The 57,671-nt window shown below is 71.3% G+C and carries 42 protein-coding genes (1 of these 42 running past the window's edge); 18 read left to right on the forward strand and 24 right to left on the reverse strand.

Going from position 1 to position 57,671, the window contains the following annotated elements; translation table 11 throughout:
* Positions 1-191: 191 nt before the first annotated feature.
* The gene (locus F8568_RS32115; protein ID WP_151597444.1) at positions 192-518 is read right to left on the reverse strand and encodes a DUF397 domain-containing protein; all 327 of its coding nucleotides are present in this window, start codon (positions 516-518) and stop codon (positions 192-194) included.
* Positions 509-1,318 carry a helix-turn-helix domain-containing protein gene (locus tag F8568_RS32120; protein WP_151597445.1) on the reverse strand — a complete coding sequence of 270 codons (810 nt, stop codon included), beginning with the start codon at positions 1,316-1,318 and terminating at the stop codon, positions 509-511. The genes F8568_RS32115 and F8568_RS32120 overlap by 10 nt, the downstream gene beginning before the upstream one ends.
* A gap of 143 nt (positions 1,319-1,461) precedes the next feature.
* Between F8568_RS32120 and F8568_RS32125 the strand changes: the two genes are divergently transcribed.
* Entirely contained in the window at positions 1,462-1,860 is a 399-nt protein-coding gene (locus tag F8568_RS32125) for an ATP-binding protein (RefSeq protein ID WP_151597446.1), read from the forward strand.
* Positions 1,861-1,932: 72 nt separating this feature from the next.
* Here the strand turns inward: F8568_RS32125 and F8568_RS32130 are convergent, their stop codons facing one another.
* The 6 genes from F8568_RS32130 to F8568_RS32155 all read right to left on the reverse strand — a co-directional run bounded on the left by F8568_RS32130 (position 1,933) and on the right by F8568_RS32155 (position 14,453).
* Positions 1,933-3,501, reverse strand: coding sequence for a serine/threonine-protein kinase (locus F8568_RS32130; RefSeq protein ID WP_151597447.1), 1,569 nt, complete (start codon positions 3,499-3,501; stop codon positions 1,933-1,935).
* A 112-nt stretch (positions 3,502-3,613) separates the two neighbouring features.
* Positions 3,614-6,766, reverse strand: a complete 3,153-nt coding sequence (locus F8568_RS32135) for a type I restriction endonuclease subunit R (protein WP_151597448.1) — start codon at positions 6,764-6,766, stop codon at positions 3,614-3,616.
* A gap of 5 nt (positions 6,767-6,771) precedes the next feature.
* Positions 6,772-8,868 carry an AIPR family protein gene (locus F8568_RS32140; RefSeq protein ID WP_328601118.1) on the reverse strand — a complete coding sequence of 699 codons (2,097 nt, stop codon included), beginning with the start codon at positions 8,866-8,868 and terminating at the stop codon, positions 6,772-6,774.
* 167 nt (positions 8,869-9,035) lie between these two features.
* Positions 9,036-10,325 (reverse strand): restriction endonuclease subunit S, encoded by a 1,290-nt coding sequence (locus F8568_RS32145; protein ID WP_151597450.1) that lies wholly within the window; start codon positions 10,323-10,325, stop codon positions 9,036-9,038.
* A complete protein-coding gene (locus tag F8568_RS32150; RefSeq protein WP_151597451.1) occupies positions 10,322-12,334 on the reverse strand; it encodes a type I restriction-modification system subunit M in 2,013 nt (670 codons plus the stop codon). The genes F8568_RS32145 and F8568_RS32150 overlap by 4 nt, the downstream gene beginning before the upstream one ends.
* 79 nt (positions 12,335-12,413) lie before the next feature.
* Positions 12,414-14,453, reverse strand: coding sequence for an N-6 DNA methylase (locus F8568_RS32155; RefSeq protein WP_202125608.1), 2,040 nt, complete (start codon positions 14,451-14,453; stop codon positions 12,414-12,416).
* A 129-nt stretch (positions 14,454-14,582) separates the two neighbouring features.
* Between F8568_RS32155 and F8568_RS32160 the strand changes: the two genes are divergently transcribed.
* From F8568_RS32160 to F8568_RS32180, 5 genes are all read left to right on the forward strand, one after another.
* Positions 14,583-15,515 carry an exonuclease domain-containing protein gene (locus tag F8568_RS32160; protein WP_151597452.1) on the forward strand — a complete coding sequence of 311 codons (933 nt, stop codon included), beginning with the start codon at positions 14,583-14,585 and terminating at the stop codon, positions 15,513-15,515.
* 119 nt (positions 15,516-15,634) lie between these two features.
* The gene (locus F8568_RS32165) at positions 15,635-16,111 is read left to right on the forward strand and encodes a DUF4352 domain-containing protein (RefSeq protein ID WP_151597453.1); all 477 of its coding nucleotides are present in this window, start codon (positions 15,635-15,637) and stop codon (positions 16,109-16,111) included.
* A gap of 352 nt (positions 16,112-16,463) precedes the next feature.
* Positions 16,464-17,414, forward strand: coding sequence for a hypothetical protein (locus tag F8568_RS32170; RefSeq protein WP_151597454.1), 951 nt, complete (start codon positions 16,464-16,466; stop codon positions 17,412-17,414).
* A gap of 184 nt (positions 17,415-17,598) precedes the next feature.
* On the forward strand, positions 17,599-18,861 hold the full coding sequence (locus tag F8568_RS32175; RefSeq protein WP_151597455.1) for a hypothetical protein: 1,263 nt from the start codon (positions 17,599-17,601) through the stop codon (positions 18,859-18,861).
* 164 nt (positions 18,862-19,025) lie between these two features.
* Positions 19,026-19,751, forward strand: coding sequence for a protein kinase family protein (locus F8568_RS32180; protein ID WP_328601121.1), 726 nt, complete (start codon positions 19,026-19,028; stop codon positions 19,749-19,751).
* A 13-nt stretch (positions 19,752-19,764) separates the two neighbouring features.
* On the opposite strand, the gene F8568_RS32185 is transcribed toward F8568_RS32180, so the two are convergent.
* Complete coding sequence (locus F8568_RS32185) at positions 19,765-20,697, reverse strand: AraC family transcriptional regulator (RefSeq protein WP_160573838.1); 933 nt, start codon at positions 20,695-20,697, stop codon at positions 19,765-19,767.
* Positions 20,698-20,770: 73 nt separating this feature from the next.
* On the opposite strand from F8568_RS32185, the gene F8568_RS32190 reads away from it, so the two are divergent.
* The 3 genes from F8568_RS32190 (at position 20,771) to F8568_RS32195 (ending at position 22,441) form a co-directional block, all read left to right on the forward strand.
* Positions 20,771-21,688, forward strand: coding sequence for an alpha/beta hydrolase (locus F8568_RS32190; RefSeq protein ID WP_151597458.1), 918 nt, complete (start codon positions 20,771-20,773; stop codon positions 21,686-21,688).
* A gap of 103 nt (positions 21,689-21,791) precedes the next feature.
* Positions 21,792-21,926: a hypothetical protein gene (locus F8568_RS49905; protein WP_268896437.1), complete on the forward strand. Its 135-nt coding sequence runs from the start codon at positions 21,792-21,794 to the stop codon at positions 21,924-21,926.
* A gap of 236 nt (positions 21,927-22,162) precedes the next feature.
* On the forward strand, positions 22,163-22,441 hold the full coding sequence (locus F8568_RS32195; RefSeq protein WP_151597459.1) for a hypothetical protein: 279 nt from the start codon (positions 22,163-22,165) through the stop codon (positions 22,439-22,441).
* A gap of 87 nt (positions 22,442-22,528) precedes the next feature.
* Here F8568_RS32195 and F8568_RS32200 read toward each other — a convergent pair whose 3' ends face one another.
* A complete protein-coding gene (locus F8568_RS32200) occupies positions 22,529-23,116 on the reverse strand; it encodes a hypothetical protein (protein ID WP_151597460.1) in 588 nt (195 codons plus the stop codon).
* A gap of 230 nt (positions 23,117-23,346) precedes the next feature.
* On the opposite strand from F8568_RS32200, the gene F8568_RS32205 reads away from it, so the two are divergent.
* Positions 23,347-23,982 (forward strand): class I SAM-dependent methyltransferase, encoded by a 636-nt coding sequence (locus F8568_RS32205; RefSeq protein ID WP_151597461.1) that lies wholly within the window; start codon positions 23,347-23,349, stop codon positions 23,980-23,982.
* A gap of 11 nt (positions 23,983-23,993) precedes the next feature.
* On the opposite strand, the gene F8568_RS50710 is transcribed toward F8568_RS32205, so the two are convergent.
* On the reverse strand, positions 23,994-24,623 hold the full coding sequence (locus F8568_RS50710) for a LuxR C-terminal-related transcriptional regulator (RefSeq protein WP_151597462.1): 630 nt from the start codon (positions 24,621-24,623) through the stop codon (positions 23,994-23,996).
* Positions 24,624-25,483: 860 nt separating this feature from the next.
* Here F8568_RS50710 and F8568_RS32215 point away from each other — a divergent pair.
* From F8568_RS32215 to F8568_RS32225, 3 genes are read left to right on the forward strand one after another with little or no spacing between them, the layout of a single operon-like run.
* A complete protein-coding gene (locus tag F8568_RS32215; RefSeq protein ID WP_202125609.1) occupies positions 25,484-27,049 on the forward strand; it encodes a bifunctional NAD(P)/FAD-dependent oxidoreductase/class I SAM-dependent methyltransferase in 1,566 nt (521 codons plus the stop codon).
* Entirely contained in the window at positions 27,046-28,305 is a 1,260-nt protein-coding gene (locus F8568_RS32220; RefSeq protein ID WP_151597464.1) for a flavin-containing monooxygenase, read from the forward strand. The genes F8568_RS32215 and F8568_RS32220 overlap by 4 nt, the downstream gene beginning before the upstream one ends.
* Complete coding sequence (locus F8568_RS32225; RefSeq protein WP_151597465.1) at positions 28,305-29,744, forward strand: MFS transporter; 1,440 nt, start codon at positions 28,305-28,307, stop codon at positions 29,742-29,744. The genes F8568_RS32220 and F8568_RS32225 overlap by 1 nt, the downstream gene beginning before the upstream one ends.
* A gap of 14 nt (positions 29,745-29,758) precedes the next feature.
* Here F8568_RS32225 and F8568_RS32230 read toward each other — a convergent pair whose 3' ends face one another.
* Positions 29,759-30,289, reverse strand: a complete 531-nt coding sequence (locus tag F8568_RS32230) for a site-specific integrase (RefSeq protein WP_151597466.1) — start codon at positions 30,287-30,289, stop codon at positions 29,759-29,761.
* 202 nt (positions 30,290-30,491) lie between these two features.
* Here F8568_RS32230 and F8568_RS32235 point away from each other — a divergent pair, with 202 nt between their 5' ends.
* Positions 30,492-31,367: an SMP-30/gluconolactonase/LRE family protein gene (locus F8568_RS32235; protein WP_151597467.1), complete on the forward strand. Its 876-nt coding sequence runs from the start codon at positions 30,492-30,494 to the stop codon at positions 31,365-31,367.
* 72 nt (positions 31,368-31,439) lie between these two features.
* On the opposite strand, the gene F8568_RS32240 is transcribed toward F8568_RS32235, so the two are convergent.
* A complete protein-coding gene (locus F8568_RS32240) occupies positions 31,440-32,639 on the reverse strand; it encodes a cytochrome P450 (RefSeq protein ID WP_160573839.1) in 1,200 nt (399 codons plus the stop codon).
* Positions 32,640-32,968: 329 nt separating this feature from the next.
* Here F8568_RS32240 and F8568_RS32245 point away from each other — a divergent pair, with 329 nt between their 5' ends.
* A complete protein-coding gene (locus F8568_RS32245; RefSeq protein WP_151597468.1) occupies positions 32,969-34,957 on the forward strand; it encodes a carbamoyltransferase family protein in 1,989 nt (662 codons plus the stop codon).
* A gap of 106 nt (positions 34,958-35,063) precedes the next feature.
* Here the strand turns inward: F8568_RS32245 and F8568_RS49910 are convergent, their stop codons facing one another.
* The 8 genes from F8568_RS49910 to F8568_RS32285 are packed head-to-tail and all read right to left on the reverse strand — an operon-like array spanning position 35,064 to position 50,733.
* The gene (locus F8568_RS49910) at positions 35,064-35,294 is read right to left on the reverse strand and encodes an acyl carrier protein (RefSeq protein WP_160573840.1); all 231 of its coding nucleotides are present in this window, start codon (positions 35,292-35,294) and stop codon (positions 35,064-35,066) included.
* Entirely contained in the window at positions 35,291-37,066 is a 1,776-nt protein-coding gene (locus F8568_RS32255; protein ID WP_151597470.1) for a fatty acyl-AMP ligase, read from the reverse strand. The genes F8568_RS49910 and F8568_RS32255 overlap by 4 nt, the downstream gene beginning before the upstream one ends.
* The gene (locus tag F8568_RS32260) at positions 37,063-38,268 is read right to left on the reverse strand and encodes an acyl-CoA dehydrogenase family protein (protein ID WP_151597471.1); all 1,206 of its coding nucleotides are present in this window, start codon (positions 38,266-38,268) and stop codon (positions 37,063-37,065) included. The genes F8568_RS32255 and F8568_RS32260 overlap by 4 nt, the downstream gene beginning before the upstream one ends.
* A gap of 10 nt (positions 38,269-38,278) precedes the next feature.
* Positions 38,279-39,418, reverse strand: a complete 1,140-nt coding sequence (locus F8568_RS32265; protein ID WP_151597472.1) for an acyl-CoA dehydrogenase family protein — start codon at positions 39,416-39,418, stop codon at positions 38,279-38,281.
* Positions 39,419-39,433: 15 nt separating this feature from the next.
* Positions 39,434-40,273 (reverse strand): thioesterase II family protein, encoded by an 840-nt coding sequence (locus F8568_RS32270; RefSeq protein ID WP_151597473.1) that lies wholly within the window; start codon positions 40,271-40,273, stop codon positions 39,434-39,436.
* Positions 40,274-40,281: 8 nt separating this feature from the next.
* Positions 40,282-44,958, reverse strand: a complete 4,677-nt coding sequence (locus F8568_RS32275) for a non-ribosomal peptide synthetase (RefSeq protein WP_151597474.1) — start codon at positions 44,956-44,958, stop codon at positions 40,282-40,284.
* Positions 44,959-44,978: 20 nt separating this feature from the next.
* A complete protein-coding gene (locus F8568_RS32280; RefSeq protein WP_151597475.1) occupies positions 44,979-50,402 on the reverse strand; it encodes a type I polyketide synthase in 5,424 nt (1,807 codons plus the stop codon).
* Between the two features lie 25 nt (positions 50,403-50,427).
* Positions 50,428-50,733, reverse strand: coding sequence for an acyl carrier protein (locus tag F8568_RS32285; RefSeq protein ID WP_151597476.1), 306 nt, complete (start codon positions 50,731-50,733; stop codon positions 50,428-50,430).
* Between the two features lie 217 nt (positions 50,734-50,950).
* Between F8568_RS32285 and F8568_RS32290 the strand changes: the two genes are divergently transcribed.
* Positions 50,951-52,021 (forward strand): beta-ketoacyl-ACP synthase 3, encoded by a 1,071-nt coding sequence (locus F8568_RS32290; protein ID WP_151597477.1) that lies wholly within the window; start codon positions 50,951-50,953, stop codon positions 52,019-52,021.
* On the opposite strand, the gene F8568_RS32295 is transcribed toward F8568_RS32290, so the two are convergent.
* From F8568_RS32295 to F8568_RS32305, 3 genes are all read right to left on the reverse strand, one after another.
* Positions 52,008-54,560: a class I SAM-dependent methyltransferase gene (locus F8568_RS32295; protein ID WP_151597478.1), complete on the reverse strand. Its 2,553-nt coding sequence runs from the start codon at positions 54,558-54,560 to the stop codon at positions 52,008-52,010. The two genes, F8568_RS32290 and F8568_RS32295, sit on opposite strands and share 14 nt — an antisense overlap.
* A gap of 92 nt (positions 54,561-54,652) precedes the next feature.
* A complete protein-coding gene (locus tag F8568_RS32300) occupies positions 54,653-55,933 on the reverse strand; it encodes an aminotransferase class V-fold PLP-dependent enzyme (RefSeq protein ID WP_151597479.1) in 1,281 nt (426 codons plus the stop codon).
* A gap of 184 nt (positions 55,934-56,117) precedes the next feature.
* Positions 56,118-56,693 carry a helix-turn-helix domain-containing protein gene (locus tag F8568_RS32305; protein ID WP_151597480.1) on the reverse strand — a complete coding sequence of 192 codons (576 nt, stop codon included), beginning with the start codon at positions 56,691-56,693 and terminating at the stop codon, positions 56,118-56,120.
* 166 nt (positions 56,694-56,859) lie between these two features.
* Here F8568_RS32305 and F8568_RS32310 point away from each other — a divergent pair, with 166 nt between their 5' ends.
* Together F8568_RS32310 and F8568_RS32315 are read left to right on the forward strand one after the other, a co-directional pair.
* Positions 56,860-57,552, forward strand: coding sequence for a Clp protease N-terminal domain-containing protein (locus F8568_RS32310; protein WP_151597481.1), 693 nt, complete (start codon positions 56,860-56,862; stop codon positions 57,550-57,552).
* 91 nt (positions 57,553-57,643) lie between these two features.
* Positions 57,644-57,671, forward strand: the 5' portion of a protein-coding gene (locus F8568_RS32315) for a pentapeptide repeat-containing protein (protein WP_328601119.1). Its footprint extends 665 nt past the window's final position; 28 of the gene's 693 nt are visible here — the first part of the coding sequence; its start codon is at positions 57,644-57,646; its stop codon lies off the right edge, out of view.

The raw sequence follows: 57,671 nt of genomic DNA on the forward strand, positions 1-57,671 counted from the left end.
CCCCCCCCCCCCCCCCCCCCCCTGTGGGGGGGGGGGGGGGGGCGGGGCCCCCCCCCCCCCCCCCCCCCCCCCCCCCCCAAACCCCAACGAACCTGCCGGACGCGATGGTGCGGGGCGGGCCGTCCCGGCAGGGGTGTGGACGGCCCGCCGTGGCTTGGTCTCGTGGGAAGCGGGGGACAGTTGAGGGACGGTCAGCGGGACGCGCGGGCGGCGTCCACGGCACTGCGCAGAGCCGCACGGGTCACCAGCAGGACGGGCCCGTCCGGGTCCTTGCTGTCCCGCACCGCAACAGCGTCCGCCACCGCCCCGGCCGCGTCCGCCAATTCGACGCACTCTCCGCCGTTCGGTCCGCTGTGTGTGCTCCTGTGCCAGGCGAGCCCGGCCAACTCCACGCACTCAGCCGCGTTCGAAGCGCTGTGCGCGCTCTTACGCCACGCAAGCCCGGCCAGCTCGATGCAGTTGCCGCCGTTGGAAGCGCTGTAGCTGCTCTTGCGCCACCTCATGTGTGTCAGGTCCATTTCTCCTGGGCCACCTTCCTGATCAGCTCGCGAGACATGTCTTCTGTGAGAGCGCGCGAGCGGAGCGCGACAAGCGTTCGTGCCAGCGCGGACAGGTCTGTGGGGTCGTCGGTGGTGATGGCGCGTATGGCCGTCTCGACATACGCGACCTCGCTTCGATCGTCCATCGTCGCGACCACGAAAGCACCTGTGTTGCCGTCATGCTCGCCGCTTGTCAACACTACTTGAACCGTGACGTTGGGCAACATGCTGAGCTCTATGAGGTGCTCGAGCTGTTCCCGCATCGTCTCGGCCGTGCCGACCGGGCGGTAGAGAGACTGCTCGTCGATGAGGAGGACGAGGGTAGGCGGGACGTCCTCCTCACTCCTCGTGATGATCGCTTGGCGGTCGATACGGGCGTCGGCAGCGTCCTGGTTCTGATGCAGGATCGCCAGTGCGTAAGCCGGTGTCTGCGCCAAGCCAGGGATCAGGGAGTGTTCCCAGCAGACGAGCATGGCCGCATCGGACTCGACTGCGGGCCAGTCGAACCAGACGGGGACTGGGTGACCGTTGCGATTGAGGTCGAGCCAGAGCTTGATCAGCGCTCCGTCGGCCTCGAGCATCCGATCGACCGCTTCGACGAAGGCCCGGGTGGCGCGCCTGGTGCCGTTCTCGATACGACTCACCTGCGCCTTGCTGATGTTCGTGCGATCAGCGATGGACTGTTGCGTGATGCCCTTCGCCTCCCGCATCCTGCGCAGCTGACCGCCAAAAGCGATCAGCGCCGGGGACTCCTTGGGACGTTGCCGTCGTGGGGGCATGACCGCGATGTTTCCTCTCCCTGGTACCTCACCAGGACTGGCGTCTTGTTTCCAGTCGTCACCAAGACGATCCGGTAACACCACGATACCTCGGAACCTTGCTAGTTGTGTTGTATTCGCCACACACAGTGAGGAGAGCGATCATGGGCGAGGCGGCGCGGCGGGAGAACGAGATGGTGGTGAAGCACGACCTCACGGTCGTCGCCGAGGTGCGGCGGTTCGTGCGGCTGGTCACCGGCCAGTGGGACATGGACGACTTCATCCCGTGCCTGGTGGCCAGCGAACTCGTCACCAACGCCCTGCGCTACGCGTCCGCGTCCGACGACGACGTGACGTTCCGGATCGGACGCACCGACGACGGCGCGCTGTGGATGGAGGTCCAGGACGCGACCTGCGACCTGCCGTGCATGCAGCGCGCCGACACCATCAGCGAGGCCGGACGCGGCCTGTTCATCGTCGACCAGTTCTGCCGCTGCTGGGGCGTCCGGCCGCTGGCCGGCAACACCGGCAAGGTCGTCTTCGCCGTCCTGAACGCGGCGTGAAGAGCTGCGGAGGGGCGGCGTCCTCCCGTCCGCCCCTCCGCTCTGGCGCGGCCGCCGTGACCGAGCGCGCGGTCACCGGGACATGCGGATGCGGGTGAGGATGTCGGCGATCTCGCGGGTGTGATCGTCGTCGGGCCCGTTGATGACGAGGTGGTCTTGGTAGAGGGGCTCGAAGATGTTCTCGGCGGCGGTCTGGTCGTCGGCGGACAGCAGGAGCATGCCGATGCTGTACCGGATGTCGAGGGCGAGTTCGCTGGCGTGGCTGCCGGCGGCGGCGACGTCGTCGAGGAGGCGGCGGAACTGGTCGAGCGCGACGGTGTTCTGGCCGAGGTTCGCGCGGCATTGGGCCGCGTAGCGGCGGGACTGCAAGGCGCGGTCGCCGGCCGGTCCGGCCGTGCGGGCATAGGCGTCGGCGAGGGCGTCGAACTCGGGGAGGGCCGTGCGCGCGTCTCCGCCGAGGAACAGGATCAGCGCGCGGTGGAAACGCAGTTTGAGCAGGTCGGGGCTTTCGGAGCCGAGCATTCGCGCGGCCGGTCCGATGACCGCTTCGACGACGTCGGCCGCCTGCGCGTACCGGTCGGAGACGAGCAGGTCGGTGGAGCGCTTGAGCGCGTCGTCGATGGCGAGCCGGAGCTGGGTCGGGGGCGTGGTCGGCGCCTGCGGCACGGTCGGCGGCGCCGGGACGGGAGGGGGCCGGCGACGCGTGCGCGGGTGGGGCGCGTTCGGCTGCCGGTACAGGAGTGTCGGGTCGGGCATCGCGCCGAGGCGCCGGCTCGTGGGAAGCGCCGGAGACCCGGCCGTCGGGAGGAACGGGAGCAGGCGCTCGTAGACGGCGTAGGCGTCGGCGGGGCGCTGTTCGGGCTGCTTGGCCAGCAGGTCCAGGACGAGCCGCTCCAGGTCCGGCGGAACGTCCGGACGCAGCTCGGTCAGCGGCGTCGGGTCCCTGGTGATGTGCTGCTTCCACAGGGCGTACTGGCTGGTGCCATCGAAGACGGGCGTGCCCGACAGCAGTTCGTGCAGGACGCAGCCCAGCCCGTACAGGTCGCTCTGCGGGGTCACCTGCGCGGCGTTGACCTGTTCGGGGGACATGTACCGGCTGGTGCCCACCGGGATGCCCGTGACGGTGATCCTGGTGACGTCGCGGCGGAGGATCGCGGCGATGCCGAAGTCGAGGACCTTGACGGTTCCGTCATAGGTGACGAGGACGTTGTCGGGTTTCAGGTCGCGGTGCACGACCGGGATCGCGTGCGCGTGCGACAGGACGGTGGCGATCTGCGCGCCGGTCGCGGCGGCCCAGGCGACCGGCGGCGGGTCGGCGCGGTCGATGTAGGAGCGCAGGTTCCTGCCCTCGATGTACTGCATCACCAGGTAGAGGCGGTCCGCGGAGTCGGCGTCCAGGACCGCGTCGTACACCTGCGGAACGCCGTGGTGCTGGATGCGGGCGGTGATGCGCGCCTCGCGGCGGAACCGTTCGGCCAGGTCGGCGATGTGCTCCGGGGACAGCATCATGTCGGGGCGGATGGCCTTGACGGCGATCTCGCGGTCCAGCACCGAGTCGTAGCCGCGCCAGATCGTGCCCATGCCCCCGGCGCCGATCTCCTCGATCAGTTCATAGCGGTCGGCAATGGTCCTGACCGGCATCCTTGCTCCGCGTGCGCTCGCCCCTGTCCGAAGTGGCCAGTTTCGCGGTGGCGGAGATCGGCTGTCCACCCGACCGCCGATTCGTTCGGCGGACGGCCGGGCGGGCGAGTGATCAGGCGACGCCGGCCTGTTCGCGCAGCATTTGCCATGCCGCGCGGCGGGCGCGGCTGTTCAGGGACGACTTGAATTCGGGGTCCGAGCCGAAGTACTTCTCCCCGAGGGTGGCCATGGTGTCGACGCGGTCCATCATCTTCTGCTCGAATTCCGGGTCGAAGACGATCGCGAAGTTTTCCAGGTCATTGGCGACCGCGGCCTGTTTGACCTTCTGCACGGCCATCGTCTCCTCGACCACCGGCAGGACGTCCGCTTCGGTGAGGTTGCTGCCGTGCTTGGCGTTGAACCTCTCGATCAGCTCGGCCAGCAGCGACTTCTCCGGTTCCTTGGCGCCGCCGGCGCCGTCCCCGAAGCCCTTCACCACCGCGGCGCCCTCGGCGGCGAGGCCGAGGTCGTGCTCGCCGGTCCTTTCCACCCGCATGTGGCTGAGGTCGACCTCGCCGATGTCGACGCCGCCGTCCGCGCGGCGGGGCAGCCGGTTGAGCAGGTGCCGCCCGTAGAGGTGGAGGCGTTCGAGTTCGGCGTCGCGGTACGGGACGATCTGCGACAGGAACCCGTACTTGCGCACGTAGTCGTTGAGGTTGGCGCGAAAGTCCTCGGCGATCTCGTGGTCGTCGTCGTCCTCGCTGTCGATCAGCGCGGTGAACCTCTCGACGGCCGGGTTCAGCAGCCGGTACAGCTCGGCGTGCAGCTTCTCCCAGCGCGCGGCCGAACCGCCCGCCTTCTCCTCGGCTTCGAGATACGCGCGCGCGAACTCGTCCATTTCCGCGTCGGCGAGGATCTGCGCCGACATGACCCGGCTCTGCGCGGTGTAGAGGAGGTTCGGGTCTGACGGAAGCGTCATCGCGTCTTCGTAGTACGGGCGGAACGCGTCCTGGACGTCCTCGGCGTCGTTGACGAAGTCGACGATCGCCAGGTCCGTCTGGCTCTTGCGGTCGGCGGTCCGGTTGAGCCGCGACAGCGTCTGGACGGCCGAGATCCCCAGCAGCTTCTTGTTCACGTACATCGTCGTCAGCAACGGCTGGTCGAAGCCGGTCTGGTACTTCTCGGCGACGACGAGGATCCGGTACTCGGGCTTTCCGCGCCCACCCGTCTGCGTGGTGAGGTCGTCGGCCCGCGTGTACGCGAACGCCTTGGGCAGAGCGCTCTCCGGCAGGCCGCCGTTCTCCTTCGACTCGGTGATCTCTTCCTTCTCGTACGTCAGCGAGCCGGAGAACGCGACGAGGACGCCGATGCCGTAGCCCATATCGTCGATGTGCTGCTTGATCGCGCGCGACATCTGCACGGCGCTCTTGCGCGAGGCCGTCACCACCATCGCCTTGGCCCGCCCGCCGAGCCGCCCCTGCGTGTGCGCGCGGAAGTGCTCAACGATGATCTTCGCGTGCTGCGCGACGGTCGAGGGATGCATCACCGCATAGCGCGCCAGTTGCGCGTTCGCCTTGGACTGGTCGACTTCGCGGTCATCGGGGTTGTTGTTGACGAGCTTCCAGTACGTGCCGTACGTGACGTAGTTGCGCAGCGGGTCGAGGATGAAGCCCTCCTCGATCGCCTGCCGCATCGAGTACGTGTGGAACGGCCGGTACGTCGGCTTGCCGTCGACGGTTTCCAGCGTCCCGAACAGCTCCAGCGTCTTGCTCTTCGGCGTCGCCGTGAACGCGAAGTACGAGAGGTTGGACGCCTGCGAGCGCTGCTCGGCCTTGCGCTCCAGCTTCGCTTCGACCGTCGTGGTGCCCTCGTCCTCGTCGTCGGCGTCCAAGCCCAGGTCGCGGAGCGCGGCCTTGACCGCCGTCGCCGCGTCCCCGGACTGCGACGAGTGCGCCTCGTCCACGACGATCGCGAACCGGTGCCCGGCGATCTCGGTCGGGTTGCGCTTCAGGAAGTCGATCAGCGCCGGGAACGTCTGCAGCGTCACCGTGATGATCTTTCCGGACTGCTGCGACAGCGCCTTGGCGAGCTGCTCGGACTTCGCGCCGATCCGCTCGTCGATCTTCACCACGAGCCCGGCCGTCTGCTCGAAGACGCCGATCGTCTCCCGCAACTGGGAGTCCAGGTTCCGCCGGTCGGTGATGACGATGACCTTGTCGAACACCGGCGTCCCCGGCTCGACACCATTCGCGATCGCCTCCGGCGCCAGCTCCGCCGCGTTCACAGGCGTGTGCAGCGACGACAGCCGGTGCGCCAGCCACGCGATCGTGTTCGACTTGCCCGAGCCGGCGGACGCCATCACCAGGTAGTTGTGCCCGGCCCCGTAACGAGCCGCGTGCGCGGTGAGCTTCTTGACCACGTCCCATTGGTGGTAACGCGGGAAGATCAGCGTCGTGCTCGTCCGGCCGCCGGTGCTCTTGGTCTTCTGCTCGTGGACGAACCGCTGGAGCATGTCCAACCAGGTGTCCGGCTCCCAGATCCGCGTCCACAGGTAGGAAGTGGCGTACGTCCCCGGCTCGACCGGCGCCGGGTTGCCCGCCCCGCCGGACCGTCCCGGCCCCTCGGACCCGGTGTTGAACGGCAGGAACCGCGTCTTCCCGCCCCGCAACTGCGTCGCGACGAACACCAGATCGGGATCGACGCAGAAGTTCGCCACCACCCGATGCCGGAAGATCAGCTCGCTCGGGTCGCGGTCGCTGCGGTACTGCTCCTTCGCCTGCTCCACGCCCTGCCCGGTCAGCGGATTCTTCAACTCGGCCGTCGCGACCGGAATCCCGTTGACGAACAGCGCCAGGTCGAGCCGGTTCCCCTTGTCGGCCTGCTTGGTCGCGTACTCCAGCTCCCGGACGACCGTCAGCCGGTTCGCCCGGTACTCGTCCAGGACGGAGTCGTCCAGCACAAGGTTCGGCTTGAAGTACGCGAGACGGATCAGGACACCCCGGTCCTTCACGCCCTTGCGCAGGACGGTGAGCACCCCGTCCTCAGCGATCGCCTTGTCGAGCCGCCTCGCGAACCCGACCTGCGCCGCCTCGGTCTCGCCCCCGTAGAGCATGACGAGCCGTTCCCAGTCGTCGCCCTGGGTGTCCCCGATGAACGTGAAGAGCTGTCGCGTATCGAGCCCGAGTTCCGCCCGGTAGTCGCGCGGATCGCCCGCTTCCCATCCGCGTTCGAGCATCGCCGCGACGATCGCGTCCCCGAACGCCTTTTCGTCATGCACAGGACTCATGCTTTTCAGCCTTCCTCGTCGCGATCGAAGATCTCAACGGCCAGGTCCCAGAGCGACTTGTCCCCGTACCACCATCGCCTCGGCCCCTGCACGGACACGGGCGAACGCTCGTAACCCGCGAGTTCCCAAATGTGCGTGACGAGGCCCGTCGGCGAGTACACCTTCCCGTCGTACGCCCACAGCAGGCAGTTGCGGCGATCGTTCACCCAGGAGGCCGTTCTCCGGCGTTCGTCCTCGGCGAGCCATCCCTCCACCGCCTGGATTTCACCGCTGCTCTCGGGCCGGTAGACCACCCGAGCACCGTCAGCGAGGGCCCGTGCACTGACCAAGGTCGGGACGGCGTTCGGGCGGCGCTGCCGGCGCGGATTGCGTCTGGGCGGCAGATAGTCGTCCGGAAGGGCCGGGACGGTCCTTCCGTGCCGCACGTCGTCCACCACCAGCGCCGCGAGGTCCTTGCATCTCGTCTCGTTCGTGAACGTCGCGCTGAGGAAGGAGTTCGGACCGTACTCGGCGTCGACGTGGAAGATGAGCCACGACAGCACGCCGTCCACCAGTTCTGGGATGCGCGCCAGCATCGCCTCCTCATCGAAGCCGAACTCGTCGATTTCTTCGAGGTCGAGAAGCTGGAACACCAGATGCGTGATGAGAAGCTCGCCGCGCCTCGTCATGTCCGCGGCGCGCCCATAGAGTTCCTTGCGCTTCGTCTCCAGCGCGGCGCCGACGGCACGCCGCGCCAGGACGAGGCGCCAGATCCGGTGCGCCGTCGGCTGCTCGCCGAACAGCCGAGGGTAGGCGCCGCTCGATCCGCGTTCCCACAGCGTGTCGGTTCCCTGACCGGCCCGTACGGCAAGCTCGGGCGACCGGTGCGCGCAGGCGAGTGCGACCGCCGCGTGCTCGACGGAGCATCCCGCGTCCGGCGACGGGTCCGGCTCTCCCCGCTTGAAGACGTAGAGCTTCCCCAGCGACAGCAGGAAGTCCTCGCGAATCTGCGCCTGCGTGCCGTCCAGCGCGATGAAGTCGCGCTGCGAGACGTCGTTCTGCGTGTTCGTCGTCTCGGTGATCTTCTTCGCGTAGGCCGGGCGGTCCCGCCCCAGGGAGTACGCGCGGACGGTCACGTCCGCTTCCTCGACGCGCTCCTCGTCCTTCTTCATCGCCTCGTGGATGGCGGACACGGTCTGCGCGCCGTTGACCACGCTGACGCCCTTCATCGCCAGCCGGACGGGCTCGTCGGGCCGGCGCCGTCCGAGCCAATGCGGCTCGATGCTGTCGCACAGCACCGTGATGCCGTTGTTGAAGTACCAGAAATTCTCCGGCTCGTTGAGCAGCGTCTCCTTGATACCGCTGTTGATGCGGGTCAGCCCCAGCGACTTGCGGACGTTCTGCTCGTACAGGGAGTCGCCATGGTCGCTGAACCATTGGGCGACATCGCGGACGGCAACGGTCCCCTGCCATGCCTCGAAGGGAGTATCGCGCTTGATCCATCCCGACATCGTGGCTTCGACGTCGATCGGAGCAGGCGCCAAGTCCTGGCGAAGCCGCCGATGGAAATCCGCATCACCGACGACCTTGTAATCGAGCATCGGCCCCCGGTGGTTGAATTCCTCGCGGGCGCGATCGAAGACATCCTGCGCGGCCTTCGACAGCACGGCCGGACCCATCACCGCGACGACCAAGGTGATCTGCAACCGAGGGTCGCCCATGGCAACGTCGAGCTGCCCCTTGAAAGGGTCGAACCTGTCGTTGAAGGTGTCCTCGAACTGGCGCCGCTCGATCAGCCGCAGGCCCTCGATGAACTTCAGGGCCTCCCCCAGGTCCATCTTCCCTTTGCCCGCGTCGCTCCACTTCGCCTGGACGAGCCAGACATGACGCGACGTCTCGTCCACCGCAACGGCGTCGATGCCCTGATCGTTCTCACCGTCGATGACGGCAAGACCCGCATCTTTGTATTCGCATCCGATCACCAGGCGGACCGCCGAAGCCGCCAGGGCTCGAGACAGGAACCGCTGCTCCCAGGCGTCGCCCCGATACCCCTTCAGATCCTCGTCGTAGATCAAACCCTTGTAGTCCCGGAGCAGCGCCTGCCGGACCTGCTGCACCTGCACGGGAATGCGGGCTCCCTCATGCGTCGAAGTCATCGATCCCTCGCCCTTCCGGCATTTACCACCCGGTCACCAGCATCGGCGACTAGTATCACGCGGAAGGGGCGTTTCGCCCTGGCGAATTCGGCTCAATGGCCACTCCAGGCCACGCCCGCCCCGCCTCCGCGCCCCTACCCCGTAACCCCACGACCGGATGCCGTGGACACATCGAACTGCCCCGTAACCGCCGCCGTAATCAACGCCTGCCGCCGCTCCGCCAGCAACGCCAACTGAGCTTTGATTCGAGGTTTGATCTCCTCGATCTTGTTGCGATCATGCACTACTTCGGCGACGAATCTCTTCTGCTTCCTCACATCGGCCAGCGGCATGGGCCATGCCTTTACTTCCTCGAAACGAATGTTGGCCATTGACTGCGAAGCGCCATTGGCGGACGATGCACACAAGGCACGTATTCGACTACCGCGCGCCACAGTCGCAACAAACTCCGGCAACATGCCGGGCGAAAGCCGTACTCGAAAAATTTTATCCGAAAGAAGAAGCTTCGAGCGGACCCTGTTAACCACCGCAGTTGAGCCCACTAGTTCCGGCGTGTTGGCACGGGTAATCAGCAGGTCACCATCGCGAACCTCGCTCTCACGAAATGGCGGAACTTCCTTGGGGAGTCGCTTGTTTTCGTGCGGGAGGAAGACGCCAGGGCGGAGGCAGCTGACTTTGAGTACGCCCCACTCGCCTTCGTCGGCTGGGGCAGCGTCACACTGAGGACTGACTCCCTGATCAACACTCCACACGAAGCGCCGCAGTGGTACAGATCCACATGTCTCGATGAGTTCATCGATCGCGATGTCCAGGTGCGCTCGCTCGCGCTCCTCGAGCGTCGCCAGAATTCTTTTTTGAAGACTGCCTGCCCGATCGATACGAGCGGTCTCGGCGTCGAGGAAGTCGGCGATGCGCCGCTGCTCTTCGATCGGAGGGGAAGGGAATGGAGCGTTTGCCAGACCCTCTCGATTCAGCTCTATTTGGTTTGTTGCTCCAACCGCCAGAACAGCGTAGATGTAGTCTTGAAAAAGTCGCGAGCGCAGCCAGTAGTAGGCGTATCTTGAGTTGGCCTCCGCATTATCTGTACGGACGATAGTGACATGTCCATCTGCCATGCACGGGATATCGTCAGGCGCCCCCTCAAAGAAGCCGACACGGCCGAGCGTTCCCGTTCCCGTGGAGTTGACCAGAATGTCTCCGGCCTTCAGGTAGCCCTTAAGAGTCGCCGGTCGACCATCGGACTTGTGGAACCGGGTACGCGACCAATCCAACCCATCGTCTTGGTTGGCGGCCTGGCTGATCGCCCGCACCTCTCCCTTTTCGACATAGTCAGGGGCTGTGCCACGTCTGAGATATGTCACGACACTCTTCAACCTCGTGGCCGACCAGCCAGCCGGAAGTTCGGCGCCGAACACATCACTCATTCGGTCACCTCGCCGAGGAGGGTCTGAATCTCGGCTTCGAGGGTCTTTAGCTCCGCGTTGATCTCGGAGAGGGGTCGTGGGGGCTTGTAGACGTAGAAGTGACGCGTGACCGGGATCTCGTAGCCGATCTTGGTTTTGGTGTGGTCTATCCAGGCGTCGGGGACGTGCGGGAGGACCTCGCGCTTGAGGTAGTCCTCTACGTCCTCGTCCAGCGGGACGTTCTCGTAGTCGCGGAGGTCGGGGTCGGGTTCGATGACGCCCTTGCGCACGTACTGAACTTCGCCTTCGGGGTCGCGGACGCCGATGGTGTCGCGGACAGCCTTGGAGAACGGTGCGCCGGGCGGCCATACGAGGCCGGCATCGACCACTGCGCCCATGAGGGCGTTCAGGGCCTCGAACTTGGTGGCCCAGGTGGTGCCGAGGAGCGGGCGGATCGCGTTGATCAGGGCGTCCGCGTAGCCGAGCCTCTGGACCTGCCTTGTCGCCTCCAGGGCAGCCAGGGTCTCGTCGGTCAGCTCGAAGCGGAGCTTGAGGGGGCGTTCGACGGTGATGCGGCGGTAGCCGAAGTCCTGGTTGCGGAAGACCTTGACCTTGCTGTGCAGCGGGTGGTCTGGGTCGTCGGCGACCTCCAGGGCCTCGCTGTAGAGCCGGGTGATCTCGCCGATGTGGTCGGGGCGTCCGTCCTGGCCGTCGCCGATCTCCTTGCGCTTGTCGCCGAGGGACTTGCGCATCTTCTGCCAGTAGTCCCGGGCGTCCAGCAGGATGACCTTGCCCTCGTGGTCGGGGTGCTTGCGGTTGGTGACGATCCAGAAGTACGTCGAGATGCCGGTGTTGTAGAAGAGCTGGTCGGGCAGCGCGACGATCGCCTCCAGCCAGTCGTTCTCGATGATCCACTGGCGGATGCGGGACTCGCCGGACTCGGCGGCGCCGGTGAACAGAGGCGAGCCGTTGAAGACGATCGCGATGCGGCTGCCGCCGGTGCCGTCGATGCCCCGCGGCTTCATCTTCGAGATCATGTGCTGGAGGAACAGGAACGAGCCGTCGTTGATGCGCGGGAGGCCGGCGCCGAAGCGGCCGGACTCGCCGAGCGTCTCGTGCTCGTGCTCGATCTCCTCCTTGACCTTCTTCCACTCGACACCGAACGGCGGGTTGGCGAGCATGTAATCGAACCTGGCGGAGCGGTGCCCGTCGTCGCTGAAGGAGTTGCCGAACGCGATGTTGTCCGGCTCCTGGCCCTTGATCATCAGGTCGGACCGGCAGATCGCCCACGACTCGGGATTGAGTTCCTGCCCGTAGACCTCGACCGTCGCGTCCGGGTTGAGGGTGGTGATGTACTCCTGCATCGTGCTGAGCATCCCGCCGGTGCCGCAGGCCGGGTCCAGCACCTTGCGCGCGGCGCCGGGCAGGCTGAGCATGTCGGCGTCCGGCGCGACCAGGAGGTTGACCATGAGCTTGATGACCTCGCGCGGCGTGAAGTGCTCACCGGCCGTCTCGTTGGACAGCTCCGAGAAGCGCCTGATGAGGTCCTCGAAGAAGTAGCCCATGTCGTGGTTGGACACGACCTCGGGGCGGACGTCCAGGTCGGCGAAGCGTCCGACGACCTTGTACAGCAGGTTCGCGCCGTCCAGCCGCTTGATCTGCTGGGCGAACTCGTACTTCTCCAGCACCTCGCGCGCGTTCGGGGAGAAGCCCGCGACGTACTTGTTGAGGTTCGTCGCCGCGTTCTCCGCATCGTTCGCGATCTTCGCAAGGGTGTAGCCGGTGGTGTTGTAGAACGACTGGCCCGACGCGCGGCGCAGGAAGCCCTCCGCGTCCATGTCCTTGCCCTTGAACCGCTCGACCGTCTCCTGGACGGCCGCGCGGGTCGGCTCCAGGACGGTCTCCAGCCTGCGCAGCACGGTGAACGGCAGGATGACCTTGCCGTACTCCGACTGCTTGAAGTCACCGCGCAGGAGGTCAGCGACCGACCAGGCGTGGTTCACCAGTTCGGTGTGCTTGCTCGGGTTCAAGGGGTTCCCTTCCGGATCGGACGGCCTGCGAGGCAGGGATTCTCAAGTCTGGTGCATGCGCGGCGGCGTGCGCGGGGGCTCAGGGCAACTCGGTTCCCGGGGGAAGGAGCGCGCCGGTGCTGAGGGTCGCGGCCAGGAGGTTTGCTGTCTCGTCGGCGGAGGTCGCGGCGTTCCGTGCGGCGGTTCGCAGTTCGTGGAGCCTGCGGAACGCGTGGCCGTAAGCGGTCTGCTCGCCGAGCGGGAGCAGCGGGACGCGCAGCCGGGACGCGACGAGCTGGTGCGTGGAGCTGCCGGTCGTCGCCTGGCTGACGTTGTCGGGCGCGCTGACGAACCCGGCGAGGAACCAGGGATCGAGGCGCGCGGGGTCGGGCCGGAGCAGGAACACGCCGTGGCCGAGCAGGCATCCGGCGTCGTCCTCGCCCGCGACGCGGGTCGCGACGCCCTGCGGGCCGACGATCTGTGTGAGCAGGACGTCCCCCGCCTCGACGACGACCGGATCGGCCAGGTGGATCTCGCCCGCGTCGCCGTCGGCGCGCGTCCCGCCGAGCAGGTCGCGCGCCCGGAGGACGGGGCGGTCCGCGAGATCGGCGGGCAGCGTGCCCGGCGAGGCGGCCCGGACTCCCCGGTGGACGGCGAGCGCGCCGCCGCGGGCCAGGTCGGCGACCGTGGCGCCGCGCCACGTGCGGCTCGCCTCCCCGGCCGATGCCGGCAGCCCGATGTCGCTCGCTTCGGTCAGCGCGGCGATGTCCGCTTTGAGGCGGTCGATGAGCCGAGCGACGTCGCGGAGGGCCGCATCCGGTGTGATCACCGGTGCCGTGCGGACGTGCCGGGCGGGCGACAGGTCGACGAGATCGTCCAGGAGGTCGATCGCCGGAAGGGCGCGCGCGGTGCCCGGGACCTCGGCGAACTCGGCGGGCTCGGTGAACGCCTGCCAGGTGTCGAGGATCGTCTCGTGGAGCTTGCCGGTGTCCGATGCCTTGCCTTCGCCGTCGGAGGCGTCCATCAGCAGGACGAGGTCGCGGCCGGGGCGGGCTGCTTCGGGGCGGCGGAGTATCCACAGGTGAAGCCCGATGTGGTGCGGTACGGCGAGGCCGGCCGGTAGCGCGATGACCCCGCACAGCGCGCCTCGCCGGAGCAGCTCGGCCCGGATGCGGCGGCCGGACGAGCGTGACGCGGTCGCCGGCGGAAGCAGCAGCACGGCGTGGCCGCCCTCGGTCAGGTGCGCCAGGGCGTGCTGGACCCAGGCGAGCTCCGGCTCCGACCGCGGCGGCACGCCGTAGGCCCAGCGGGTGTCGAGCGCCAGCTCGTCGTGCCCCCACTCGCGGTCGCCGTACGGCGGGTTGCAGACGACGGCGTCCACGCGCAGGTCGGGGAAGGCGTCGTCGCGGAGGCTGTCGCCGGTCCGGACGCGGACGGCCGCCCCGGGCACCTCTTCCGCCAGCCGGGCCTCGGCCTGCGCCGCGACGACGGGACGGTACTCCTGCCCGTGCACCGCCGCGCCGGGTCCGAGGGCCGTCGCGGCGGCGGCGAGGAGGCGTCCGCCTCCGCAGGCCGGATCGAGGACGCTGCCGGCGCGCGGCCCCCCGGTGGTGGCCAGCGCCGCCAGCAGGTCCGCGACCGCGTCCGGCGTCGGGTGCGTCCCGCGTACGCCGACCGGTGCTTCGGTGTGCTCGCCGAGGACGTCGAAGACGGCGAGCGGACCTTCCTGGTCGACCACGCGCGCCACCGATCGCAGGAGCGCCGCGGGGACATCGGTCTCGGCCGGCGTCGCGTGCAGTGCGGTCAGCCGGTCGTCATCCAGCTCGACGATCTCGGCGCGCTTCTTGCCGTCGAACCCGGCCAGGTGCGCCGCGAACCGCGCGACGGCCTCGATCTCGTGCGGCGCGCGGCCGTGCAGGTGGGCGCGCAGGTCGTCCCTGGACGAGCGCGCGGGAAGGCGCCCCCGCTCGTCGAGCCACGCCTCGACCTCGCGCCGGTCGTAGCTGGGACTGGCCTCCGTTCCCCCGCTGGGCTGCGGAAAGTCGGGGTGGCGCCGGCGCCAGTTGCTCACGGTCGCCCGCGTCACGCCGGCGAGCCGAGAGATCTCGGCGGCGGTCAGCTGCTCGCTCTGCGATGCCATCGGCACGTCCTCATCAGCTTTCGGGAGCATCGCTACTGTACACCATCCAACTCACTGAAAGCATTTGACAGTGCTTTCACGTCATGTTCTCATGATGATGCTTTCAACGACTCGTGGCAGGAGCGACGGATGACGAGCTGGGTGGCGATCGACTTCGAGACGGCGAACTCCCTGCGGGGCAGCCCGTGCTCGGTCGGACTGGTCAAGGTGCAGGACGGACGGATCGTCGAGGAGTGGTCATCGCTCATCAGGCCCCCGGCCGGATACGACCACTTCGACGCCTTCAACGTCGGCATCCACGGCATCACGGCGCACCACGTCAGAGGCGCGCCCGGCTGGCCGGAGACGCTGGAGCGGATCGTCCGGACGGCCGGCGGCGCCCCGTTCGTCGCGCACAACGCGGCCTTCGACATCGGGGTCCTCGCCGCCGCGTGCGAGGCGTCCGGCCTCCCCGTCCCCGACCTCCGGTTCGCCTGCACGCTCGTCGTCGCCAGACGGATCTGGACCGGCCTGCTCTCCTACAAGCTCCCCGTGCTCGCCGACGCCCTCGGCATCGACCTGCCACACCACCACGACGCCGGCGACGACGCGCGGGCCGCCGCCCACGTGATGCTCGCCGCGCTGAAACGGCAGGGCACCGCCGCCCTCGGCGACCTCCTCGCCGTCCACCGGATCCGGATGGGCTCCTACCGCGGCGGTGTCCGCCAGGGGTGCAGGCACCGGGGAGCCGCGCGGCGCGAACCGTTCCCGGACACCGATCCCGACGCCGACCCGGACAACCCGTTCTTCGGGCTCACGGTCTGCTTCACCGGGACGCTGCCCGGCATGACGAGGGCGGAGGCCGCCGAGCGGATGAACGCCCCCGGGGCCCGGACCGTCCCCGCCGTCACCAAGGCCGTCGACCTGCTGGTGGTCGGCACCATCGACCCCCGACGCCTCGCGCCTGACGCGGAGAAGACCGGCAAGCTCGCCAAGGCCGCGCAGCTCCGCGACGCCGGCAACGACATCACGGCCATCGACGACGAGGAGTTCTACCAGCTCCTCGCCGTCGCCGGGAGCTGATCACCCCCCCGAACGCGCCGCCGTCCGCCCGACCAGCCCAGCACCGGCGGGCGGCGGCGCCCCTCCCTTGCAACCCCCAACCGCTGACGCGTCGCGCGTCCGAACACCAAGGAGCACCCATGCGCAAGATCATCATCGGCCTCTGCGCCGTCGCCGCCCTCACCGCCGGCTGCGACTTCGAGCAGGACCCCGTCGCCGTCCAGTCCGCCGACCCCGGCAAGTCGGCCGGCAAGAGCGGCGGCTCGTCCAAGACCAAGACCTTCCCTATCAAGCTCACCGCCAAGCGGGCGCACGCGAGCAAGAGCGTCCTCAGCGACGGCGGCGCGCTGTCCTGCGTCAAGGTCACCGTCACCAACCAGACCAAGAAGCAGCTCGAGGTCAACCCCCTCTACTTCTCGATCACCGACACCAAGAACACCAAGCACGACAGCAGCTCGGCCCTCGGCGAGTACGAGGGGCAGATCGACACCACGAGCCTCGCCCCGCACGAGAAGGCCACCGGCCTCGTCTGCGCCAAGGGCAGCTTCCGCCCGAAGGTCGTCGCGATGACCAACCCCCTCCTCTCCGAAGCCGCCCGCGCCCAGGTCGCCTCCTGAACTGGGACGGCGGCCGAGGAAAAGCCAGCTCTCGATCCGAGCATTACCGAATAATCCGTTCGCACGCTCGGCGGACGGTGCGCGCGAGAGCGCCCCAGCCTCCGCCGAGCATGGCCGTACCGGCTCTCAGGCGCTCATCTCTGACACCGACCCGTGAATCGGGCTTCCAGCGCGAGGAAAAGTCTCCGACCAGAAAGGCGACCGGCCCCGGCCTCAACCGGACGGCCTCCAAATTCGAGCGAACGCCCTGGTCATCGATAGCGGCATACTCAATGGTAAGGCTTGAATAGCCGGCGAGCATATTCGTGGCCGGCCGGTCCCAACGGACGATGCGTTCCCCAGTCCGATCACCTTGGAGGCCCGCATGACGTCGGTAGAGCGAACCGGTCACAGCACGAACTGCGAGCAGGCGGAGAAGCCGCCGTGCGCCTGCGCGTGCGGAGGAGCCGAGCACGGCTGGCAGGGCGCCCTCTCCATCGCCGCCGCCTCGTCACCTACCGGTTTGGACAGGTTCAGGCGGGCCGCCGACAAAGCCTGGGAACAGGCCACGCGGGCTCGCCCTGGGCAGCGCAAGCCCGGCGGGGAGACGGCCGAGGGGCAGCACGCGGCGATCAAATCGTTCATCGCGGACGTCATCAAGTGGCTACGGTGCGACCAAAGTCTTCGCGACGACACCAAGCGGCTCGGCGAGCCGTTCCGCATCTCCCGTGACAGAGATCCAGATAAGCCACGGCGAAAGCCCACTCCCGAGGAGGAGCGCGAGTTCATCGAAAAGCACGTGATCCCGCGACTGCGCGATGAATACGACGAAGCGAAGATCAACGCTTTCCAGAAACAGGCCGCGAAGGTGCACTTCTGGTGCGAACTGCTGGCCCAGACCGCTCATGCGCTGTCCGAGTCCAAAAGGATCTGCGATGAGGCCAAGAGCGCGGTCGTCGCAGCGCTGACCCGGGACGACGATCAGCACCTTGACGGCTGGGCCAAGCTGCTGAAGGAACGGGTCGTGATCGAACGAGCCGTGAGCCTGGTGTTCGAGCAACTGCCGAGGCTCGTCACCGGTGGCGTGGCCGTCGGCGACGTGTTCCGCCTCATCTGGCCCGTCCGCGTCCTGGCCGTCCTGATGTGCCGGGAACCCCGTCGCCACTGGGCCGTCCGCCGGTACTGCATCGAGCCGATCGTCGAGCACGGGTCGGCAGAGATCCGGCAGAAGGTCAAGGACCGTCTCCGCGAGGCGTTCCCCGCCGACTGGCCCGCAGCGGACGGCGGCGTCTCGAGTGATCTGGGCGAGCGTCGGGCCGGTTGAGCGGCCATGGCGCGAGAGGCAGGACGGCGGCGGTCGGGTGGCTGTTCCGCGGGGTGACCTCCCGTGGTGCGGCGCGTTCAGGCCGATACCGGCCTCGGCCCGCCATATCGCCTGTCACCAGGCATGACCCGGTCTATGATCTTCGTCGCTGGGTGGCCCAGCGGGACGAGCGACGGGATGTTCGGTGACGGCACCGCTGGATGAGCAACAGATCGCGTATCGAAGTCACACCGTGTGGTTCTGGCCGGTGGTCTGGCCGGTCGCCATCGCGCTCAGGTGGTTTCTCGATTGGGACGCCCTGGGGCCGTTGGCCCTGTGGATCCCTGCCATCGCGCTGCAGGAGGTGAACGCGGTCCTGATAGCCCTGCGCGCCCGGCGCGGTCTGACGCTCACGGCGCGCGAGATCATCTGGCACAAGTACGAGCTGCGGCTTTCGTGGGCCAACGTGACGGCGGTGGAGTGCATCGCCCATGGGGGCGGCGCGCGGCTGGTCGTCCGCGTCGCCGACTCAGGCCAAGCGCTGGAGGACGTGGCGCGCCCGGCCCGCCTGGCGCTCCGCGGGAACCTGCGGCGATTCGGGGCACCGATCGCGTTGCCCGCCGGGCGCCTCGCGCGTCCCGCGGCCGAGGTCATCGAGGCGGCCGACCGGCTGCGGCGCGCGTACGAGCCGCCTTCGGGGGTCCGGGGGTTCGCGGCCCGTTCCGTCTCACCGGAGCGGCAACGGGCCCGAAAGATCGCGCGCGTGTGGGCCAGGCTGGCGAGTGCGGGCCTCGGTGTGCTGCTGGTGAGCACCGTCATCATCGACAGCCTGTCGTCGGACTCGGAGCCGCAGCTCGCCTTCGAGTACAAGCGGATCTCCGCCCCGGGTTACATGGACCAGCTCCTCACGATGACCAACTACGGCTTCACCGCCGTGGCGCCGACGCTGCAGCTGGATCCGCTCGACCGGGCGGGGCATGTGCTCCATGGCATCACCGTCCGGACCGCGTACGGAAGTGACCGCGGCCTGGTCGTCCTGCCGCCCCGCTCGACCGGCGGCGACGTGCTCGCCTTCGACGGGCCCGGGTCCCGGAACGTCGCGGGCGTCCGGGTGACCGTACGGCACCGGGAGCGCTCGAAGCAGCCGGCGAGGGCCGCCAGGGAACTGGAGGCGCGCCCGTCGCGAGACGGCACGTCCACCGAGCCCGGCCAGGACTTCGACACCGTGCTGCTGCACAACACCAACGGCTTCAGGGTCGCCGTACGGCTGGTGTGCATCATCTGGGAGGACCCGCCCCCGGGAGCCCCGCAGCAGATGGTGCGCAGCCTCCCCATCGGCGACCTGGTCTCCATCGCCCCCTACGACGAGGCCCGGGTGCCGGTGACCGGAACGGTCCGGCACCTGGCCCAGGACTGCGGAAGCGTCAAGGCCTACTACTCGTCTCCCGACACACCGAGCACCGTGTAGGGGGCTTGCCCGCCCGGTGACCGACGACGGCCGCGCCCCTGCGGTCGGCGTCTTTGGGTGGGTCTGTGGCGAACTCCACCGGTTCGCGGGGCATCACAGTGATCGATCGTGGCGGTTCGCCGCCGCCGGTGCCGCCTCGAGCCGGGAAGGAGCCGTCGGGTTTGGTGGATCGGTTGGAGCCCGGGGATCCCGAGCGGATCGGGGAGTTCTGGCTGGCGGGACGGCTGGGCGCCGGCGGGCAGGGCGTGGTGTACGAGGCCTACGCTCCCGACGGGGCGCGGGTCGCGGTGAAGGTCCTGCACGGGGCGGCGGGTTCGCCGCATGAGCTGGAGCAGATGGCGGCTGAGGCGCGGGCCGCGCAGCGGGTCGCCTCGTTCTGCACGGCGCGGATCGTCCAGGTGCGGTTGAAGCCGCCGCTGCCCTACATCGTCAGCGAGTACATCGACGGGCTGAGCCTGCAGGCGCAGCGCACCGCCGCCCGGCAACGCGACACCGCCACCCGGCAGCGCGACACCGTCGTGTCCGGCCAGCTCGTCACCCGAAGCGAACAGGCCGCGGACCCGACCGTCGCGGCGCTCCTCGCCGTCGCGTCACGCAGTATCCAGAGAACACCGGAGAACCGTGCCCGCCTCCTCGACCTCCTGGCCGAACCGGAACACGGCATCATCACCGGCAACGCCGACACCGTGCTGTCGGTGGCGTTCAGTCCCGACGGCCGCTCTCTGGCCACGGGAAGCGCCGACGAGACCGCGCGGCTGTGGGATGTGGCGATGCCCCAGGACAAGGACCTCGTCGGCGCCGTCTGCAAAGCGGCCGGGCGCACGCTGACCCGCCAGGAATGGGCCGAGTACGCGCCGTCCGGAATCGAATACCGGAACCTCTGCCCCTGACTGGGGTGCGCTGTCAGGGGTGTGCGGCGGCTGCCCGGCGGTGGTTCTGCCGGTAGCGCGCTGGTGACATGCCCGCGATACGGGTGAAGGCGTGGCTGAAGGTGCTCTCGGACGCGTACCCGAGCCGCTCGGCCAGCGCGGCGATCGTCGTATCGGACGTTCGCAGAGCGCGCTGGGCGAGCCTGATGCGCCAGTGGGACAGGTAGGTCAGAGGCGGCTGCCCCGACACCTGCTGGAACCGGCGGGCGAAGTGGCTGCGGGACATGCTCGCCGCGGACGCCAGTTCGGGAAGGCTCCACCCCCGGCCGGGGTCGGCGTGCATGAGGCGGACCGCCGGACGGAGCCGGGGGTCCGTCAGAAGGCGCAGCCAGCCGGGGGGCACCACCGCTTCTTGCCGCATGCCCGCGCGGAGTGCCTCCAACAGCAGTAGCTGTGCGTACTGGTCGGCGGCGAAGCCCGCGCCGGCACGGTCGCTCTCGCTCTCCTGGACGATCCGCTCCAGCAGACGCCGCATCTCTCCCGCCTCCGCGTCGTCGGCGGCGGCGTGGAGCACGGGCGGAAGGGCCGTTGTGAACAGGTCCGCCGACATGGGATCGAGGTCGACGTGTCCGCCGATGACGACGACGTCCGGCTCACCGGCGCCGACCTGGGAGAAGAGCCCCAGCTTCTGAGGCGGCTCCCGGACGGCGACGCGGGCAAGACCCGGGTCACTGCACAGGACGGTGGCGTCGACGCCGCAGAGCACTGCGGCATCGCCTGGTCCGAGGCGCACGGGCGCTTGATCGTCGGCTATCAGCCAGCAGGAGCCGCTCACCACCGCGTCGATCTTGACCAGCGCGTCGGGTCGCGAGCCGAGCGACCATTCCCCGCCCGCCCGCAGGCCCCCGGTGATGACGCAGCGCGCCTCCACGACGTCGAGCACCTCGGAGACAGGGTCGCGGACCATGACCGGATTCTCGGACAAGAAACCGGCACTCGCAAACATTCAGAGTCTCATGGTCGGCCTCCAGACTCGAGGCATGCCATCCGTCACATTCAAGAACCGGAACCTCGAACTCGCCGGCGACCTCCGCCTCCCCGCCGGGTTCGACCCGGCCGAGACCTACGCCGCGATCATCTGCGTCCATCCCGGAAGCGGTGTCAAGGAGCAGACCGCCGGCCTGTACGCGGCCAAGATGGCCGAGCGCGGCTACGCGGCCCTCGCCTTCGACGCCTCCTACCAGGGCGAAAGCGGTGGCGAGCCCCGCTACGCGGAGGAACCGGCATCGCGCGTCGAGGACATCCGATGCGCGGTCGACCACCTCGTGACACTCGACTTCATCGACGAGGACCGCATCGGCGTGCTCGGCATCTGCGCCGGCGGCGGCTACGCCGTCAACGCCGCCATGACGGAACACCGCATCTCCGCCGTGGGCGCCGTGTCCCCGATCAACATCGGCCGAGCCCGGCGCGAGGGCGGAAACGCGGTGGAGCTGCTGGAGGAGGCCGGCCGCCAACGAACCATCGAGGCCCGCACCGGACGGGCAGATCTCCGTCCGTGGATTCCAGACACCCCGGAAGAGGCGCGCGCGGCCGGGATCACCGACGCGGACGTGCTCGAAGCGGTGGACTACTACCGCACTCCCAGAGGCCGGCACCCGAACTCGACCAACCGGCTGCGGTTCGTCAGCGTCGCGTCGGTGATCGCCTTCGACGCCTTCCACCTCGTCGAAGAGCTCCTCACCCAGCCCTTGCAGGTCGTCGTGGGCGACCGGGTCGGCGGCTTCGGGTCCTATCGCGACGGATACGAGCTCTTCCGCCGGGCCACCTCCGACAAGGCCCTGCGGGTGGTGGACGGCGCCGGCCACTACGACCTCTACGACGTACCGCAGTACGTCGACCAGGCCGTCGAAACGCTCACCGCCTTCTTCGACACGAACCTCGCCGGCCGGCGGTGACCCCTCGGGGGGACGCGGGCTCCCCGAGGGCGGGCCGGAGGGCGAAGGGCGCCGACAGTCCGGTTGCATTGTGCGGAAGCTGGATCACATGGGTTGCCCGACGGTGACCGGTGACCTCCTGCTGCTTCACACGCTGGAGGAGGAGGACGAAGAAGAGGAGTTCTACGACACCGAGCAGGACGTCTACTTCGCTCAGGCGCAGATGGCGTGGTCCATGTCCGAACGAGCGCCGGTGTAGTGGCCTTGCGATAACCGTGCGCGCCGCGCAGCCGCGGTCACCGACTGCTGCGCCGCCCGGTCGTCCTCAAGCTCCGGCGCCGGTCGCCCACGGACCGGCTTTCGGTGACGCTGCCGGTGGCCGGCGTCTCACCGCCCATCGCCGGATCGCGTCCGTGCGGCTAAAATCGACCGCACTGCCAGCCGGGCGAGCCGAGCGAGTCAGGAATGGCCGAGTCACCGTCGGATAGGCCTCGTGTGAGCGTCACGGGCGGGCGCGGTATTCAGGTCGGCGACCGGAATTACCAGGTCAACATCGCCATCGGGGACCGGCCCGGCCGCCCGGTGGTGTTCGCGCCGGAGGAGCGGCTGCCGGAGGAGTATCCGCCCAGTTCCCTGCTCCGCGGCGACTACGAGATCGTCCCGTTCACCGGCCGGACGGCCGAGCTTCGCTCAAGATCGAGCTGGGTCCCGTCACGGACACGGCCGCCGGCCGCCGCGACGGCTTCGAGAGCGCCCGCGAGTCCCTCCGACTGATGCGCTGCGTCCTGCGCCTGCCCGAGGGGATCGCTCGTCCGGCCGAACGAGCGATCCCTTCGGTGCCGTCCCATCAGCGCTTCGCCGTCAGGACGCGGGTTCCACGAGGAGGTCGGTCTGCCAGCGCGACCCACCCGGGATGGCGGCCGTCACGGTCGCGAACGCAAGGTCGGTCACCGGCGACGTGGTGCCTTGGAAGGTCACCGAGGACTGCCCGGCCGGAATGGTCACCTCGGCGGGGGGTTGGACCGCCGGGTCATCGCTGTCAAGCCGGACCGTGACAGGTTCGCTCGTCGTCGTCCCCAGGCGGACCGTGCCCTCGAACTGTTCCCCGCCGGTGACCGACCAGGGCCGGATGTCGAGTCCGATGATGCCGGGGCGGACGCGGACGGTCTGGCTCCGGCTTCCCACGCCCTCGATGTTCGCCGTCACGGTGACGTCCGCGTCGGTCGGGATGCGCGAGCTCTTCGGCCGGGGAACGTCCATTCCGAGGGCGCCCTGCGGGATGGTCATGCTCGCTGGGACCTGGAGAGCCGGGTTGTCGCTTTCCAGGTCGACGACCATCCCTCCCGCGGGGGCCGTGCCGTTCAGTCCGACAGTGATGGACGGGTCATCGCCGCTGACGATCGTCGAGTGGCCCCCGAAGTCGACGAACTTCAGGCCGGGCTGCAGCACGAGCGGCCCGGCCGGAGACAGCGAGGACGAGCGCGACGGGGACGCAGAGAGCCGCCCTCGCGCACCCTGCTGGAGCCGATCGGCATCACCGGGGCGTTCTGAGGTGCCATGGTCGGCGCACTTCCGGGCGGTCGATCGTCCGCACTCCGGAGGTCTGTCCGCCCGGGGCGGCGCGGGCGAACCTGGTGCGATAAGTCCGGGAGAGACGCCTTCAGAGGAGATGAGGCCTGGTGAGTCCGAAGGGGAGCGTGAAGCCGGCCATCGTGCGCCAGTTCGCCCGGCCGCGGGGGGCGGCCGGGCACATCGCGGGCTGGATCATGGCGCACCGCGGTTCCAACGTCCAACGCAACCAGTGGGTCGTCTCCCTGCTGGAGGTCCAGCCGGGACAGCGGATCCTCGAGGTCGGCTTCGGTCCGGGCGTGGCCCTCGCCGAGACGGTGCGGCGGGTGGGGGCCACCGGGCACGTCTATGGCATCGACCGCTCCGAGGTGATGCTCCGACACGCCTCCCGGCGCAATGCCGCCGCCGTCCGGGCCGGCCGGATCACGCTGGTTCAGGCACCGGTGGAGGCGCTGCCCGCCGGGTTCGAAGGTCCCTTCGACGCCGTCTACGCCGTCAACTCCTTGGAGTTCTGGGCGTTACCGGCCGAGCGGCTGGCGCAACTGCAGCGGCGGCTCGTACCGGGCGGCCGCCTCGCCATCGCCACGCAACCGCGCGGCGCGGACGCCGCGCGCGACCCGGCTCTCGCCGCCCGGGAGCGGATGGAGATGTTCGAGCGGGCCGGGCTCACCGGCGTCCGGTCCCACACGCTCCCGCTCCATCCGCCTGTGGTCTGCGTCATCGGCGCCAAGGGGACCGGCGGCTGAGCCCGGTCCGGTCAGCCGTCGCGGAGCATCTGGGCGACGAAGTGCGCACGGCTGGGCGAGTTCACCTTGTGCAGGACAGCCGAGACGTGCCGTTTCGCGCTGTGCAGGGAGATCCCCAGCCGGCCGGCGATCTGCCGGTTGCTGAACCCCTCGAGGAGCAGGGCGATGACGTCCTGTTCACGCGGGCTGAAGTAGGGCTGGACGCGCTGCGGCGGCGCTTTGGACGTCCTGACGCGTTCGAGCAGATGGTTGCCGACCTCCAGCGGCATCGGGAGCTCGCCGGCCAGGACGGCCTGGAGCGTGCCGACGAGCCTCGTGGCGGTGACGTCGTGCAGCATGATGTAGCCGTCGGCGTTCGCCCTCGCGGCCTGCTCCAGGTCGTCCAGTTCGGTACCGGCGACCACGTACAGGAGGCGGGAGTCGGGGAACCCGCTCCGCAGCCGCCGGTCGACGTCGGCGCCCGAGCCGGAGCCGACGATGCAGACGTCGGGTCGCCACCCGCCGCAGTGCACTTTCGGCGCGGCGAACAGTCCTTCCAGATCACCGTGGCATTCGAGATCATGGACCTCGCCGAGCCGTTCGAGTAGCGCGGCCAGGCCGCTGCGGATGAGTTCACGCGGTTCGACCACGGCGACATCCACAGGATTCTCCTCCCCTATCCTGCTTCCCGAGGCCGATCATGCACAGGCAAATCGGCAATGTCAAGAGCGATCGACATCGCATTCACGACGCCCCTCGACTGAGATCAAAAAGATCATTCACGGCGACCGCGGGCAGAGAAATTCGTTCATCCGGAGTTCACCGACACCAAAACGGTGATACCGCCGCGCCGATTTGGGGGCGCGAAGCCGGAACCCGGCGCTCGCATTCCCTATCAAATTGATATGAAATATCGCCATATCCGAGCCGCTCCAGGAACGCGCGACCGGCCACGCACCGGCCCGCGAGCGACCGGGCGGAGACTGCGTCATGGGATGCGCCGGGTTCGGGTATCCGATGAGAATGAGCAGGTCATCGGCATTTCCGGTGTGCGACGACCCGCATGGGCGGCCACAGCGGCCAGACGGGCGCGCAAGGCCCCGGATTCGCACCGTCACCGGCCGACGGGCCCCCTCGAACTTGCGGAATAACGTTCCAAGCGAAGCAGGTATTCTTCCGGCCGCCCGGAGTCGAGCAAGCACATAGTGCCAACGATGCCGATGTGTCGAGGCTCCGCCACGGGAGTCGGCACGACGCGTTAGAAGCGAACACGGCAAAGGATCTCGACGAGCCGGCTCACCCGCAACTCGGCAACTATCATTCCATTTCGTGATTTGTCAACATCATGCTTTCACAGGTCACTCCATTCACCGCTCCATGTGGCGAGTACCTGGCGACGACGATCCGGATGCCGTGGCGGGGTTCCGGTGCCGGCCGCGAACGCCTCGGCCTGCCCGACCGCATTTGCCATTCCCGCAAGTTCTGTGGACCCCATCCCCGCGCGGCACCGATCGTGGTGCCCATGACGCAGAACTTCGATGTCGCGGTACTCGGCGGAGGCCCCGCCGGCCTGAGCGGGGCGGTGTCGCTGTGCCGGTCCCGGCGTTCGGTGGTCGTGGTCGACGCCGGGTCGCCGCGCAACGCGCCCAGCGGCGCCGTGCACGGATTCCTGTCCCGCGACGGGATCAGCCCGTTCGAGCTCGCCGAGATCGGACAGGCGGAGGTCAAGCGCTACGGCGGGCTCGTGCTGCCCGGCACGGCCGTCGCGGCGAGCCGCACCGACCGCGGGTTCGAGGTCACCCTCGACGACGGCCAGACCATCGCGGCGCGGCGGCTGCTGGTGACGACCGGCCTCTCCGACATGCTGCCCGACGTCCCCGGGCTGGCGGAACGCTGGGGCCGCGACGTGGTGCACTGCCCGCACTGCCACGGATGGGAGCTGCGCGACAGGTCCGTCGGCGTCCTCGCCACGCACACCGAGTGGGCGATGCGGCAGGCGTTGATGTTCCAGCAGCTCGCACCCGAGGTGACGTTCTTTCAGCACACCGCGCCGGACCTGACCGAACAGCAGGTGACCCGGCTGGGCGCCTGGGGCATCCGGGTGGTCACCGGGCGCGTGGAGGCGCTGGAGGCGGCCGATGACCGGATCACCGGGCTGCGCCTGGACGGCGGGACGGTCGTGCCCTGCTCGGCCGTGACCGTCGCGCCCCGGCTGGTGGCCGGGTCCGCGGTGCTCGCCGACCTCGGCCTCGAACCGACCGCGCACCCGATGGGCGTCGGCGAGTCGATCGCCGCCGACCCGTCGGGAAAGACGGAGGTACCCGGCGTGTGGGTCGCCGGGAACGTCACCGACGTCATGGCGCAGGCGATGAGCTCGGCCGCCGGCGGGGCCGCGGCGGGCGCCGCGATCAACGGCGACCTCATCGCCGAGGACACCGAGCTCACCCTCCGGGTGCTGTCGCCCGACTACTGGGAGGAGCGGTACGCGTCCGGGGAGCGGGTCTGGAGCGGCGATCCGAACCCGCGGCTGGTCGAGGCCGCCACCGGCCTCCAGCCGGGCACGGCGCTGGACGTCGGCAGCGGCGAGGGCGCCGATTCGCTCTGGCTCGCCGCGCGCGGATGGGACGTCACCGGCGTCGACGTCTCCCAGGCCGCGCTGGACCGGGCCGCCCGGCACGCCGCCGAGAGCGGCGTGGACGTCACGTGGCACCAGGCCGACGTCACGACATGGGAGCCCGAGCCGGCGCGGTTCGACCTGGTGTCGGTGCAGTACCTGCAGTTGCCCCGGCCCGCGCGCGACACGCTGATCCGCCGGCTGGCCGCGGCCGTCCGCCCGGGCGGGACGCTGCTCGTGGTCGGGCACCACCCGGCCGACCTGGAGGTTCCGACGCTGCGACGCCCGCGCCTCCCCCACCTGATGTTCACGGCCGAGGATATCGCCGCCGTGCTGGACGCGGCCGACTGGGACGTCGCCGCCTCCGCCCCGGAGCGCCCGGCCACCGGTCCCGGCGGGGACCGGATCACGCTCACCGACGCCGTCCTGCGGGCGGTGCGGCGCGGCACGGAAGGCGAGAGGAAGCGATCATGACGGACGGCGCGGCGGTCGAGCGGATCGACACGCTGGTGATCGGCGGCGGCCAGGCGGGGCTGGCCACGAGCCACCACCTGACCGTGGCCGGGGTGGACCACCTCGTCGTGGACCGCCGGGACCGCCCCGGCGGCGGCTGGCTCGACCGGTGGGACGAGTTCTGCCTCGTCCTCCCGAACTTCACGCTCCAACTGCCGGGGATGCCGTACGACGGCGACGACCCGGACGGATTCATGGCGCGCGACGACGTGGTGAAGCACCTGACGCGGTACGCGTCCGTGATCGGCGCCCCGGTCCGGTTCGGCACCGACGTGACCCGGCTGGCCGCCGAGGACGGCGGTCTCGTGGCGCACGCCGGAGGCGCGACCTTCCGGGCGCGCAACGTCGTCCTGGCGACCGGGCCGTACCCGCGGCCGAAGATCCCGTCCGCGGCGGAGCGGATCTCCGGGCACATTCCGCAGCTGCACTCCAACGACTACCGCAGGCCGGGGGAGCTGCCGGACGGCGCCGTGCTCGTCGTCGGCTCCGGGCAGTCCGGCGCGCAGATCGCCGAGGAGCTGCACCGGGCCGGCCGCGAGGTCCACTTGGCGGTCTCGAAGGTCCCCGCCGCTCCCCGCCGGTACCGGGGCCGCGACCTCGGCTGGTGGCTGCTGGAGGTGTACCGGAACGGCCCGGCGGTGGGCGTGGAGATGAAGCTCCCGTCGCCGGCCGCGCGGTTCGCCCCCAACCCGGTCGTGTCCGGCCAGGGCGGCGGCCACAGCATCGACCTGCGGCGACTCGCCGGGGAGGGCGTCCGGCTGTACGGCCGGCTGGAGTCGGCGGACGGCACGGCCGTGCGGTTCAGCGACGACCTCGCCGACCGGCTGGCGTTCGTCGAGACCCAGTTCGACAGGACGCAGCGGCGGCTGTTCGAGGCGTACATCGCGGCGGCGGGGATCGACGCGGCGCCCGACGACCGTCCCCCGCGCGGCGACGCGCCCGCCCCGGCCACCGGCACCGAGCTCGACCTCGCCGCCGCCGGGGTCGGATCGGTGGTGTGGGCGACCGGCTACCGACTCGACTTCGGCTGGGTGGACCTGCCGGTGTTCGACGAATGGGGCTACCCGCGGCACACCAGGGGCGTCACCGCCCACCCCGGGCTCTACGCGGTCGGGCTGCCCTGGCTGCACTCGGCGGGGTCGTCGGTGTTCGCGGGGGTCGGCCCCGACGCCGCGCACGTCGTGCAGCACATCGTCGACCGTGAGGACCACCGCTGATGGACGACCGGGACAAGACCGCGGACCCGCGCCGCTGGAAGGCGCTCGCGGCGCTGTGCATGGCGCAGTTCATGCTGATGCTGGACGCCACCGTGATCAACGTGGCGCTGCCCGACCTCAGCGCCGACCTGAACCTCAGCCGGGTGGCGTTCACCTGGTCGGTCAGCATCTACGTGCTGTTCCTCGGCGGGCTGCTGCTGCTCGGCGGCCGGCTCGCCGACATCTTCGGCGCGCGTTCCCTGCTGCTGACCGGCCTGGTGGTGTTCACCCTCGCCTCGCTGGCCAGCGGCCTGGCGCAGGACGGGAGCGTGCTGATCGCCGGGCGCATCTGCCAGGGCGCGGGGGCGGCGATGATGTCCCCCGCCGCGCTGCGCGCCGTGACCGGCATGTTCGACGGCCCCGAACGCAACAGGGCACTGGGCGTGTGGTCCTCGCTCGGCGGCATCGGCTTCGCCACCGGGCTGCTCGTCGGCGGCCTGCTCACCGACGGCCCCGGCTGGCGCTGGGTCTTCTTCATCAACATCCCGATCGGAGCCGCCCTGCTCGCCGCCATCCGGGCGCTGGTGCCCGAGCGCCGGGTCCCGGGCGCCGACCGGCACGTCGACGTGCTGGGAGCGGTGACCGTGACGGCCGGCACCGGCTCGCTCATCTACGGCATGATCAACGCCGGTACGCACGGCTGGACGGACCCCGGCACGCTGCTGCCCATCGCGGCCGCCGCCGTCCTGTACGGGGTTTTCACGGCCGCCGAGCGCACCGTGCGGAGCCCCTTGATGCGCCTGGAGATACTGGCCCGCCGCCCGGTCGCGACCGGGACGTTCCTCATGCTCATGGCTGCGGGCGTGGCCGGCGGCGACCTGTTCATCACCTCGCAGTACCTGCAGCACTTCCGCGGTGACAGCGCGCTGGACAACGGCCTGTTCTTCCTGCCCGCGGCGCTGGCCACGGTCGTCGGCGCCATCACCGGCGGCCGCCTGGTCGGCACCGCCGGCACCCGCAACGTCGCCTTCGCCGCCCTGTCGCTGGTCGCCGTCGGCAACGGGCTCCTCATCGGGATGCTGCCGGAGGACGGCAACGTCTACGCCTGGGCCCTTCCCGGCGTCGTCGTGTTCTCGCTGGGCGCGGCCGCGGTGTTCGTCGCCGCGACCACCACCGCCCTCGCGGGCGTCGCCCAGCACGAGGCGGGGCTGGTGTCGGCCATCGTCTACACCTGCAATCCGACCGGTTCCGCCATCTTCGTCGCGGTGGGCTCCACCGTCGCCGCCGACGGCCTCACCGGCACGCCCGCGATCGGCGGGTTCACCGACGCCTACACGCTGTTCACCGCCGCCGCGGCGGCGGCCGCGCTGGTCTCGCTGGTCCTCGCGCCGTCCATCAGGCCGCAGCAGGCGAGCCCGCCGCCCGCGGGCAAGGCCGGTGTCGAGCCGTCCCGCACCTAGAGCCGGGGGGCGGATCACGCGCTGGGCCGCCGCTGGATGCGGGAGAGCCCCCGCTGCAGCCGCCAGTGGAGGGCGCGCACGTCGACGCCGGCCGCGACGAGCTCGGCCGCGGAGTAGTGCGGCAGCCGGTCGAGGTGCATGGTCCAGCCGAGGCTCGCGCACGTCCGGGCGTAGCGCTCCACGACCGTATCCGGTTCCGGCGCGGCTCCACCGTCCGGCGAGGTCGAGAAGACGTAGGCGCCGGGGCGCCGCTCGATGCCGAGCATGGCGGCCTGCGCGCGGCAGTGGGCGAGATGGGCGCGCAGCAGGGTGATCGTCTCTGCGTCGAGCCCGGAGCGGCGCCCCCCGATGGCGACCGCGCCGGCGTCGATGTCGACGTCGTCCCAGCGCAGGACGCACAGCTCGCCGCCCGGGGCGCCGGTGGTCAGGGCGAGCCAGACGAACATGCCCCAGCCGGGGTCGTTGGACGCTTCCATCACGATCGCCGCGGCCTGGGGCCGCGTTGGGGACGACGGGCTCGGCGCGGACTGCCTCGGGGTCGTCATGGCGGCATCGTAAGCAGCGCTCCGGTCGCTGTTGAGATCCGAAAGAGCGGAGCCGGGCGCGCCATGGTGCGCACTTTCGCGCGGCACATCGTCCGCACCCCCAGGGCTTGCCCGCGCCGGGCGCGGATCGCGAGCATCGTCCTGGCGGCGATCGCAGCATGCCGCGACCTCGATGCCACTGCGGAACGAGCCGGAGGTACCGATGACGGACGGCCACCCGGCCGCAGCGCCGACCACCGACGTCATCGTGCTCCCCGGAGCCACGTCCGCCCAGGGGATCGCCAAGGGCGAGGGCGACACCTTCTACTGCGGCGACCTGTACCTCGGCCACATCTTCCGCGGTGATCTCAGGCGCGGGACCGCCGAGCCGTTCATCGAGGCCCCGGAAGGCCGGATGTCCATGGGCCTGTGCGCCGATCTGCGGCACGGGCTGCTGTTCGTCGGCGGCGCGCTCGGCTGGGCGTACGTGTACGACCTCGGAACCGGCGCGACCGTCGCCACCTACCAGCTCGGCACCGTCGGCGACCTGAAGGCGACGGTGGTCAACAAGGTCCTCGTCACCGAAGAGGGCGCCTACTTCAGCGACACGTCGAGCGCCGTCCTGTACTTCGTGCCGATCGGACCGGCCGGGAAGCTCGGGCCGGCCAGGACCCTGCCGGTCACCGGCCCCGCCGCCGGCCTCGGCGGCGAGTACAACCTGAACGGGATCGCCCGTCCCGGACCCGGAGAGCCATTGATCATGTCGCACACGGCCGAAGGCAGGCTTTACACCGTGGACCCGGCGACCGGGGCCAGCCGGCCGATCGATGGCCTCGACGTGCCCAACGCGGACGGGCTCGTGCTCGAGGGCCGGCGGCTGTGGGTGGTGCAGAACTGGTCCAACCAGATCTCACGGGTGCGGCTGAGCCCCGACCTGGCGTCCGGGACGGTCGAGGGCGTCATCACGCATGACGCCTTCCAGTTCCCGACGACCGCCGTGCCGTTCGGTGCCGACCGTCTGGCCGTCATCAACGCCAAGGCCGACACCGGCGTCCGGCCGACCGCCGCCGAGTACGAGGTCGTCATCGTCGACCGCTGACCCGCGCGTCACTCCCGGCGCGCAGGCCACGCACGGGCGCGCACGCCGCACACGGGCCTGTGCGTCACGGCGTCACGTCCCGGCCCGCAGGGGCAGTTCGGCCAGGGATCTGAGGATGTTGTGCGGACGGGAGCGCGGCGGGCCGGCCGGTTCGAGGGTGCGCGCCCGCCGGGCCAGCGCGCCGAGCAGGATCTCCGCCTCCAGCCGGGCGATCCCCGCGCCGACGCAGGCGTGCACGCCCGACCCGAAGGCCAGATGGTTCGCGGCCCTCCGGCGGATGTCGAAGCGGTCGGGATCCTCCCATTCGCGGGGGTCGCGGTTGGCGGCGCCGACGAAGCAGAGGACCTTCTCCTTGGCCGGGATCACGGTGCCGGACAGCCGCACCTCGCGGGTGGTGGTGCGGAAGAAGTGCTGGACGGGAGAGTAGTACCGCAACGCCTCTTCGAGGGCCGGACGGGCCAGCGCCGGGTCGTCGTGCAGCGCCGCCCATTCTTCGGGGCGGGTGGCGAGAAGGTGCAGCGTCCAGGCGATGGCGTCGATGGTGGAGTCGAGGCCCGCCATCACCAGCGAGCGCACCAGCAGGCCGGCCTCCTCCTCCGTGGCCTCGCCGCGGTCGACGGCAGCGTACACGGCCGCACCGATCCCGCCGACGGCGAGCGAACCGCGTGCACAGCGCCCGATGAACCAGTCGTGCAACGGCATGCCCGCGGCCATCGCCTCCTCGGAGAGGCGGTTGCGCGGGCCGAACAGGTTGAACGCCATATCGCCGTACCGGAGCAGCTTCTCTCCCTCGTCCGGATCGAGTCCGAACGCCTCCGGAAACGCCCGCACCAGGTACGCCTGCGCCAGATCGACGACCCCGTCGAACCGGCCGCGCGCCACCACCGCCTCCGCCAGTTCCCCGGCGTGCCGTTCGAACTCCGGCCGGAAACGCTCGATCGCCCGTGGCGACAGCGCCCGCGCGGTGATCCGGCGCGGCCGGGCGTGCGCCGGCGGATCCGCTTCCACCAGCAGGCTCGGGGGCCGCCACGGCTCCTCATGCCAGAAGTTGGCGACCCCGACCCCCGCGGCCGAGCAGAACCTCTCATGGTCGCGCAGCACCTCGTGCACCTCGGCGTACCGGGCCACCGCCCACGCCCGATAGGGCTCCAGGAAGACCACCGGGCCGGCCGCCCGCAGCCGCTCGTGGAACGCGTCGGGGTCGGAGCGGAATCGCTCGTCGAACGGATCGATGTCCAGCACTGGAACATCGATCGGCACTGAATGCGACATGACGCCAGCGTGGGCCGCTGCAAAGGCGGTGTCAATACCCGCAATGGCGCTCCTGATGGTGGATGAAGCGCGGGCAATACTCCGTGCAAAAGTGCGGACCTTGGCGCGCACATTCGCTGCCGACGAGGTCTCCGGCCAGGCCTGGACGACATTTCCGGCGGGCCGCGGATCGGCGCGGGTCCACCCGCCCGCACGTTAGTGCGCAACATCGTCCGCACCCCTGGGGCTTGCCCGCTCCGGCGCGGTCTCGGAACGCTGTCCGTGGGTTCTCTTTCGCGACCGCCGTCCGCCGCCCCCGGGCGACCCCTGAGGACAATGAGGAGCTCCGCATGCTCGTACTGGGCCTGGCCGGACACTTTTCTCCCCCGGACGTCGAACTCGCCCCGGGCCTCGGCTACGGATACGCCCACGACGCCGCCGCATGCCTGATCAGGGACGGCGAACTGGTGGCCGCCGTCGAAGAGGAACGGCTCAACCGGGTCAAGAAGACGACCAAATTCCCGATCAACGCGATCCGCGCGTGCCTCGCCACCGCCGGGGTCGCACCGTCCCGGATCGATGCCGTCGGGCACTACGTCAGGGAAGACTTCCTGGACATCGCGCTCGGCAATGTGTACGCCGAGAACCCGCGGCTTCCGCTGCGCAGCTCCCGCGAGCTCATCACCGGCCATCTTTCGGACGGACTCGGCATCGACGTACCGTCCGATCGGCTTCTGTACAACGAGCATCACGTCTGCCATGCCATGTCCTCATTCGTCAGATCGGGCATGGAAGAGGCACTGGTCGTCGTCATGGATTTCCGCGGAGAACTGCACTCGACCACGATATTCCTGGGGCGGGAAGGACGCTTGGAAAGGCTCGCGGCCTATGGCCTCGAGCAGTCGCTCGGAAGGTTCTACGAGAATCACATCAAGCTGCTCGGCTACCGGCTCGGCGACGAGTACAAGGTCATGGGCCTGGCGCCGTACGGCAACCCCGACACCTACCGCGGCCTGTTCAGCTCGATGTACACGCTGCGCGACAACGGTGACTTCGACCTGAACACGAACCCCAACGCGTTCCTGATGAACGGGTTCCTGCCGCGCAGGCGGGACGAGGAGTTCACCGAGCGGCACCGCGATTTCGCCGCCGGCCTCCAGGCCGCCCTGGAGGAACTCGCGACGCACGTCATCGCCCACTGGGCGGAGCACACCGGGATCACCCGCCTGTGCTTCGTGGGCGGGGTCGCGCACAACAGCAGCCTCAACGGCCTGCTGCTCCGGTCGGGACGGTTCACCGAGATCTTCGTCCATCCCGTCTCGCACGACGCCGGCGCGGCCGAGGGCGCCGCGCTCGGCGCCGCCGACCTGCTCGGCGCATCCCGGCCGCAGCCGCGCCTGCGGTCCGCCAGCGTGGGCCCCGGGCTCGGCACCGCGAACGAGATCGAGAAGCAGCTCGCCGCCTGGGGCGACCTCATCGAGTACGCGCAGCCCGCGGACATCGTCGCGGAGAGCGCGCGGCTGCTCGCCGACGGAGCCGTCCTGGGCTGGGCGCAGGGACGGTCGGAGTACGGGCCCCGGGCGCTCGGCAACCGCAGCATCCTCGCCGACCCGCGGCCGGCCGGGAACAAGCAGCGGATCAACTCCATGGTGAAGAAGCGCGAGGCCTACCGCCCCTTCGCCCCGGTGGTGACCCGCGAGGCGGCGGCGGAGTACTTCGACCTGCCGGCGCGGACGAAGGCCGACTACGAGTTCATGTCCTTCGTCGTGAACGTGCGCGAGGACCGGCGCGCGGAGCTCGGCGCGGTCACCCACGTCGACGGCAGCGCACGGCTGCAGATCGTCGACCCGGACGCCGCCCCCCGGTTCCACCGCCTGGTGCGCGCGTTCGGCGAGCTGACCGGCACGCCCGTGCTGCTCAACACCTCCTTCAACAACAACGCCGAGCCGATCGTGCAGGACGTGCGCGACGCGCTGACCTGCTTCCTGACCACCGGGATCGACTACCTGGTCGTCGAGGACTTCCTGGTCCGGCGGCGGCGGGACGGCGAGCCCGCGATCGACGGGCTGATCCCCGAGTTCCGGCCGGTGGCCCGGCTCGTCAAGCGCGTCCGGACCACGGTCTCCGGGAAGCGGGACGTCGTCCATGAGATCTTCATGGACGTCCCGTTCGGCGCCAGGACGCAGATATCCGCGGGCGCCTTCGCCGTCCTGGAGGCCGCGGACGGCGCGCGCTCGCTGGCATCGCTCGCGGACGCGGCGGGCGGTCTCGACGCGGACATCAGGGCCGAGCTGTACCGGCTGTGGCAGGGCAGGTTCTTCCTGCTGCGGCCCGAGTGACCCGGCCCGCCGCGAACGGAGGCCTCCCGTCCCGGAGTCCGGGAACGGGAGGCCGTTCTCCTGCTCGCCGCTTACCGCCCGCCGCCAGGCCGGTCGCCGGGGCCGGTCAGCCGCCGCCGAGCCGCTGCTCGACGATCCGGTCGATCTCGCCGACGCTGGCGGCGGCCTGGAGATCCTCCTCGCTGATCGCCAGACCGAACCGGTCGGACAGGCTCATGGCCAGTTCGACGATGGTGAGCGAGTCGAAGCCCGCGCTCTCCAGGCTGATCTCGGGGCGCAGGGCCGCCTCCTCCAGCTGGAGCTCGTCCACCAGAATCCGCCTGAGCTCCTCGTTCACGTCGGCTCCCTTCCCGTGTCCCGCCGCCCGGCGGCCTCCGGCGGGCCGGACGCGTCGTCGGCGATGATCAGTGCGCCGCGCCGGTACCGGTCGCGGCAGTCGCGGCGCTGGAGTTTGCCGCTCGACGTCTTCGGCATGGTGCCGCGCCGCAGGAAGACGACATCGTGGACGTACACGTCATGGTGCGACGCGACCGCCCGGCGGATCATGGCGCGCAGCTCGCGGGGGCCCGCGCTCGCGTCCCGCCGCGTCTCCGCGAGGATCACGAGACGCTCCTGGTCGCCGGTGTCGACCGAGAACGCGACGACGTTGCCGGACCGCACCGCCGGGACCTCCTCCTCGACGGTCAGCTCGATGTCGCTCGGATGATGGTTCCGGCCGTCGATGATGACGAGGTCCTTGCTCCGGCCGGCGACGAACAGCGAACCGTCGTGGACGAAGCCGAGGTCCCCGGTGCGCAGCCAGCCCGGGTCCCCGTCGAGAACGGCGTCGAAGACTCCGTCCGAGCGCTCGTCCCGTGTCCAGTAGCCGGCGCAGACGTTGTCGCCGCGCACCCAGATCTCCCCGACGTCCTCCGGTCCCGCCGGCAGACCGGTCGCCTCGTCCACGATCCGGACGTCCTGGCCGACGGGGCTCCCGCAGCCCACCATGGTGTACCCGCCGGCGTCCCCGTCCTCGATCCGCCGGACCCGGCCGGCGGTCAGCTCGGCGCGATCGAACGTGCGGACGGGCGGCTCCCGGTCCACGGGGACGGCGGTCACGACGAACGTCGCCTCGGCCAGTCCGTAGACGGGGGTGTGGGCGCTCGCCCGGAAGCCGCACGGCGCGAAGGCCTCGGTGAAGCGGGCCAGCGAGCGCGCCCGCACGGGCTCGGCGCCGTTGCCCGCGTAGACCAGCCGGGACAGGTCCAGCCCGGCGCGCTCCTCCGCGGGGATCCGGTCCACGCACATGTCGAACCCGAAGTCGGGGCACAGCATGTGCGTCGCCGCGCGGTCGCCGAGCAGCCGCAGCCAGCGCCGCGGCTCCCGCACGAACGCCAGGGGCGTCATGTGAACGGCCGGGAACCCGATCGCCAGCGGCAGGACCACCCCGAAGACGAGGCCGAGGTCGTGGAAGAACGGGCTCCAGCTCACGATCGCGGAGTGCTCGTCGAGGCGCAGGCCGGCGATGCTCTGGCGCGTCGCGGCGGCCATGTTCCGGTGCGTCACCCGGACGCCCGCCGGACGCCTCGTCGACCCGGACGTGTACTGCAGGTAGGCCGTCTCCCCGGACTCGGCGTCTTCGGGGGCCCATGGCGCCGCCGGGTCGGGTTCGGCCTCGTCCGGGCAGACGATCTCGACCGGTGCGGCCAGCGGAATCCCGGCGACCCTGTCGCGGACCGGCCGCGGCGCGATCGCCGCCTCGCAGCCGCAGTCGTCCATCGCGAGTGCGATCCGGTCGTTGTGGCGGGACGAGGCCGGCGCCGACAGCGGCACCGCGATCACTCCGGCGTAGAGGCAGGCGACGAACCCGACGACGAAGTCCACCCCGGTGGGGCAGAGGATCGCGGCGCGCGCGCCCGGACGGGCGACCCGCCGGAGCCGGGCTCCGACGGCGCGGACCCGCGCGTCCAGTTCCCCGTAGGTCAGGTCCCGCGCCCGCCCTTGCGGCTCGGTGGAGTAGTCGACGAACGTCATCGCGACCTGGTCGGGATCGGACCGGGCGCGCCGCCGGACGGCCGCGGGAACCCCGCCGGCCCGTCCGGCCCAGACCGTCTCGGAGATGACGCTCACCGCCGGCTTCCTCCCGCGCCGCGGGGGCGCCGGGTGTCGAGGAAGGTGCCGGCGATGGTGCGCAGCAGGATGTTCGACGTCCCCTCGTAGATCTGGCCGATCACCGCGTCCCGGTAGAACTTCTCGACGGGGTAGGCGTCGCTGAACCCGTTGCCTCCGAAGGTCTGCACCGCCTGCGACGCCGCCCGCTGGGCCACCTGCGAGGCGAAGTACTTCGCCATCGCGCAGCGGGACAGCAGCTCGGGAGCCTGGCCGCCGCCGTCGGCGAGGCGGGCCGCGTCGTACACCAGCAGGCGCGCGGCCTCGATCTCCGTCGCCACCTGGGCGAGGGGAAGCTGCACGCCCTGGAACGCGGCGATGGGCTCACCGAACTGCCGGCGTTGCCCGGCGTAGGCGGAGGCCGCGTCGAGGGCCCCCGTGGCCAGGCCCACCATCTGCGCGCCGATGCCGATGCGGCCGATGTTCAGCGTGCCGATGGCGATGTCGTAGCCGTCTCCCTCCTCTCCCAGCCGGTGGTCCTGGGGGACGCGCACGCCGTCCAGGTGGAGCTCGCAGGTGGAGCTCGCCCGGATCCCGAGCTTCCCCTCGTCGGGCCCGACGGTCAGCCCTGGCGCGTCCCGCGGCACGAGGAACGCCGTGATGCCGTACACGCCGTGCTCGGGCGCGGCGTTGGCGAACACGACGAAGACGCCGGCCTCGCGCGCGTTGGTGGTCCAGACCTTCCGCCCGTCCAGCACGTAGCCGCCGTCGTCGCGGCGCGCCCGTGTCCGCATGGCGAAGGCGTCGCTGCCGGACTCGGGCTCGGTGAGCGCGTAGGCGCCGACGAGGTCGCGCGCCAGCCGCGGCAGGTACCGGTCCTGCTGCGCCGGACTGCCCCAGCGGATGAGCGCCGTGTTGACCAGCACGTTCTGGACGTCGACGCAGACCGCCACCGACGGGTCGACGCGCGCGAGCTCGGCGATGGCCAGCGCGCTCATGAAGACCGAACCGCCCCCGCCGTCGAAGCGCTCCGGGATCTGGATGCCCATGAGGCCGAGCGCGAAGAGCTCGTCGATCAGGTCCCGCGGCATGCGGGCGTCGCGGTCCATCGGCTCCACCCGCGGCCGGAGCCTCTCCTCCGCCCATTTGCGGACGGTGTCGCGCAGCGATTCCTCTTCGTCCAGGAGACCGGCGGGCCGGCCCCTGCGGGACGCAGCTTCCATGACGTACCCCTCACTGGAATGCGGAGAGCCCCAAGATCGACCGGGCCACCACCAGTTTGTGAATCTCGGTCGTCCCCTCTGCGATCGTCAGCGACCGGGCGTCCCGGAAGTGGCGTTCGAGCGGGTAGTCCGGCGACAGGCCGTTGGCGCCGTGGATCTGGATCGCCTCCGAGGCGACCCGCACCGCCATTTCGGTCGCGTACGCCTTGGCCATGGACGCCTCGCGGTCGGCGCGCCGGTTCTCCTCGATCGAGGCCAGCGCCCGATGGATGAGCAGGCGCGAGGCGTCGATCTCCGCGGCCATCGTGTAGATCTTGTCCTGGATCAGCTGGAACTCCCCGATCGCCCGGCCGAACTGGCGGCGCTGCCTGGCGTAGGCGACCGACGCCTCCAGCGCCGCCCGGGCGATGCCGAGGGAGACGACCGCGATGCGGCAGCGCGCCCACTGCAGCGTCTTGAAGACGAGCCGCAGGTTCTTGAGCGCGCCCGCCGGGCCTATGCAGTTCTCCCGCGGGACACGGCAGTCCTCGAAGACCATCTCGGAGGTGACGAAGGCCGTGAGGCCGAGCTTGGGCAGGTCCCTGGTCCGGTAGGGCGACCGTTCCCGCTCGATGATGACCGGCCTGATCTCCTCCTGCCCGGTGTCCGCGACGACCCGGCACAGCACGATCGCGTAGTCGGAGATGTCGCCGTTGGAGATCCAGCGCTTGCGCCCGTTGACGATGTACTCGTCGCCGTCCGGAACCGCCCGGGTCTCGACCGCCGCGTTGTTCGACCCGTGGTCCGGCTCGGTGGACGCCAGGCAGCCGATCTTCTCGCCGCGCAGCAGCCCGGGCGCCGCCCGGTCCCGCAGGTCCGGCGGGGCCGCCGCCGCGATGTAGCGGGCGCAGGCGTAGGAGATCATCAGGCAGCCCTCCAGCGAGGGGAACACCCTGGCCAGTTCCTCGCTCGCCAGGGCGAAGCCGATCTCGTCCGGCGGGTCCTGTATCGGGTAGCCGTGCCCGCGCAGCGTCGCCACGATCTCCGGCAGCAGGTCGAGCGGCAGCCGGTCGTCGGAGTAGCGGTCGCCGAGCGGCCTGATGTCCTCCTCCAAGCCCTTGCGCAGGGAGGCCAGCCGCTCGTCCGGCACCGTCACAAGCCCTGTCGTCATGCTCGCGGGCCTCCTTCAGACCGTCTCGTCAAGGCGTTCGATCTCGGCGGCCACGGCCTCGGCGAACAGGCCCGGCGACGAGTCGAGGAAGAAGTGGCCACCGGGCAGCGTGGTGGCCGAGAAGCCGCCCGCGGTGTGCTCGCGCCACGCCCGCAGACCGGGCCGCGACACGGTCCAGTCCTCGCCGCCCCCGAAGGCCGCGATCGGGCAGTCGAGCGGGCCTCCCGGGTCGCGGGCGCAGGTCTCGTGGTCGTAGGTCTCGTCGAGGCCCAGATCCGCGCGCAGGACGGGCAGCATCACATCGACGAGCTCCTCGTTGTCGAGCAGGTCGTTGTGCCGGCCGGCCAGCCGGTGCAGCCCGTCGATCAGCTCCGACCTGGACAGTTCGTGCAGCGGGGGGCGGGTCGAGCGCAGGTGCGGTGCCCTGGCCGCGGCGACGAACAGGGCGTTCGGCCCCGGCCCGCCCCGCCGGACGAGCTCGCGCGCGGTCTCGAAGGCGATCAGCGCCCCGACGCTGTACCCGAGCAGCACGAACGGCGGGCGGACCTGCTCGGCGACGGCGTCCGCGACCCGCTCGGCGAGCGGCCGCATGCGGGTCATCGGCGCCTCGCCGAGCCGGCGGCCGTGCCCGGGGAGCTCCACGGCGCACACCTCGACGTCGCGGGGAAGGTCCGCCGCCAGCCGCCGGAAGACCGACGCCCGGCCGCCGGAGTAGGGCACGCAGACCAGACGCAGGCTCGCGTCCGGGTTCGGCAGCGGGTACTGGATCCAGTTCCGGCGGTCCGGCCGGTCCGCGAGGCGGGCGCGCCCGCCCGGATCGCGGACCCGGCCGGTCCGCTCCTGTGGCTCCTGCATGGGGAGGCTCAGGACGTCGCCTCGGCGTTCCGCCGGCCGGCCCGGCCGAACTGCTCGACGAAGCGCGCGATCGCCTCCTCCGGGATCATCACGCCGTCGCACTGCGGGGGCCCGCCCACGTAGCCGCTCCTGCGCAGGACCTCCAGGTGCCCGGTGGCCCGGTCCGGCTGGGACGGACCCGTCACCGGCCCGATGCCCTCCTGCGCGACGAGCACGTTCGACAGGACGGAACTGGTGATCTGCGTCGTGCTGAACGCGTCGGGGGTGTTGGCCGCGAACCACTCGACGCCGTCCTCCCCGGCCAGCTCGTACATCATCGGCGGCCAGCCGAAGGTCTTGTGCATCGGCGCGGCGCCCTCGATCACGTCGCCCTGGCCGAACAGCAGGTCGCCCTTCTCCTCGATCCTGGCCATGGCGGCGTCCCGGTCGTAGCAGGGCGGGATCGAGTCGTCGACCAGCATGGTGCCCGGCCTGAGCCGCGCCACGTCGACGATGTCGGGGGCGTTGGTGTCCGCGCTGATCACGGTCGCCTCGTAGAACTCCGCGGGCAGCGTGGACGTCCCGCCGATGATCTGGATCTCGCCGGTGTAGCCGAGCACGTCGCGCACCTCGTCGGCGGCCTTCCGCAGCCGGCTGGGAAGCCCCGCCGCCGGGCCTCTCGGGCTGTCGCTCGTCGCGGCGTAGGGGTCGCACAGGATGAGCTTGCGCGGGTGCGGCAGGTGCGTCAGCAGCAGATGCATGGACGCCTTGCCCACCGAGCCGACGCCGAGGATGCCCAGCACCTCGTTCTCCATGCCGCGCCCGGACATGCCCAGCATGTTCTCCACGTTCAGCAGCACCGCCGCCGAGGTGGTGTCGTGGCCGCTGGTGACCGGAGGCAGGTCCGTGCGGTCCTTGACGGCGTCGGCGACGCCGCGGCCGTAGTCCGTCGCCGTCACCAGCAGCCCGCTGAGGGAGATGTTCTTCGCCCCGAGCCTGGCCCCCATCTCGATCCCGCCGACGATCGTGTCGACCAGCCGTTCCCGGTTCAGGTACAGCTCCGCGGTGTCGAGCCGCGGGATCATGATCGTGGCGATGCGGCCCAGGTTCGTGTCGATGTAGCCGCAGAGGTGGGGGGTGTCCATGGCCATGAGCCGGTCCGCGACGTCGCCGGGGTCGATGCCCGCCCGCTCGAACAGTCCCGCGGGCGTGGCCAGCACGCCGGCGCCGTCCACCCGCGGAAGCCTGCCGCTGGCGTACAGCGTCAGCAGATCGCGCCGTTCGGTGGTGACACTGCCCTTGGCCTCCCCGTTCCCCGACGCCCCGCCCGCCCGGCCGTCCGCCGCGCCGTCCCCGGCGTCCGGCTTGCCGAGCACGGCCGACAGCTCGGCGATGGTCGGGTGGGCGAACAGGAACCGCACGCCGAGCTGCTTCCCGACGGTGTCGGAGATCTTCGACACGAGGTTCACGGCCTGCAGCGAGTCGTCGCTGAGGTCGAAGAAGCTGTCGTAGATGCCCACTTCCTCGATGCCGAGCACGTCGCGCCAGTGCTCGCGGAGCCGCGCCTCCAGCTCCGAGCGCGGCGCGGCCAGCCGAGGCGCGGCGTCGAGCTCGGGGAGGTCGGAATCGGCCAGGGCCTTGCGGTCGACCTTGCCGTTGCCGGTGAGCGGCAGGCTGTCGCGCACGATCACCGTCTTGGGGACCATGTACTCGGGCAGCTTGTCGCGGACGAACGTCCGCAGCTCGCCCGTCTCGGGGGACGTCCCGCCGTCCGCGACCACGTACGCCACCAGCCGCTTGCCGGTGCCGCCGTCGCCGTCCGCGGCCAGGACGACCGCCTCGCGCACCGCCGGGTGCTCGCGTAGGGTGCTCTCGATCTCGCCGAGTTCGATCCGGTAGCCGCCGATCTTCACCTGGAAGTCCTCCCTGCCGAGAATTTCGATGCCGCCGTCGGGAAGACGGCGTCCGATGTCACCGGTCCGGTACAGCCGCTCGCCGCTGTCCGGATGGGTGATGAAGGCGGCGTCCGTCGTCTCCTTGTCATGCCAGTAGCCGTCGGCCACTCCCATGCCGCCTATGTAGAGGCCGCCCGGCACCCACGTCGGACGCACGTCGAGGTCGCGGTCCAGGACGTGGATCCGCTGGTTGGCCATCGGCTTGCCGTAGGGGATGCTGGCCCAGGCCGGGTCCACCCGGTCGATCTCGTGCATGATCGACCAGATCGACGCCTCGGTCGCGCCGCCCAGGCTGACCACCCGCACGCCGGGCACCAGCCGCCGCAGCCGGTCGGGCAGCGCGACGGGGATCCAGTCGCCGCTGAGCAGGGCCAGCCGGAGCGAGGCGGGCACGTCCGCCCGGACGCCCTCGGCGTACTGGACGAGCAGCCCCATGAAGCCGGGCACGGAGTTCCAGACCGTGACGTCGCCCCGCCGCATCATGTCGAGCCAGTGGCCCGGGTCGCGCAGCCCGGACTCGTCGGGCAGTACGAGCCGCCCGCCGGCCGCGAGCGTCCCGAACACGTCGTAGACGGAGAGGTCGAAGCCCAGCGAGGACAGGCCGAACACGCCGTCGCCGGGACCGACCTCGAACCGCCGGTTGACGTCGAGGATCGTGTTGAGCGCGCTCCGGTGGGAGATCATCACGCCCTTCGGCACGCCCGTCGAACCCGAGGTGTAGATCACGTACGCCAGGTCGTCCTCGCGCTGGACCGGCTCCAGCGGCTCCTCGGACACGTCCTCGAGCGGGTCGGTGTCGACGGGCAGGCACAGCGTGTCCGCCGGCCAGTCGATGCGCTTGCGGGCGCCCTCCTGCGTGAGCACGATCCCGACCTCGGCGGCCTTCAGGATGCGGTGCAGCCGCTCGCGCGGCAGCGACGCGTCCAGCGGCAGGTACGCCGCCCCCGACCTGAGCACCCCGAGCACGGCCGGCACCTGCGCCCAGCCCTTGTCCATCACCACGCCCACCAGCGTGTTGGACCGGGCGCCGCGCTCGCGCAGCCAGCGGCCGAGGCGCGTCGCGTGCCGGTCGAGCTCCCCGTAGGTGATCGTCCTGGCCGTCGACACGACCGCCGGGGCGTCCGGCCGCTCCGCCGCCCGCGCCGCGAACGGGTCGTGCAGGAGCCCGGTGGGCACCGGCGCGGCCGTGGCGTTCGCCGCGGCCGCCAGTTCCCGGTGGGCCTCGGGCACGATGTGCCGGCGGCTCCGCTCGTCCCAGCTGTCCGGCACCTCGGCGAGCCGGCGCACGTGCCGGACGAAGGCGTCGAGCATGTCCCGGGCCAGCCCGGGTGGGAACACCGAGTCCAGGACGTCCCAGGTGAACTCGAGCCCGCCCTTGCGGACGGCGCTGCGCACCTCCAGGTACACCTGCGGGGTCTGGCTGACGGTGTAGCCGAGTTCGCCGATCCCCGACATCTCGACGCTGCTCATCTCGACGCTGTTGAACACGACGTAGGTGTTGCGGCGGGGCGTCCCGCCGTACGCCTTCGCCAGCTCGCGCATCACCTGGACGCCGCTGACATAGCGGCAGTGCTCCAGGTCCTCGATGAGCTGCCGCTGCAGGCGCCGGGCCCGTTCGAGGAAGGTGGCCCCGGCGGCCGGCATCACGCGCAGGTGGTTCGGCAGCGCGAAGCTGCCGACGATCGAGCCGACGTCCTCGTGTACCGGCAGCCGATCCCAGAACGGCGCGTTGATGCTGAACTCCTCGGTCTTGCTCCAGAGCGCGGCGACGTCGCAGAACGCGGTCAGCAGCGCGGCACCCGGCATCAGCCCGGCCTCCTGTACCCGCGCCTTGAAGCGCGCCCAGGACTCGGGCTCCAGGATCCGGACGGTCAGCGCCTTCGACACCGGGGGCCCGTCGCCGCGCGCGACCTGGATCGGCAGCTCGGGCGGCGGGGGAAGCGTCGGCAGCCGCCGCCGCCAGTAGTCGAGCGCCCGTTCGTGGACGGGCGTCCCCTTCAGGTCCGCCTTGGCGACGACGTAGTCCCGGGTCGTCAGCTCCAGCGGCGGCAGCTCCTCGCCGCTGTTGAGCAGCGACAGCTCCCGGAGGATCTGCATCAGGCTCAGCGAGTCGGCGACGAGGAGGCTGAAGCCGAAGTGCAGGCGCGTGCGGTCGCCGTCCAGCAGGGTCGCGCGCATCCGGAACAGCGGCCAGGCGTCGCGGGCGAACATCTCCCCCGGCATCTCCTGGCGGAACGCCTCCAGCCGCCCCGTCACCTCGGCGGCGGGCCGGCCGCGCAGGTCGAGCACCTCGATCCGGTAGTCCGGCACCTCCGGCAGGATCTGGTTGCGCCCGTCCGGGAGGACGATGGCGCGCATCATCGCGTGCCGCTGGATCAGGTGGCGCCACACGTCCCCGAAGCGGTCCAGGTCGAGCCCGACCGTGTCGATCTCGGCGTAGCCGTTGCCCGCGAGGTTGCCGATCTCGAACGCGTCGCGCCCGCCGGCCCAGATGGCCTGCTGCATGTCGGTGAGCGGGAACGGCTCGTGCAGCCGCTCCGGCGCCGGGACGATCTTCGGGATGGCGGCCGGGCGTTCCGCGGCGCGCTCGCGGAGCACCGCGAGTATCTCGTCCTTGTGCTCTTTCAGCGCACTGCGCTGCTCGTCCGTGAGGGCGTCCTTGGGGGCGCGGACGCGAAGTTCCGCCCCGTCGGCCCAGAGGGTCACGCCCCGCCGTGCGAGGTTCGCCATCAACTCCTGCGCGGTTCCCATCGCCTTGCCTCCAGGTGACTTCACAGAACTTCGAACTCTTCCCAGACCCCGTCTTCCGCGCCGTCGTCCCGCGGTGGCGCACCACCGGGCCCGGCGTCGTCCAGCATCCGCGCGGCGAGCTGCCGCACGCTGGAGCCTTCGAGCGCGGCCGCCAGCGGCAGCGACAGACCGAGCTCCACCTCGACCTGGCTCTTCATGCCGACCCCGACCAGGGAGTCCAGGCCGACCTCGTTGAGCGGCTGGTCGGCGTCCAGCTGCTCCGGCGTCATCTCGAGGGCGCGCGCGATCGCGCCGTGCAGGTACGTCTCCAGCAGCGCTCGGCGTTCCGCCGGGTCGGCGGCGAACAGTTCGTCGGCGGTGAGGGCGCCGGGGCGCGCGGACGCCTCGGCGGCCGCGTCCGGGCCGGCGGCGGCGAGCTCGGAGACCAGCGGGGACGGTGCCGCCGTCTCGGCCCAGCGCCGCCAGTCGACGTGCCCCACGGCGACCTGCGCCGCCTCGACGCCGAGCAGCGGCCCGAGCCAGCGGGAGCCGCTGTCCGGCGCGATGCCCCTGATACCGGCGCGTTCGACGAACCGGCCGGTGCCCTCGCGCCGTACCGACAGCCCCGTGTCCTGCCACGCCCCCCAGGCGATGCTCAGCGCCGGCCGGCCCTGCGCGGCCCGCAGCGAGGCGAGCGCGTCGAGGAACGCGTTGGCCGCCGCATAGTTCCCCTGCCCCGGCGACCCCAGCACTCCCGCGAGGGAGGAGAACATGACGAAGAAGTCCAGCGGGAGGTCCGCCGTCAGGTTGTGCAGGTTCCACGCCCCGGTGACCTTCGGTTCGAGGACGGCCAGCAGCCGCGCCGGGTCGAGAGTGCCGAGGGTGGCGTCGTCGAGGACGCCGGCCGCGTGCACGACGCCGCGAATGGGCGGCATGGACGCCGCCGCATCCGCGAGGACCTCCGCGAGGGCCCGCTCGTCGCTCACGTCGGCACGCGCCGTCCGGATCTCGGCGCCCGCCTCGCGGAGCCGCCGCAGTTCCCGTTCGGCGGCGTCGCCGGGGTCCCCGCGCCCGATGAGCAGGAGGTGGCGCGCACCGTGCTCGGCCAGCCACCGTCCCGCGAGCAGCCCCAGCGCGCCGAGGCCGCCGGTGACGAGGTAGGTCGCGTCCGCGCGCACGGCATCGGCGGGGACGGTGCGCGGCGCCGCCCGGCGGGCCAGCCGCGCCACGTGCCGGGCGCCGTCCCGGACCGCGACCTGGGTCTCCGCGTCACCGGCCCGCAGCTCGGCGGCGATCCACCGCGCGGCTCCCGCGTCCAGGGCGGGATCGAGGTCCACCAGCGTGGGCCGCAGCTCGGGATGTTCGAGCGCGGCCACCCTGCCGAGCCCCCAGATGGGCGCGTGCGCCGCCGACGCCGGGGCCGAGCCGTCCACGGCGTGGACGCCGGCGGTCAGGAGCCAGAGGCGAGTGCCCGGGTCCGGGGTCGCACCGTCCGCGAGCGCGTGGACGAGGTGCAGGACGTTGACGACGCCCCGCCGCTGCGCGGCCCGGAGGTCCGCGGCGTCCAGGCTCCAGAGGTGCACGACGCCCCGCAGCCCGCCCATCCGCTCGCGCGCCGCCTCGACCGCCCGGCGCGTCTCGCCGCCGTGGTCGGCGCGGATCACGAGCCGGTCGGGATCGGAGCCGTCATAGCCGTCTCCGGCGGTCACCAGGACGACCGGCTCGCCGTCCCCGGTGAGGTGCGCAGCCAGGTCGGCTCCGACGCCGCGGCCGTCGGCGAAGATCAGCCAGCCGCCGGTCGGGCTCGACGGCTTGAGGGCGCCGCGCTCCCGCCGCTGCCACCGCACTTCGTACAGCGCGCGGTCGAGCGACGTCGACGGGGGCATCCAGGCGTCGCCGTCGAGCCGCCTGACGTGGACGCCCTCGAGGACGGCGACGGTCGTCCCGTCGTCGGCGGCGAGCCGGACGTCCCCGACCATGCCCGCCGCGCCGGCTTCGTCTCCCGGACGGACGCGGGCATGGGCCCAGAGGCGGTCCTGCCCGCCCGTCCCCGGAGGCCGCGCGGCCATGCGATCGATCGCGAGGGGGACGTAAGGGCGCCGGTCGTCGGTGCCGGTGCCGCTCTGGAAGGCGCCGACCAGGGCTTGGAGAGCGGCATCGAGGAGCACCGGATGGATGCCGTAGGAACCGGTCTCGGAGGCGACCTCGGCCGGCGGAACGATGGCGGCGAGCGCCTCCCGCTCGCCCTGCCAGAGCCCTTCGACGGCCTGGAACGCCCGGCCGTACTCGAGGCCCCGCGCCTCCAGGTCCTGGTAGAAGGCGGCCGGTGCCATCCGGTTCGGGCAGCGCGCGCGGACGGCGTCCAGGTCGAGCGCCGCAAGGTCGGCGCCGACCGGTCCTCCGGGCGCGACCGTCCCGGTCATGTGCAGCGTCCACTCCGGCCGGCGGCCCGAGCCGTCCGCCGGCCGCGAATACGCGCGCACGCTCGCGCCACCGCCGTCGGCGGTGGACACGCTCAGCTGGATCGTGGCCGTGTCGGCGTCGTCCAGTGCGAGCATGCTCGGGAACTCGACCGCCGTGAGGGCGCCGGAACTCCCGCCGAAGACCTGTGCGGCCGCCGCCCGCGCCATTTCGAGCCAGGCGGCGCCGGGAAGCACGGCGACGCCCTGAACCCGGTGATCGTCGAGGACGGCCTGGGCCTCCGCGTTGACGGCGTTCTCCCACACATGGCTCCCCGCCGCACCGGCGAGCTCCACGTGGTGCCCGAGCAGCGGGTGGCCGCCCGCCCGGCCGGGCAGGGACGGCAGGGCGCCCCGCGAAGGCAGCCAGCAGCGCTCGCGCTGCCAGGGGTATCCCGGCAGCCGCGCCGGTCGCCGGGGCTCGGGATACAGCGCCGTCCACTCGGGCTCGCAGCCGCCGGCGTACAGCGCGCCGAGCGAAGCCCGCATGACCTCGCCCGGTGGCCGGTCGCGGCGCAGCGATGGCACGAGCACGGTCTCCCGGCCCTTGGCCTGGGCGCTCTGCGCGATCGCGGAGAGCAGCCCGGGGTGCGGGGACAGTTCGACGAACACCTCGTGGCCGCCGTCCAGGAGGGCGTCGACCGCCGCGGCGAACAGCACCGGCGTCCGGATGTTCTCGGCCCAGTACCCGCCGTCGAGCGCGTCGCCGTCGACCGCCCTGCCCGTCACCGTCGAGTACATCGGCAGTCGCGGCGGCACCGGGCTCAGGCCGGACAGGGCGCCGGCGAGGTCGCCCATCAGGGGTTCCATGTGCGGGCTGTGGGAGGCGAAGTCCACCGACCGGAGTATCCGGACGAAGACCCCGCTCGCCCCCAGCCGGTCCGCGACCTCCTCGACGGCGTCCGCGTCCCCGGAGATCACCGTCGAGGTCGGGGCGTTGACCGCCGCGACGCAGACGCGATCCTCCAGCCCGCGCAACTCGTTCCGGACGGCGTCGGCGTGGAGTTCGACGACGGCCATCCGCCCCCGGCCCGACACGGTGCGGATCGCCCGGCCGCGCCGGCAGATGACGCGCACGGCGTCCTCCAGGCCGAGCGCCCCCGACAGGTGCGCCGCCGCCACCTCGCCCATGCTGTGGCCCACCACGGCGTCCGGCACGATGCCCCGCGACCGCCACATGCTCGCCAACGCGATCTGAACGGCGAACAGCGCGGGCTGGCAGAAGTCGGGCTCGTCGAGGCGGGACGCCCGCTCGTCGGCCCACAGCTCGTCCAGCAGCGACCAGCCGGCCTCGGCCCGCACCAGCCCGTCGCACTCCTCCAGCGCGGCGAGGAACGCCGGTTCCTCGCGCAGCGCCGGGTCGAGCGGCCACCAGACCGGTCCCTGCCCCGAACAGACGAACGCCGACCGACGACGGCGGCGCCGGCCCGCGTCGCCCGAGACCATGCCGGGGCTGGGCGCGCCCGCCAGGAAGGCCCGGAGCCGGTCCGCGGCTTCGTCGCGGGAGCCGGCGACGATCGCGAGCCGGTGGCGGTGGTGCGACCGGCGGGCACCGGCGGTGTACGCCAGGTCGGCGAGGTCGGGGCGGGAGTCGCCGTCGCCCGTGAGGACGCCCAGGAATCGTTCCGCCACCTCCCGCAGCGCTTCGGGGCTGCGCGCCGATAGGGGGAGCAGCACGGGTGCGTCCTCCCGCGGACGGCCGTGGCCGCCGCCGGAGCGGACGGGCGGCGCCTCCTCGAGCACGAGATGGGCGCAGGTTCCGGCGAAGCCGAACGAGCTGACCCCCGCCCGGAGCGGGCCCCCGTACCCGGGCCACTGCTCGGCGGCGCGCGGCACCCGCAGCCGCAGCGACGCGAAGTCGATCCGCGGGTTGGGGTTCTCGACATGGAGGCTGGCGGGGATCCGGCGATGCTCGAGCATCAGCACCGTCTTGATCACGCCCGCGATCCCGGCGGCGGCCTCCAGATGGCCGATGTTCGACTTGACCGACCCGACCAGGCACGGCCGCTCGGCCGGCCGCCCCCGCCCGGCCACCCGCCCGAGGGCCTCGGCCTCCATCATGTCGCCGAGGAGCGTTCCGGTGCCGTGCGCCTCGACGTAGCCGACGTCGCCCGGCGCCACGCCGCTGTGCCGGTACGCGGCGCGCAGCAGATCCTCCTGCGACCGGCCGTTCGGCGCCATCAGCCCGTTGGTGCGACCGTCCTGCCCGACCGCGCCGCCGCGGATCACCGCCCGGACCTCGTCGCCGTCGGCGAGCGCGCGCTCCAGCGGCTTGAGCACCACGATGCCCGCGCCCTCGCCGCGGACGTAGCCGTCGGCCGAGGCGTCGAACGTCTTGCAGCGCCCGTCCGGGGCCAGGACGCCCGCCTTCGTCAGGTTGATCCCGAAGGCGGGCGACAGAACCACGTTCACGCCACCGGCGATCGCGAGCCGCGACCGCCCGCTCCACAGGCTCTGGCACGCGGTGTGCAGGGCCACCAGGGACGACGAGCAGGCCGTGTCCACGGCCACGCTCGGTCCGCGCAGGTCGAGCATGTACGAGATCCGGTTGGCCGCCACGCTGAGGGCGACGCCCGTGCCCCAGTACGCGTCGATGCCGTCCAGGCGGGACGCCTGCAGCAGCGCGTAGTCGTAGCTGCTGATACCGACGAAGACCCCGGTGTCGGTGCCGGCGAGCGCCGTGACCACCTGCCCGGCGTCCTCGAGCGCCTCCCAGGCGACCTCGAGCAGCAGCCGCTGCTGCGGGTCGATCGCGCTCGCCTCGCGCGGGGAGATGCCGAAGAACTCGCGGTCGAAGCGGTCGACGCCGTCCAGGAAGCCGCCCCAGCGCGTGACCATCTTCCCGGGGGCGGACGGGTCGGCGTCGTAGAGCTCCCCGGCCTCCCACCGGTCGGGCGGTACCTCGCTGATCGCGTCCACCCCGTCGAGCAGAAGCTTCCAGAACTCCTCAGGGCCGTCGGCGCGGGGGAACCGGCACCCCATGCCGATGATCGCGATGGGCTCCATGCGGCGCGCACTCCTGTTGGGCTCGTCAGTCGTCGTGCGGACTCGCGCCGACGCCGGCGACGTGCTCGGCCAGCGCGGCGATGGTGGGGTACTCCCAGGTGAGCGTCTCCGGCAGCGGGACCCCGAGCTCCTTCGCGAGATCACCCACCAGCGCGACGCTCGACCTCGAACTGAGGCCGTTGGCGATGAAGGACTCGTCCGCGTCGACCTGCTCGGGATCGATCCTCCGCATGCCGGCGATCCGGGCGATCAGCCATTCTTCGATCCGCTGCCGGTCGACGAGCAAGACGGGCCTGCTTTCCGGGGAGAACGGTGCCGTTTTCGTGGTCATGGGCTTTTGGTGGTCGTGCGGCCGGACGTTTTCAGAAGCGGTTTCCGACTTAACTTCACGAGAGCCGGCGGGTACGGGCAAGGCCCGGGGGAGCGGACGATATGCCGCGCGAAAGCGCGCACCATGGCGCGCACGTCCGGCGCCCGGTTAAACGGCCTTTCCGAACTAGCATCGAGAATCTCGGCGATCCCCGAGGACCTTCGGACGGGAGGACGACATGGACGAGACGACCGGTACGCGACCACGACCCGGCTCGGTCCTGTGCGGGCTCGGCGTCTGCCTCCCCCGGCGCGAGGTCGGCAACGGCGAGATGGGCGCGCGGCTGGGAGTCACCGATGACTGGATCGCCAAGCGCACCGGAATCCGGCGGCGCCGCGTCGCGGCCCCCGGCGTCAGCACCGGCGATCTCGCCGCCGCGGCGGGGCGCAGGGCGCTGGAGGCGGCCTCGGTCACCGAGGTGCAGGCGGTGGTCCTGGCCACGACGACCCCGGACCATGTCGTCCCCGGGACCGCCCCTTGGGTGGCCGCCCGCCTGGGGATGGACGGCGTCGCCGCCTTCGACGTCAACTCCGGCTGCAGCGGCTTCATCTACGGCCTCGCCGTCGCGCACGGGCTCATCAGCGCCGGTGTCGCCGGGCACGTGCTGCTGATCAGCGCGGACACCATCACACGGGTGGCCGACCCCGACGACGCCCAGACCGCGCCCCTCTTCGGGGACGGCGCGGGAGCGGTGGTCCTGCGTCCGGGAACGCCCGGCGAGAGCGGCGCGCTCGGCCCGTTCGACCTGGGCAGCGACGGCGCCAACGGCGGTGTGGTGCACGTCCCGGGCGGCGGGGGGCGGGACCGCGCCGAACGGCACGCCGCGCCCGGCCCGGACCCGTTCCTCACCATGTCGGGCCGCGAACTGTTCCGCCATGCCGTGCAGCGGATGGTGGCCTCCTCGCGGCGCGCGGCCGAGCAGGCGGGCTGGGCGCTCTCCGAGATCGACGCGGTCGCCCCCCATCAGGCCAACGAGCGCATCTCCGCCGACGTCGCCCGCCGGCTGGGCGTCCCCGGGCAGCGCGTCCTGTCCGACATCGCCGATGTCGGGAACACCGCGGCCGCGTCCATCCCCCTCGTCCTGCACCACGCCGTGCACGCGGGGACGCTGAAGCCGGGCATGCGCCTGCTGCTGACCTCGTTCGGCGGCGGACTGGCCTGGGCGTCCACCACCCTGACCTGGCCCGACGTCCCGGTGCTCGATCCGGCCCCGGAGCCCGCGCCGGCGGCGGGGATCACCTCGCCGTGAAGCGGCCGAGCTTCCATTCGACGTTCACGCCGTGCGCGGTCCCCGCCGGGCCGCTCATCACCTCCGGCAGCACCCGGTCCAGCATGAGGTGACGGATGACGGCCTCCCGCAGGGGGCGGTCGGCCAGCTCCGCGAAGTACTCCTGCTGGTTCGCCGGGACGAGGGCGCCCAGCAGGCACTCCTCGACCAGGAACTCGTACGTGCGCCGTTCGACGGCCCCGTCGAAGTACGGCGCCAGCGCGGCGGTCACCGCCGCGCACCGCACCGGCTCCGGCAGGATCCTGCGGTCCGCGCGCCGCTGGGCCGGCGCGCGCAGCGCCGGCCGGACCGATGCCGCCGCCTCGCGGAGGACCGGCGCGAGCCCGCCCGGGTCGGCGGTGTCGAGCGCGGCCAGCCAGTACCGCCGCACCAGCCGGTTGACGTCGTGGAACAGCACCGAGTCCGCGTGCCGGCCGGCCAGATCCGGCGCGCTGAACGCGAGCAGCCCGCCGGGGCGCAGCACGCCGGCGATGGACGCCGCCGCCCGCCGCATGGCCTTGTCGGGAAGCAGGTGGAAGACCATGTTGGCGAGCACGGCGTCGACCCGCCGGCCCGCCATGACCTCGCGCAGCGGGCGGAAGCCTCCGCCGCCGGGACCGCGGAGGGCGTGGAAGCGCGTCCACGGGACATGCCGCAGCAGCTCGTACCCCTGCGCGAACCAGCCGCCCGGGATGTCCACGAGGTGCAGTTCGAACGTCGCGCCGCGCTCGGCCAGACGCCGTACGACGTTGCGTTCGAGGCACGCCTTCAGCAGCTCGATGGAGGCGAAGCCGGTGCCCGCCCCGTAGTCGAGCACCCGGACGGCGTCGCCGGGACGGACCCGTTCGATGCGCGCCTCCACCGCCTCCAGCACCTGGTGGACGACGATGCCGGTCGCGCCGGCGCACCAGGTGCGCGGGCGGGTGAGGTCCCCGTCGGTGAACAGCAGCCGGTGCAGCCCCGCGCCGTCGGCCAGGTCGTCCTCCGGGCCGGGCCGCCAGGTGTCGTGCCGCTCCCCCGGCGGGCCCGCCGGCAACGGCCGCTCCGTCACCAGGTGGTTCGCGGACACCGCGACGAACGGTCTGTTCCTCGGATACCGGCGTTCGAGGTGGCCGACCGGCTGGAGCCCGGCGAGTCCGCAGCAGCGCAGGAACGCCGAGTACTCGATGAGGTACTGGTGCGAGAGGGCGTGGTAGGTGTCGAGCGCCGCGGAGTGCGTCGCGCCGGCCTGATGGCGGGCCACGCGCGGCGCCACGCTGTGGGCCTCGATGACGACCATCCCGAACCTGCCGACGTGCCGCCGCCAGCGCCCCAGGTGGGCGACGAGGTCCGATTCGACCTCGCGGGCGCTCAGCGGGCTCCCGTCGGGCGCGAGGTAGACGCCGGACGACCAGCCCGCGACGTCGTCGCGCGGCTCCGCGCCGAGGTAGCTGCGGTCGTGGTCGAGAAACGACCTGATGTGCAGCCCGTCGTCGATCGCGAGGCCGTGCTCGGCGAGCAGCGCGCGCAGGGCGTCGGGGTCGGTGACGTCGCCGATCAGCAGCAGCGGATCCGGGACGCCCGCGGCGCGCAGCACCTCGCGCGCCCGGTCGAGGGCCACGGGGCTGGCGTCGATGCCGACGTACCGGACGCCGTCCCCGAGGAGGCCGTGCAGGTGGGCGAGCCAGGTCCCGTCTCCGCAGCCCATGTCGGCGACGAACGACGGCCGGGGCGTGCGGCGGAAGATCTCCTGGATGATCGCGTCGGTGTCGGCGAAGTACCGCCGGTGCGCGGCCGAGCTCGCCGCCACGTTGATCCGCCGCTGGCAGTGCCATTCCCCGTCGCCCGGCGCGACCACGAGTTCCCCGCGGAACAGCGCCTCGAGCCGGCTCAGCATGGGCAGGTACGAGCCGACGAGCCCGCAGTGGCCGGAGAAGGCGAGGCAGGCCCGGCCCGGTTCCGTCCAGCCGCCGCCGGGGTCGAGCCACCCGAGCAGGACGAACAGCCTCGCGAAGTCGCCGGTCGGCTCGTCCAGCCGGCCGGTGCCGCGCAGGCTGAGGATCGCCGGCACGGCGAGGGTCGCGTCGAGGTAGGCGGTGAGCGGGTCGGCCGGGTCGGCGCCGGCCCGCCACCTCTCGTGGTCGCGCAGCAGGCCGCCGAAGGCCGCCCGGGTGGCGGCGTCCCAGGGGGCGGCCCAGCAGTCCGGCGCGTTGTCGTCGAAGCGGGCGAGGAACTTCCCGCCGGCGACGAGCCGCGCGCGGTGCCGCAGCGCCGCCAGGCCCCGCTCGGTCCAGGCCGCGGGGTCGGGTTCGATCCAGCCGGCCGCGGCCAGGCAGTGCCACGCCGCCCCCAGGTACCCGGTGCCGGGCAGGCCGCCGGTGTCGTACGGCTTGCCGTCCAGGAGGTCGAGGGCGTCGAACGCCGCGACGGCCGCGGCGAGCACCACCCCGTCCTGGAAGAGGAACGCGGTACGGCGCGCCTCGGCGCGCCGATCCGCCGCCCCCGCCGCTGCGACGGGCACGGCGGATCGGTGCTCCGGCATGACGGTCCTCCTTGTGGTGTGCGGCGGAGGGCGGCCCACCGCCGTCCCGGGGCCTGCGGCTCGCGAGCCGGCCCGCCGGGCCGGCCACCGGCTCAGCTGGGGGGCAGGAATCGCTCGTTCGGGTGCTCGGTCGTCCAGAAGCCCTTTTCCGCCGTCCCAACCGACTCGACGAGCAGGTCGACCTCCTCCGGCGTGTTGTACACACCGAACGAGGCCCGGACGGTTCCGACGAGCCCCAGGCTGTCGATGAAGGGGGACGCGCAGTGCACGCCGGTGCGGGTGGCGATGCCGAAGCCGTTCAGATGGGCGCCGACGTCGTGCGGGTGCACACCGTCCACGTTGAACGAGAGGATGCCGCCCCGCGGCGTCTGGGACCCGTACACGGTGACGCCGCCCAGTGCGCGCAGCCCCTCGGCGGCGCGGACGGTGAGCGCCGTGTCATGCTCGTGCACCGCGTCCCGGCCGAGGTCGTCGAGGTAGTCCATCGCCGCCGCGGTGCCCACCATGCCCGCGATGTTGGGGGAGCCGGCCTCGAACCGCAGCGGCGGCATGGAGACGAGCGGGCCGTCATAGGAGGCGATCGGCGCCATGCCGCCGCCGAGGAGCAGCGCCTCCATCCGATCGAGGTGCTCGGCCTTGCCGTACAGCACCCCGGTGCCGTGCGGGCCGTACATCTTGTGCGCCGAGAGGCAGTAGAAGTCGGCGCCGATGTCCTGCACGTCCACGCTCCGGTGCGCGACGGCCTGGGCGCCGTCCACGACGACGGGGATGCCGTGGGCATGCGCCTCCGCGGTGATCTCGCCGACGGGGTTCACCGTGCCCTGGACGTTGGAGACGTGGGCCACCGCGATCAGCCGCGTCCGTTCGGTGATCCGCTCTCGGAAGGAGGCCAGGGACGGCTCGCCGTGCTCGCCGACGGCCGCGATCTTCAGGGCGGCGCCGGTCCGCTCGCACAGGCGCCGCCACGGGAGCAGGTTGGAGTGGTGCTCGAGGCCGCTGATAAGGACCTCGTCGCCGTCCGACACGACCTGGGGCCCGAAGCTCTGCGCCACCAGGTTCACCGACTCGGTCGCGCTCTTGGTGAACACGATCTCGCTCGCCTCGGCGGCGTTCAGGAAGGCCCGGACGCGCTCGCGCGCCCGCATGAAGCGGTCCGTCGCCCGCATGCCGAGCGTGTGGACGCCGCGTCCGACATTGCTGTTGTCGTGGGTGTAGTAGTCGTACATGGCGTCCAGCACCTGACGCGGCATCTGCGTCGTCGCGGCGTTATCCAGGTATACGGGCCGCTTGCCGTCGAGATCCGTTTCCAGGATCGGGAAGTCGGCCCTTACGTCGCGGGAGAGCCCGGACGTGGTCGTCCGCTCAGCTGACATCGCTTCACCTAACTGGGAGATGGCGTCCAGAAATGTCTCGAGAATTGGCGACCGGACCTACGGACAACGTGCCGAGAACGCACCGTCGCGGGCAAGGCCCGACGGTGCGGACCATGAGCCACACGAAAGTGCGGACGATGGCGCGCGCCGGCGTCCGCCCCGGCTCGTCGCCGCGGACCGGCCGTTACCGGGGGACGGAGCGCGCGCGCAGGTGGACGCGTTCGCCCTGATGGCCGAACAGGATGAGCACCTCGACCGGGGTGGAGTCGGCGCTGTCGAACCAGTGCGGCACGCGGGTGTCGAACTCGGCCGCCTCGCCCTCGGTCAGCACCATCTCCTCGTCGCCCAGCACCAGCCGGAGGCGGCCGCTGAGCACGTACATCCACTCGTAGCCGTCGTGGGCCTTCTGCTCGGGCGCGCGGCGCTGCGGCGGGATGATCACCTTGTGCGCCTGCACGCCCCCGGGCTGGCGGGTCAGCGGGATGAACGTCATGCCCTTGTGCTGCACCGGACGCAGGTTGACCCGCGGGTCGCCGGTCGGCGGCGCGCCGATCAGCTCGTCGATCTGCACGCCGTACGCCTGTGCCAGCGGCAGCAGGAGCTCCAGCGTGGGACGGCGGCGGCCGGCCTCCAGCCGCGACAGCGTGGACACCGAGATCCCCGTCTCGGCCGCCACGTCGGCGAGGGTCGTCTCACGACGCTTGCGGATCGCGCGCAGCCGCGACCCGACCATGGCGAGGACCTCGTCCGTGTTTGCCATTCCCGCAAGTTTAGTGGCCCCTCCCGCCGGCGGAGCGGATCGTGGACGCCGTGACGCGGTACTTCGATGTCGCGTTGCGGGGCTTCTGATCGCCCCGCGGTCATGTCCCATCATGCTTGTCAAAGTTAGATTGACAAGCCCTGACTGTCAACCTAAAGTTGACAACATGAGCGATCCGGTACGACTCGACGAACTGATCGACCGCGTGATCGGGATGCGCCCGGAGAGCGACGCGCTCGCGCACCTCGCCGACGCGATGGCCGTGTCCGAACGGCTCGACGACGTCTCCGACCAGCTCGTCGGGCATTTCGTGAACGCGGCGCGCAGCGCGGGTGCGACCTGGGCCGAGATCGGCAGAACCATCGGGGTGACCAGGCAGGCCGCCCAGAAGCGCTTCGTCACCAAACCCGCGGACGTCGCCGCGCTCACCAAAGCCGGGCCCCAATGGACCCCACGCGCGCGGGCGATCCTGGACGCCTGCCAGGACGAGGCGCGCGCGGCCGGGCACGACTACGTGGGCACCGAGCACATCGTCCTGGCCCTGCTGAGTCAGCCGCAGGGCCTGGCGGCGAAGGCCATCACCGAGAAGACCACGCCGGAACGGCTGCGCGAAGCGATGAGCGAGGTCTTCGGGCCGCGCTCCGACGACCTGTCGGGAGAGTTCCCCTACACCCCGCGAGGCACGAGGGCCATCGAACTGACCGCCCGGGAGGCGCAACGGCTCGGTCACGGCCATGTCGGCACGGAGCACATCCTGCTCGGGGTTCTTGCCGAGGGACATGGAGCCGGTGCGCAGGTCCTCCACCGCTTGGGCGTCGACCAACGCGGCGTCGAGGAGTGGCTGGCCACCCAGTTCTGATCCGTAGGCCGTGGGTTCGAGTCCCACGCGACCCACGCACAAGCGGAACAGGGTGGCGACATCGCGGATGTGCACGGCGTTCCATAGGTTGGTGCTTCTGTGCTCCTCACGGCGGGCAG

The sequence above is a fragment of the Actinomadura physcomitrii genome, from assembly GCF_008923205.2.
GTDB lineage: Bacteria > Actinomycetota > Actinomycetes > Streptosporangiales > Streptosporangiaceae > Spirillospora > Spirillospora physcomitrii.

Bases quoted from the DNA above. Each gene is read 5' to 3' on its own strand.
- F8568_RS32115 (WP_151597444.1), bottom strand. From the start codon at position 518: ATGGACCTGACACACATGAGGTGGCGCAAGAGCAGCTACAGCGCTTCC.
- F8568_RS32120 (WP_151597445.1), bottom strand. From the start codon at position 1,318: ATGCCCCCACGACGGCAACGTCCCAAGGAGTCCCCGGCGCTGATCGCT.
- F8568_RS32125 (WP_151597446.1), top strand. From the start codon at position 1,462: ATGGGCGAGGCGGCGCGGCGGGAGAACGAGATGGTGGTGAAGCACGAC.
- F8568_RS32130 (WP_151597447.1), bottom strand. From the start codon at position 3,501: ATGCCGGTCAGGACCATTGCCGACCGCTATGAACTGATCGAGGAGATC.
- F8568_RS32135 (WP_151597448.1), bottom strand. From the start codon at position 6,766: ATGAGTCCTGTGCATGACGAAAAGGCGTTCGGGGACGCGATCGTCGCG.
- F8568_RS32145 (WP_151597450.1), bottom strand. From the start codon at position 10,325: ATGAGTGATGTGTTCGGCGCCGAACTTCCGGCTGGCTGGTCGGCCACG.
- F8568_RS32155 (WP_202125608.1), bottom strand. From the start codon at position 14,453: ATGGCATCGCAGAGCGAGCAGCTGACCGCCGCCGAGATCTCTCGGCTC.
- F8568_RS32160 (WP_151597452.1), top strand. From the start codon at position 14,583: ATGACGAGCTGGGTGGCGATCGACTTCGAGACGGCGAACTCCCTGCGG.
- F8568_RS32165 (WP_151597453.1), top strand. From the start codon at position 15,635: ATGCGCAAGATCATCATCGGCCTCTGCGCCGTCGCCGCCCTCACCGCC.
- F8568_RS32185 (WP_160573838.1), bottom strand. From the start codon at position 20,697: ATGGTCCGCGACCCTGTCTCCGAGGTGCTCGACGTCGTGGAGGCGCGC.
- F8568_RS32190 (WP_151597458.1), top strand. From the start codon at position 20,771: ATGCCATCCGTCACATTCAAGAACCGGAACCTCGAACTCGCCGGCGAC.
- F8568_RS32215 (WP_202125609.1), top strand. From the start codon at position 25,484: ATGACGCAGAACTTCGATGTCGCGGTACTCGGCGGAGGCCCCGCCGGC.
- F8568_RS32220 (WP_151597464.1), top strand. From the start codon at position 27,046: ATGACGGACGGCGCGGCGGTCGAGCGGATCGACACGCTGGTGATCGGC.
- F8568_RS32225 (WP_151597465.1), top strand. From the start codon at position 28,305: ATGGACGACCGGGACAAGACCGCGGACCCGCGCCGCTGGAAGGCGCTC.
- F8568_RS32230 (WP_151597466.1), bottom strand. From the start codon at position 30,289: ATGACGACCCCGAGGCAGTCCGCGCCGAGCCCGTCGTCCCCAACGCGG.
- F8568_RS32235 (WP_151597467.1), top strand. From the start codon at position 30,492: ATGACGGACGGCCACCCGGCCGCAGCGCCGACCACCGACGTCATCGTG.
- F8568_RS32240 (WP_160573839.1), bottom strand. From the start codon at position 32,639: ATGTCGCATTCAGTGCCGATCGATGTTCCAGTGCTGGACATCGATCCG.
- F8568_RS32245 (WP_151597468.1), top strand. From the start codon at position 32,969: ATGCTCGTACTGGGCCTGGCCGGACACTTTTCTCCCCCGGACGTCGAA.
- F8568_RS32260 (WP_151597471.1), bottom strand. From the start codon at position 38,268: ATGGAAGCTGCGTCCCGCAGGGGCCGGCCCGCCGGTCTCCTGGACGAA.
- F8568_RS32265 (WP_151597472.1), bottom strand. From the start codon at position 39,418: ATGACGACAGGGCTTGTGACGGTGCCGGACGAGCGGCTGGCCTCCCTG.
- F8568_RS32270 (WP_151597473.1), bottom strand. From the start codon at position 40,273: ATGCAGGAGCCACAGGAGCGGACCGGCCGGGTCCGCGATCCGGGCGGG.
- F8568_RS32275 (WP_151597474.1), bottom strand. From the start codon at position 44,958: ATGGGAACCGCGCAGGAGTTGATGGCGAACCTCGCACGGCGGGGCGTG.
- F8568_RS32280 (WP_151597475.1), bottom strand. From the start codon at position 50,402: ATGGAGCCCATCGCGATCATCGGCATGGGGTGCCGGTTCCCCCGCGCC.
- F8568_RS32285 (WP_151597476.1), bottom strand. From the start codon at position 50,733: ATGACCACGAAAACGGCACCGTTCTCCCCGGAAAGCAGGCCCGTCTTG.
- F8568_RS32290 (WP_151597477.1), top strand. From the start codon at position 50,951: ATGGACGAGACGACCGGTACGCGACCACGACCCGGCTCGGTCCTGTGC.
- F8568_RS32295 (WP_151597478.1), bottom strand. From the start codon at position 54,560: ATGCCGGAGCACCGATCCGCCGTGCCCGTCGCAGCGGCGGGGGCGGCG.
- F8568_RS32300 (WP_151597479.1), bottom strand. From the start codon at position 55,933: ATGTCAGCTGAGCGGACGACCACGTCCGGGCTCTCCCGCGACGTAAGG.
- F8568_RS32305 (WP_151597480.1), bottom strand. From the start codon at position 56,693: ATGGCAAACACGGACGAGGTCCTCGCCATGGTCGGGTCGCGGCTGCGC.
- F8568_RS32310 (WP_151597481.1), top strand. From the start codon at position 56,860: ATGAGCGATCCGGTACGACTCGACGAACTGATCGACCGCGTGATCGGG.